Source organism: Williamsia herbipolensis (assembly GCF_000964005.1).
Lineage (GTDB): Bacteria > Actinomycetota > Actinomycetes > Mycobacteriales > Mycobacteriaceae > Williamsia_A > Williamsia_A herbipolensis.
In genome coordinates this window covers 1-56,077 of record NZ_JXYP01000012.1, presented here as the reverse complement: position 1 = coordinate 56,077, position 56,077 = coordinate 1, and the positions used below count along the sequence as shown (strand labels likewise).

58 protein-coding genes (1 of these 58 cut by a window edge) are annotated in these 56,077 nt (G+C 68.7%); 27 read left to right on the top strand and 31 right to left on the bottom strand.

The genetic code is table 11. The features are described from left to right. Together mshA and TU34_RS05660 are read right to left on the bottom strand one after the other, a co-directional pair. Nucleotides 1–121, bottom strand: the beginning of a protein-coding gene (gene mshA / locus TU34_RS05665; protein ID WP_045821889.1) for a D-inositol-3-phosphate glycosyltransferase. Its footprint begins 1,220 nt before the window's first position; 121 of the gene's 1,341 nt are visible here — the first part of the coding sequence; the start codon lies at nt 119–121; its stop codon lies beyond the left edge, outside the window. Next, nucleotides 118–1,056: an alpha/beta fold hydrolase gene (locus TU34_RS05660; RefSeq protein WP_052688766.1), complete on the bottom strand. Its 939-nt coding sequence runs from the start codon at nt 1,054–1,056 to the stop codon at nt 118–120. Before TU34_RS05660 ends, mshA begins: the two co-directional genes overlap by 4 nt. A 97-nt stretch (nt 1,057–1,153) precedes the next feature. Here TU34_RS05660 and TU34_RS05655 point away from each other — a divergent pair, with 97 nt between their 5' ends. The 5 genes from TU34_RS05655 to TU34_RS05635 all read left to right on the top strand — a co-directional run bounded on the left by TU34_RS05655 (nt 1,154) and on the right by TU34_RS05635 (nt 7,145). Beyond that, a complete protein-coding gene (locus TU34_RS05655; RefSeq protein WP_045821922.1) occupies nt 1,154–2,119 on the top strand; it encodes a pirin family protein in 966 nt (321 codons plus the stop codon). Between the two features lie 167 nt (nt 2,120–2,286). Continuing rightward, nucleotides 2,287–4,410, top strand: a complete 2,124-nt coding sequence (locus TU34_RS05650; RefSeq protein WP_052688765.1) for a SulP family inorganic anion transporter — start codon at nt 2,287–2,289, stop codon at nt 4,408–4,410. 83 nt (nt 4,411–4,493) lie between these two features. Next, nucleotides 4,494–5,432 carry a metal ABC transporter solute-binding protein, Zn/Mn family gene (locus TU34_RS05645; protein WP_045821920.1) on the top strand — a complete coding sequence of 313 codons (939 nt, stop codon included), beginning with the start codon at nt 4,494–4,496 and terminating at the stop codon, nt 5,430–5,432. Continuing rightward, entirely contained in the window at nt 5,404–6,273 is an 870-nt protein-coding gene (locus tag TU34_RS05640) for a metal ABC transporter ATP-binding protein (RefSeq protein WP_082079900.1), read from the top strand. Before TU34_RS05645 ends, TU34_RS05640 begins: the two co-directional genes overlap by 29 nt. Further along, the gene (locus tag TU34_RS05635; protein WP_045821888.1) at nt 6,270–7,145 is read left to right on the top strand and encodes a metal ABC transporter permease; all 876 of its coding nucleotides are present in this window, start codon (nt 6,270–6,272) and stop codon (nt 7,143–7,145) included. The genes TU34_RS05640 and TU34_RS05635 overlap by 4 nt, the downstream gene beginning before the upstream one ends. On the opposite strand, the gene TU34_RS05630 is transcribed toward TU34_RS05635, so the two are convergent. Genes TU34_RS05630 through TU34_RS05620 form a run of 3 tightly spaced genes read right to left on the bottom strand, consistent with a single transcriptional unit; the run spans nt 7,070 to nt 9,007 of the window. Then, nucleotides 7,070–8,125: a cation diffusion facilitator family transporter gene (locus TU34_RS05630; RefSeq protein WP_045821887.1), complete on the bottom strand. Its 1,056-nt coding sequence runs from the start codon at nt 8,123–8,125 to the stop codon at nt 7,070–7,072. The two genes, TU34_RS05635 and TU34_RS05630, sit on opposite strands and share 76 nt — an antisense overlap. Beyond that, entirely contained in the window at nt 8,122–8,526 is a 405-nt protein-coding gene (locus TU34_RS05625; protein ID WP_045821918.1) for an ArsR/SmtB family transcription factor, read from the bottom strand. Before TU34_RS05625 ends, TU34_RS05630 begins: the two co-directional genes overlap by 4 nt. Before the next feature lie 16 nt (nt 8,527–8,542). After that, complete coding sequence (locus tag TU34_RS05620; protein ID WP_045821886.1) at nt 8,543–9,007, bottom strand: DUF2599 domain-containing protein; 465 nt, start codon at nt 9,005–9,007, stop codon at nt 8,543–8,545. Nucleotides 9,008–9,060: 53 nt separating this feature from the next. Here TU34_RS05620 and TU34_RS05615 point away from each other — a divergent pair, with 53 nt between their 5' ends. Further along, nucleotides 9,061–9,888 carry an alpha/beta fold hydrolase gene (locus TU34_RS05615; RefSeq protein WP_082079908.1) on the top strand — a complete coding sequence of 276 codons (828 nt, stop codon included), beginning with the start codon at nt 9,061–9,063 and terminating at the stop codon, nt 9,886–9,888. Here the strand turns inward: TU34_RS05615 and TU34_RS05610 are convergent. After that, a complete protein-coding gene (locus TU34_RS05610) occupies nt 9,847–11,361 on the bottom strand; it encodes a carboxylesterase/lipase family protein (RefSeq protein WP_338062982.1) in 1,515 nt (504 codons plus the stop codon). The two genes, TU34_RS05615 and TU34_RS05610, sit on opposite strands and share 42 nt — an antisense overlap. A 50-nt stretch (nt 11,362–11,411) precedes the next feature. On the opposite strand from TU34_RS05610, the gene TU34_RS05605 reads away from it, so the two are divergent. The 5 genes from TU34_RS05605 (at nt 11,412) to TU34_RS05585 (ending at nt 16,456) form a co-directional block, all read left to right on the top strand. After that, nucleotides 11,412–12,182, top strand: coding sequence for a LamB/YcsF family protein (locus tag TU34_RS05605; RefSeq protein ID WP_045821884.1), 771 nt, complete (start codon nt 11,412–11,414; stop codon nt 12,180–12,182). Further along, entirely contained in the window at nt 12,182–13,735 is a 1,554-nt protein-coding gene (locus TU34_RS05600) for an AMP-binding protein (protein WP_045821883.1), read from the top strand. The genes TU34_RS05605 and TU34_RS05600 overlap by 1 nt, the downstream gene beginning before the upstream one ends. 83 nt (nt 13,736–13,818) lie before the next feature. Next, nucleotides 13,819–14,454, top strand: a complete 636-nt coding sequence (locus TU34_RS05595; RefSeq protein ID WP_082079906.1) for a class I SAM-dependent methyltransferase — start codon at nt 13,819–13,821, stop codon at nt 14,452–14,454. A gap of 66 nt (nt 14,455–14,520) precedes the next feature. Beyond that, on the top strand, nt 14,521–15,846 hold the full coding sequence (locus TU34_RS05590; RefSeq protein ID WP_082079899.1) for an HNH endonuclease: 1,326 nt from the start codon (nt 14,521–14,523) through the stop codon (nt 15,844–15,846). A gap of 28 nt (nt 15,847–15,874) precedes the next feature. Next, a complete protein-coding gene (locus TU34_RS05585) occupies nt 15,875–16,456 on the top strand; it encodes a dihydrofolate reductase family protein (protein ID WP_045821882.1) in 582 nt (193 codons plus the stop codon). On the opposite strand, the gene TU34_RS05580 is transcribed toward TU34_RS05585, so the two are convergent. Continuing rightward, nucleotides 16,377–17,630 carry an MFS transporter gene (locus TU34_RS05580; protein ID WP_238981176.1) on the bottom strand — a complete coding sequence of 418 codons (1,254 nt, stop codon included), beginning with the start codon at nt 17,628–17,630 and terminating at the stop codon, nt 16,377–16,379. The genes TU34_RS05585 and TU34_RS05580 overlap by 80 nt on opposite strands. A gap of 45 nt (nt 17,631–17,675) precedes the next feature. Here TU34_RS05580 and TU34_RS05575 point away from each other — a divergent pair, with 45 nt between their 5' ends. After that, a complete protein-coding gene (locus tag TU34_RS05575) occupies nt 17,676–18,251 on the top strand; it encodes a TetR/AcrR family transcriptional regulator (RefSeq protein WP_045821881.1) in 576 nt (191 codons plus the stop codon). Here TU34_RS05575 and rlmB read toward each other — a convergent pair. The 5 genes from rlmB to TU34_RS05550 are packed head-to-tail and all read right to left on the bottom strand — an operon-like array spanning nt 18,248 to nt 22,281. Further along, nucleotides 18,248–19,219, bottom strand: a complete 972-nt coding sequence (gene rlmB / locus TU34_RS05570; protein ID WP_045821880.1) for a 23S rRNA (guanosine(2251)-2'-O)-methyltransferase RlmB — start codon at nt 19,217–19,219, stop codon at nt 18,248–18,250. The two genes, TU34_RS05575 and rlmB, sit on opposite strands and share 4 nt — an antisense overlap. Continuing rightward, the gene (cysS, locus tag TU34_RS05565; RefSeq protein ID WP_045821879.1) at nt 19,219–20,610 is read right to left on the bottom strand and encodes a cysteine--tRNA ligase; all 1,392 of its coding nucleotides are present in this window, start codon (nt 20,608–20,610) and stop codon (nt 19,219–19,221) included. The genes rlmB and cysS overlap by 1 nt, the downstream gene beginning before the upstream one ends. Nucleotides 20,611–20,625: 15 nt before the next feature. Beyond that, nucleotides 20,626–21,093 (bottom strand): 2-C-methyl-D-erythritol 2,4-cyclodiphosphate synthase, encoded by a 468-nt coding sequence (gene ispF, locus TU34_RS05560; protein ID WP_045821878.1) that lies wholly within the window; start codon nt 21,091–21,093, stop codon nt 20,626–20,628. Beyond that, a complete protein-coding gene (gene ispD, locus TU34_RS05555; protein ID WP_045821877.1) occupies nt 21,094–21,774 on the bottom strand; it encodes a 2-C-methyl-D-erythritol 4-phosphate cytidylyltransferase in 681 nt (226 codons plus the stop codon). 18 nt (nt 21,775–21,792) lie between these two features. Beyond that, on the bottom strand, nt 21,793–22,281 hold the full coding sequence (locus tag TU34_RS05550) for a CarD family transcriptional regulator (protein WP_045821876.1): 489 nt from the start codon (nt 22,279–22,281) through the stop codon (nt 21,793–21,795). Between the two features lie 246 nt (nt 22,282–22,527). On the opposite strand from TU34_RS05550, the gene TU34_RS05545 reads away from it, so the two are divergent. After that, a complete protein-coding gene (locus TU34_RS05545) occupies nt 22,528–23,208 on the top strand; it encodes a copper chaperone PCu(A)C domain-containing protein (protein ID WP_082079896.1) in 681 nt (226 codons plus the stop codon). Nucleotides 23,209–23,264: 56 nt separating this feature from the next. Continuing rightward, on the top strand, nt 23,265–24,641 hold the full coding sequence (radA, locus tag TU34_RS05540) for a DNA repair protein RadA (protein WP_045821874.1): 1,377 nt from the start codon (nt 23,265–23,267) through the stop codon (nt 24,639–24,641). Here radA and TU34_RS05535 read toward each other — a convergent pair. Next, nucleotides 24,629–25,159: a PaaI family thioesterase gene (locus TU34_RS05535; RefSeq protein ID WP_045821873.1), complete on the bottom strand. Its 531-nt coding sequence runs from the start codon at nt 25,157–25,159 to the stop codon at nt 24,629–24,631. The two genes, radA and TU34_RS05535, sit on opposite strands and share 13 nt — an antisense overlap. A gap of 50 nt (nt 25,160–25,209) precedes the next feature. On the opposite strand from TU34_RS05535, the gene disA reads away from it, so the two are divergent. After that, nucleotides 25,210–26,292: a DNA integrity scanning diadenylate cyclase DisA gene (gene disA, locus TU34_RS05530; protein WP_045821872.1), complete on the top strand. Its 1,083-nt coding sequence runs from the start codon at nt 25,210–25,212 to the stop codon at nt 26,290–26,292. An 8-nt stretch (nt 26,293–26,300) separates the two neighbouring features. Here the strand turns inward: disA and TU34_RS05525 are convergent, their stop codons facing one another. Both TU34_RS05525 and TU34_RS05520 read right to left on the bottom strand, forming a co-directional pair. Next, nucleotides 26,301–27,071 (bottom strand): hypothetical protein, encoded by a 771-nt coding sequence (locus TU34_RS05525; protein WP_045821871.1) that lies wholly within the window; start codon nt 27,069–27,071, stop codon nt 26,301–26,303. Between the two features lie 71 nt (nt 27,072–27,142). Continuing rightward, nucleotides 27,143–27,793: a carbonic anhydrase gene (locus TU34_RS05520; protein WP_045821870.1), complete on the bottom strand. Its 651-nt coding sequence runs from the start codon at nt 27,791–27,793 to the stop codon at nt 27,143–27,145. Here TU34_RS05520 and TU34_RS05515 point away from each other — a divergent pair. Then, entirely contained in the window at nt 27,792–28,679 is an 888-nt protein-coding gene (locus TU34_RS05515; RefSeq protein WP_045821869.1) for an HhH-GPD family protein, read from the top strand. The two genes, TU34_RS05520 and TU34_RS05515, sit on opposite strands and share 2 nt — an antisense overlap. Before the next feature lie 21 nt (nt 28,680–28,700). Here TU34_RS05515 and TU34_RS05510 read toward each other — a convergent pair whose 3' ends face one another. Then, a complete protein-coding gene (locus TU34_RS05510; RefSeq protein WP_420835161.1) occupies nt 28,701–29,504 on the bottom strand; it encodes an alpha/beta fold hydrolase in 804 nt (267 codons plus the stop codon). 19 nt (nt 29,505–29,523) lie between these two features. On the opposite strand from TU34_RS05510, the gene mhuD reads away from it, so the two are divergent. From mhuD to TU34_RS05480, 6 genes are all read left to right on the top strand, one after another. Next, entirely contained in the window at nt 29,524–29,829 is a 306-nt protein-coding gene (gene mhuD, locus TU34_RS05505) for a mycobilin-forming heme oxygenase MhuD (protein ID WP_045821868.1), read from the top strand. Beyond that, the gene (locus tag TU34_RS05500) at nt 29,718–30,329 is read left to right on the top strand and encodes a GNAT family N-acetyltransferase (protein ID WP_238981175.1); all 612 of its coding nucleotides are present in this window, start codon (nt 29,718–29,720) and stop codon (nt 30,327–30,329) included. Before mhuD ends, TU34_RS05500 begins: the two co-directional genes overlap by 112 nt. A 66-nt stretch (nt 30,330–30,395) precedes the next feature. After that, a complete protein-coding gene (locus tag TU34_RS05495; RefSeq protein ID WP_045821867.1) occupies nt 30,396–31,040 on the top strand; it encodes an LON peptidase substrate-binding domain-containing protein in 645 nt (214 codons plus the stop codon). A gap of 78 nt (nt 31,041–31,118) precedes the next feature. Then, complete coding sequence (locus TU34_RS05490; RefSeq protein ID WP_045821866.1) at nt 31,119–32,621, top strand: aldehyde dehydrogenase; 1,503 nt, start codon at nt 31,119–31,121, stop codon at nt 32,619–32,621. Between the two features lie 112 nt (nt 32,622–32,733). Next, nucleotides 32,734–33,288 carry an FKBP-type peptidyl-prolyl cis-trans isomerase gene (locus tag TU34_RS22900; protein WP_150116414.1) on the top strand — a complete coding sequence of 185 codons (555 nt, stop codon included), beginning with the start codon at nt 32,734–32,736 and terminating at the stop codon, nt 33,286–33,288. 14 nt (nt 33,289–33,302) lie between these two features. Continuing rightward, nucleotides 33,303–34,322 carry a glycosyltransferase family 4 protein gene (locus tag TU34_RS05480; RefSeq protein WP_052688762.1) on the top strand — a complete coding sequence of 340 codons (1,020 nt, stop codon included), beginning with the start codon at nt 33,303–33,305 and terminating at the stop codon, nt 34,320–34,322. Here TU34_RS05480 and TU34_RS05475 read toward each other — a convergent pair. The 12 genes from TU34_RS05475 to TU34_RS05420 form a co-directional block, all read right to left on the bottom strand. Continuing rightward, entirely contained in the window at nt 34,319–34,906 is a 588-nt protein-coding gene (locus TU34_RS05475) for a hypothetical protein (protein ID WP_045821909.1), read from the bottom strand. The two genes, TU34_RS05480 and TU34_RS05475, sit on opposite strands and share 4 nt — an antisense overlap. After that, nucleotides 34,906–35,739 (bottom strand): hypothetical protein, encoded by an 834-nt coding sequence (locus tag TU34_RS05470; RefSeq protein WP_150116411.1) that lies wholly within the window; start codon nt 35,737–35,739, stop codon nt 34,906–34,908. Before TU34_RS05470 ends, TU34_RS05475 begins: the two co-directional genes overlap by 1 nt. Next, nucleotides 35,736–37,166 carry an MCE family protein gene (locus TU34_RS05465; protein ID WP_045821865.1) on the bottom strand — a complete coding sequence of 477 codons (1,431 nt, stop codon included), beginning with the start codon at nt 37,164–37,166 and terminating at the stop codon, nt 35,736–35,738. The genes TU34_RS05470 and TU34_RS05465 overlap by 4 nt, the downstream gene beginning before the upstream one ends. After that, a complete protein-coding gene (locus TU34_RS05460; RefSeq protein WP_150116410.1) occupies nt 37,163–38,368 on the bottom strand; it encodes an MCE family protein in 1,206 nt (401 codons plus the stop codon). The genes TU34_RS05465 and TU34_RS05460 overlap by 4 nt, the downstream gene beginning before the upstream one ends. A gap of 17 nt (nt 38,369–38,385) precedes the next feature. Further along, the gene (locus TU34_RS05455) at nt 38,386–39,657 is read right to left on the bottom strand and encodes an MCE family protein (protein ID WP_045821863.1); all 1,272 of its coding nucleotides are present in this window, start codon (nt 39,655–39,657) and stop codon (nt 38,386–38,388) included. After that, complete coding sequence (locus TU34_RS05450; RefSeq protein WP_045821862.1) at nt 39,654–40,799, bottom strand: MCE family protein; 1,146 nt, start codon at nt 40,797–40,799, stop codon at nt 39,654–39,656. The genes TU34_RS05455 and TU34_RS05450 overlap by 4 nt, the downstream gene beginning before the upstream one ends. Further along, complete coding sequence (locus tag TU34_RS05445) at nt 40,796–41,869, bottom strand: MCE family protein (RefSeq protein WP_045821861.1); 1,074 nt, start codon at nt 41,867–41,869, stop codon at nt 40,796–40,798. The genes TU34_RS05450 and TU34_RS05445 overlap by 4 nt, the downstream gene beginning before the upstream one ends. Continuing rightward, on the bottom strand, nt 41,862–43,034 hold the full coding sequence (locus TU34_RS05440) for an MCE family protein (RefSeq protein ID WP_082079891.1): 1,173 nt from the start codon (nt 43,032–43,034) through the stop codon (nt 41,862–41,864). Before TU34_RS05440 ends, TU34_RS05445 begins: the two co-directional genes overlap by 8 nt. Nucleotides 43,035–43,082: 48 nt before the next feature. Next, the gene (locus TU34_RS05435) at nt 43,083–43,931 is read right to left on the bottom strand and encodes an MlaE family ABC transporter permease (RefSeq protein ID WP_045821860.1); all 849 of its coding nucleotides are present in this window, start codon (nt 43,929–43,931) and stop codon (nt 43,083–43,085) included. A gap of 4 nt (nt 43,932–43,935) precedes the next feature. Continuing rightward, nucleotides 43,936–44,697 carry an MlaE family ABC transporter permease gene (locus TU34_RS05430; RefSeq protein WP_045821859.1) on the bottom strand — a complete coding sequence of 254 codons (762 nt, stop codon included), beginning with the start codon at nt 44,695–44,697 and terminating at the stop codon, nt 43,936–43,938. Between the two features lie 221 nt (nt 44,698–44,918). Next, a complete protein-coding gene (locus tag TU34_RS05425; RefSeq protein ID WP_045821858.1) occupies nt 44,919–45,809 on the bottom strand; it encodes a 3-oxoacyl-ACP reductase in 891 nt (296 codons plus the stop codon). 79 nt (nt 45,810–45,888) lie between these two features. Further along, nucleotides 45,889–46,077, bottom strand: coding sequence for a ferredoxin (locus tag TU34_RS05420; protein ID WP_045821857.1), 189 nt, complete (start codon nt 46,075–46,077; stop codon nt 45,889–45,891). 139 nt (nt 46,078–46,216) lie between these two features. Between TU34_RS05420 and TU34_RS05415 the strand changes: the two genes are divergently transcribed. From TU34_RS05415 to TU34_RS05405, 3 genes are read left to right on the top strand one after another with little or no spacing between them, the layout of a single operon-like run. After that, a complete protein-coding gene (locus tag TU34_RS05415; RefSeq protein ID WP_045821856.1) occupies nt 46,217–47,404 on the top strand; it encodes an acyl-CoA dehydrogenase family protein in 1,188 nt (395 codons plus the stop codon). A gap of 25 nt (nt 47,405–47,429) precedes the next feature. Further along, nucleotides 47,430–48,536, top strand: coding sequence for an acyl-CoA dehydrogenase family protein (locus tag TU34_RS05410; RefSeq protein WP_045821855.1), 1,107 nt, complete (start codon nt 47,430–47,432; stop codon nt 48,534–48,536). Beyond that, the gene (locus tag TU34_RS05405; protein WP_045821906.1) at nt 48,533–50,068 is read left to right on the top strand and encodes a long-chain-fatty-acid--CoA ligase; all 1,536 of its coding nucleotides are present in this window, start codon (nt 48,533–48,535) and stop codon (nt 50,066–50,068) included. Before TU34_RS05410 ends, TU34_RS05405 begins: the two co-directional genes overlap by 4 nt. On the opposite strand, the gene TU34_RS05400 is transcribed toward TU34_RS05405, so the two are convergent. Continuing rightward, nucleotides 50,057–51,202, bottom strand: a complete 1,146-nt coding sequence (locus TU34_RS05400; RefSeq protein ID WP_045821854.1) for an NAD(P)H-dependent flavin oxidoreductase — start codon at nt 51,200–51,202, stop codon at nt 50,057–50,059. The two genes, TU34_RS05405 and TU34_RS05400, sit on opposite strands and share 12 nt — an antisense overlap. A gap of 31 nt (nt 51,203–51,233) precedes the next feature. Further along, entirely contained in the window at nt 51,234–52,892 is a 1,659-nt protein-coding gene (locus TU34_RS05395; protein ID WP_045821853.1) for an acyl-CoA synthetase, read from the bottom strand. Between the two features lie 75 nt (nt 52,893–52,967). Here TU34_RS05395 and TU34_RS05390 point away from each other — a divergent pair, with 75 nt between their 5' ends. After that, nucleotides 52,968–53,804, top strand: coding sequence for a crotonase/enoyl-CoA hydratase family protein (locus TU34_RS05390; RefSeq protein ID WP_045821852.1), 837 nt, complete (start codon nt 52,968–52,970; stop codon nt 53,802–53,804). On the opposite strand, the gene TU34_RS05385 is transcribed toward TU34_RS05390, so the two are convergent. Continuing rightward, entirely contained in the window at nt 53,791–54,429 is a 639-nt protein-coding gene (locus tag TU34_RS05385) for a TetR/AcrR family transcriptional regulator (protein WP_045821851.1), read from the bottom strand. The genes TU34_RS05390 and TU34_RS05385 overlap by 14 nt on opposite strands. A gap of 70 nt (nt 54,430–54,499) precedes the next feature. Here TU34_RS05385 and TU34_RS05380 point away from each other — a divergent pair, with 70 nt between their 5' ends. Continuing rightward, nucleotides 54,500–55,930 carry a cytochrome P450 gene (locus TU34_RS05380; protein ID WP_045821850.1) on the top strand — a complete coding sequence of 477 codons (1,431 nt, stop codon included), beginning with the start codon at nt 54,500–54,502 and terminating at the stop codon, nt 55,928–55,930. Nucleotides 55,931–56,077 lie beyond the last annotated feature (147 nt).

The window sequence follows — 56,077 nt, the reverse complement described above, 5'->3', positions numbered from 1 at the left end:
GCGTCCGGGCGGTCTGCCACACGTAGACGTTCATGCCGCCCGCGTCACCGGTGCCCGGTTGCGCCAGCGGCGAGGTGTGCACCGAGATCAGGGCGATACGACGAAGTTCCAGTCGCCTCATACCGTCGCCCCCACATCCGAGCCGATCGATTCGGTGAACGCCAGGACCGACTCGGCGAAGCGGTCGGGGTCCTCCACGAACGGCGCGTGCCCGGCGTCGTCCCAGAGGTCCACGCGCGCATGGCCCACGAGGTCGGCCGCGTGCCGGGCGGCGGACACGTCGACGACGGCGTCGGCGGTGCCGTGGACGATCAGCACCGGGATCGTCAGATCCCGCAGCATCGGGTCGTGGTCGGCGGTGCGGGCGAAGAGCCCGGCGCGTGCGCTGGGCGCGGTGGCGAGCGACGTGCCGAACAGCTGCTGACTCACCGCACCGAGCTCGGGCCGGTGGGCCGGGACGAGCGCGGTGCCGAACGACCCCAGCGCACGGATGGCCGTGCGCGGGTCGGCCGAGCACGCGTCGGGCAGGGCCGCGCGCATGGCCGGACCCACCCGCCCTCCGGCCGCGCCCCGACCGATCGAGGTGATCGCACCGACGAGGACGAGGCCGACGACATCCCCCACGCCACCGGTGCGATCGAGTCGGGCGGCGAGGAGATCGCACGACACGAGGCCGCCGTAGGACCAGCCGGCGAGCACGACGCCGGCGTCGGCGACGGCCGGGGAGTCGAAGGCCGACGTCGTCGTGGACGCCTCGGCCGCCAGCACCGCCTCGATGTCACCGGCGAAATCCGCCGCGGAGTACGAGGCACCCACGGCGTCTCCGCCATGCTGCGTGGGTACCCCAGAGGCCCCGTGCCCGCGGAGGTCGACGGCGATCACACGATGGGTCTCGGCGAGACGGTCGAGGAGACCTGTCCCCCAGGCCGCCGCCGACTGCGCCCAGCCGTGGATCAGCACCAGGGCGGGTGTCGGCTCGGCAGGCGGCGCGCTGACCCGGTAGGCGATCTCGACACCGCCGGGGCCGGTGGCCGAACGCGTGCGGAAGTGCGTCATGCACTCAGCGTATCGCCGGAACAAATCGGACCACGGTCCGGTTACATGGGGCAGAATGACGGACACGCACTCGTGCCGAGGAAAGAAGGAGGACACGATGCCCGCGATCACCGCAGACACTTTGACCCTGGACCGGTTGGCAGAGGCCGCACCATCGGACACCGAACGCCCCGTGCGTGCGGTGACCACCGGACCCCGCGGCTACGAGGGCGAGGGGTTCCCCGTCGTCCGCGCGTTCGCCGGCGTCAGCAAGGCCGATCTCGACCCGTTCATCCACATGGACCAGATGGGCGAGGTGGACTATGAGCCGGGCGAGCCGCGTGGCACCAGTTGGCACCCGCACCGCGGGTTCGAGACCGTGACCTACATGATCGACGGCCGATTCGAGCATCAGGACAGCCACGGTGGCGGCGGCCTCATCGAGAACGGTGCCACCCAGTGGATGACCGCCGGCTCGGGCATCCTGCACATCGAGACCCCGCCCGCTGAGCTCGTGGCCAGCGGCGGCGTGTTCCACGGCATCCAGCTGTGGGTCAACCTGCCGAAGTCCGACAAGTTCACGACGCCGGCCTACCAGTCCATCGAGGGCCGGGAGGCGAGGCTGGTCTCGTCGAGTGACGGCGGTGCGCTCGTCCGGATCATCGCCGGTGAGATCGGTGAGTACTCCGGCCCCGGCTCCACGCGGACGCCGATCACCATGGCGCACGCCACGATCGAGCCGGGTGCCCAGCTGAACCTGCCGTGGAACCGGAAGTACAACGCGTTGGTCTACGTCCTCAGCGGTGACGGGACGGTGGGACCGCTGCACCATCCCGTGACCGGCGGCCAACTCGTCGTCCTCGGCCCCGGCGACCGGATCAGCGTGAGCGCTGACGGCACCCAGGACTCGAACCGCCCGGCGATGGAGGTCCTGTTGCTCGGCGGGCAGCCGATCCGCGAGCCGGTGTTCGCCTACGGCCCGTTCGTGATGAACACCAAGGCCGAGGTCATCGCCGCGATCGAGGACTTCAACGCGGGCAAGTTCGGCGTCATCCCGCCCGACGCGCTGATGCCGCACACGTGAGCTGACCGGCTCTCGGCGGCGGCCGGTGTGATGGACCACAGCCCGGTGCTGTGACATGTCCCAGCACCGGACGCCGCCGTTCGGTGTCGCGACCGGACTTCAGTCTTTTCTGTCGCTTGGGAAACAATTTAAGCTCCCTTTAACAATCGCTGGCTACGTTGACGCCCATGCACATGCCGGCCGCACTGACATCGATCAACGCTCGGGACGTACTGCGGTACGACGTACCGGCGTCGCTCGTCGTATTCCTTGTCGCACTGCCACTCTCGTTGGGCATTGCCATCGCCTCCGACGCACCGGTCATGGCGGGTCTCATCGCCGCCGTCATCGGCGGCATCGTGGCCGGCGCTCTCGGAGGATCGATCCTGCAGGTCAGCGGTCCGGCCGCCGGCCTCACCGTCGTGGTCGCCGAGTTGGACGCGACCTTCGGCTGGAAGGTGACCTGCTTCATCACCGTCGGCGCCGGTGTTCTGCAGATCGTGTTCGGCCTGAGCCGGATCGCGCAGGCCGCGTTGGCGATCGCGCCCGTGGTGGTGCACGCCATGCTCGCCGGTATCGGTATCACCATTGCGCTGCAACAGATCCACGTGCTGCTGGGCAGCGACTCGCAGAGCTCCGCGTGGGAGAACCTCAGCGCCATACCGGGTTCGCTCATCGACATGGACTGGCACACCGTCGTCATCGGTGGTCTCGTCGTCGTGACCATGCTGGCGTGGCCGTCGCTCCCCGCGCAGTACCGCAAGGTCCCGGGGCCGCTGGTCGCGATCGTCGGTGCCACCGTCGTCGCGTCGGCCGCCGGATTCGACATCGACAAGATCTCGTTGGACGGCAACTTCTTCGACGCTCTCGCCCTCCCCGAACTGCCCAGCGGCAACTGGGGTGCGGTCGTCCTCGGCGTCATCACCGTCGCGTTGATCGCGAGCGTCGAATCGCTGTTGTCGGCGGTCGCCGTCGACAAGATGCACACCGGTCCGCGTACGAACTTCAACCGCGAGATGCTCGGTCAGGGCAGCGCGAACATCCTGTCGGGAATGGCCGGCGGTCTACCGGTGACCGGTGTGATCGTGCGCAGCTCCACCAACGTCGCCTCCGGTGCCCGATCGCGCGCCTCGACTGTCCTACACGGTGCCTGGATCCTGGTGTTCGCCGTGCTGTTGACCTCACTGGTGCAACAGATCCCGATGGCAGCCTTGGCCGGCCTGCTCGTCGTGATCGGCATCCAGCTCGTCAAGACCGCACACATGAAGCTCGCACTGCGCACCGGTGACCTGTGGGTCTACGTGATCACCGTGCTCGCCGTGGTGTTCCTGAACCTGCTCGAGGGCGTCGGCATCGGTCTCGCGGTGGCCGTCGCGATCGTCGTGGTCCGGGTGGTGCGCGCCAGCATCACCTCCGCTCCGTTCGGCACGCCCGGTTCGCGACAGTGGGAGATCCGCATCCACGGATCGTTGAGCTTCCTGATGCTGCCGCGCCTGAACAAGGCGCTGGCGAAGGTGCCCGCCGGCGCGCACGTCACCATGCACATCGACGCCGACTTCCTCGACAACGCCGCCTCGGAGATGATCGCCGACTGGCAGTGGGCGCACGAGGCCGTCGGCGGCACCGTGGTCATCGAGGAGACCGGGCACGCGCTGCTCGTCGACGCCCCCAAGGCGCCGCCGCGCCGCCACCAGGTCGCCACGCGAGAGACCGGCGCGCACGGGCACCACCGGCTCGCATCCGTCGCGCTGCTCGAACACATGGAGGGACTGAGCGATGCGCAGGATCCCGACTCGCTGTTCCTCACGTGTTCGGACTCGCGGGTGGTGCCCAACGTCATCACCGCCAGCGGCCCGGGTGACCTGTTCACCGTCCGCAACATCGGCAACCTCATCCCGACCGCGCCCGGCGCCGACATCTCGGTCGAGGCGGCACTCGAGTTCGCCGTCGACACCCTCGGGGTCAGCTCGATCGTGGTCTGCGGACACTCCTCGTGCGGCGCGATGACGGGACTGCTCGCCGAATCCGGTCCGGGTGGCGCGGTCGGGACGTGGCTCGAACACGCCGCGCCCAGCCTCTCGGCGTTCCGCAGCGGACACCCCGCGGGTCGAAGCGCGGCCGACGCCGGCTTCTCCGAGGTCGATCAGCTCGCCATCGTCAACGTCGCCGTGCAGATCCAGACGCTGCAGCGCCATCCACTGGTGGGCCGTGCGGTCGCCGACGGTCGACTGCGCGTGGCCGGGCTGTTCTTCGACATCGCCACGGCGCGGGTCATCGAGGTGTCGAGCACGGCGGTCACCGTCACGGCCTGATCGCGCCGTCGGCACTCGAGTTGGTGGCTCTTTTCGATAACGGTTACCATTTGCGTCGCAGTCGTCGAGGAGTGGAGTGTGCGATGAGTTCGAAGACCGTTCGTGGGGTGTCGGCCCGGGTTGCGGGTCTGGCCGCAGCAGTGATCGCCGCGACGGTGGTCGCCGGGTGTTCGGGCGACACCACCGAGTCCGCGGGCGCTCCCGGGGAGCCCGTCGTCGTCGCCTCCACCGACGTGTGGGGTTCGGTCGCCTCCGCCGTCGCGGGCAAGGACGCCGGCGTCACCTCGCTCTACACCTCGCCCGACGGTGACCCGCACGAGTTCGAGGCCACCGCGCGCGACACCGCGAAGGTGTTCGACGCCGACGTCGTGGTGCTCAACGGCGCCGACTACGACGCCTACATGGAGAAGGCGCCGAAGAACCCCGACGCGAAGGTGATCAGCGCGTGCGACGCCTACAAGAAGCTCAACCCGAGCGCGCCCACCGGCGCCGGCGAGGTCAACGAGCACTTCTTCTACGACTTCGACGTCGTGAAGGCCGTCGCATCCGACATCGCCGACGCCCTGGCCGAGAAGTTCCCGGCCGACAAGGACGCCTTCGCCGCCAACGCGAAGCAGTTCGAGGACAAGGTCACCGACCTGCAGACCACGTTGGCCTCGATCAAGGCGGCCCATGCCGGCGCGAAGGTCGCCCAGACCGAGCCGCTCGCGGCGTACCTGCTCGCCGAGGCGGGCCTGGTCGACGCGACGCCGTCGTCGTTCACCGACGCCGTCGAGGCGGGCAACGACCCGCCCGCCGCCGCAGTCGCGACCACCGAGGACCTGGTGCGCAACAAGACCGTCTCGGCGCTGCTCTACAACACCCAGGCCGTCGACGAGACGACCAAGCGCCTGCTGGCCGCCGCCGACTCCGACGGTCTCCCCGTCGTGAAGTTGACCGAGACCCTGCCGTCCGGAGTCACCGACTACGTGGCCTGGCAGAAGGCTACGGTGGATGCGATCGCGGCCTCCCTGTCGCGCTGATCCATCTCCACTCGCCACCTCTCGACACCGGAGCATCGCCATCACCGCCAGCGTCCCTGCCATCGACATCCGTGGTGCGCGACTGCGCTTCGGTGACCGCGTGCTGTGGTCGGATTTCGACCTGACCGTCGCCCCCGGCGAGTTCGTCGCGGTACTCGGGCCCAACGGGTCGGGCAAGACCTCGCTGCTGCGCACGCTGCTCGGTCAGTACCGACTGGACGCGGGCACCATCTCCATCGACGGCCGCAACGGCACCGACCGGTCGAAGATCGGGTACGTGCCCCAGCAGCGCCCGCACGACGAGGGGGTGCCGCTGCGCGGACGCGACCTCGTGGGCATGGGCGTCGACGGCCGCGCGTGGGGTGTGGGGTGGCGCACCCGTAAGGCACGAAGGGCCGCAGTGGATCTCGCGATCGATCAGGTCGATGCCCGCGCCTTCGTCGACGCCCCGCTCGGCCTGCTCTCCGGTGGCGAGCAGCAGCGGATGCGGGTGGCCCAGGCGCTCGCGAGCGACCCCGTCGTGCTGCTGTGCGACGAGCCGCTGCTCAGTCTCGATCCGGCGAATCAGGCACGCGTGGCGCAGCTGATCGACCGTCGACGTCGCGCGGCGGCGACCACGGTCGTGTTCGTCACCCACGAGATCAATCCCGTACTCCCCTACGTCGATCGCGTCGTCTACCTCGTCGACGGCCGGTTCCGGATCGGCACCACCGACGAGGTGATGAACTCCGCGGTGCTCAGCGAGTTGTATCGCACGAAGGTCGACGTGCTGCGCGTGCGCGACCGCCTCGTCGTCGTGGGTGCCGACGAGGCCGCCTGCCACGGCGCCGAGGCGCTGTGAGCACCGTCGACTGGGGCAGTTTCCTCGACGTCGGTCTCGCGGGAGACCTGCTGGCGCGGCCCTTCGTGCAGCAGTCGTTGCTGGCGTTGGCGCTGCTCGCGCTGCTCGGCGGCCTCCTCGGTCCGACGGTGGTCGCGCGCCAGATGTCGTTCGCCGTGCACGGCACCGCCGAGTTGTCCTTCACCGGTGCGGCATTGGCCCTGTTGCTCGGCGTCAGCGTCAACATCGGCGGCGTGGTGGGTTCCATCGTCGCCGCGCTCATTTTCGGGTTGCTCGGCAGCCGTGTGCGCGAACGTGATTCGGTGATCGGCGTGGTGATGGCGTTCGGACTGGGTCTCGGCGTGCTCTTCATCGCGACGTACGGTCGTACCGGCACCGGGTTCGCTCTGTTGACCGGACAGGTGGTCAGCGTCGGGGCCGACGGTCTGACCGCCGTAGCGATCACCACCGTCGTCGTGGTCGCCGTGCTCGCGGTGATCTATCGCCCGCTGCAGTTCGCGAGCACCGACCCCACGGTCGCCGAGGCGCTCGGGGTGCCCACGCGCACACTGTCGTTGGTGTTCGCGGTCCTGCTCGGTGCCAGTGTCGCGCAGGGGGTGCAGATCATCGGCGCCCTACTGGTGATGTCGCTGTTCATCACCCCCGCCGCCGCGGCCACCCGGGTGACTTCCACCCCGACCACGGTGGTGCTGCTGTCGATCCTGTTCGCCGAGATCGCCGCGGTGGGCGGACTGATCCTCTCGCTCGCACCCAACCTGCCGGTGTCGGTGATGGTCACGACCATCTCGTTCGCGATCTACGTCGTCTGCCGCCTCGTCGGTGGCCGCAGGCTCCGTTCGGCCGGGCGCGTGACGGTGCCGTCGGCGACCTGATGCCCCGGGTAGGCGTGCACCTGGGCGGTGGCCAGGCGCGCGACGCCGTCGATCAGCGCGTGTTCGGCACGATGGGCCAGCGCATGGGCATCGCGCAGCGCGGTGTCGGGCGGGACGTCGAGATCGGCCTCGGCGTGCAGGGTGTGACCCACCCACCGCATCCGTAACCCGGCCACACTGTCCACGCCGGGCACCGAGGCGAGCACCTCCTCGGCCGAGCCGACGATCTCCGGGTCGACGCCGTCCATGAGGCGCCGGAACACATCTCGTGCCGCGCCGACGAGCACCATGAGGATGGCCGCGGTGATCACCAACCCCACGATCGGGTCGGCGATCGGGAAGCCGGCCGCCGCACCGGCGGCGCCGACGAGCACCGCCAGCGACGTGAACCCGTCGGTGCGTGCGTGCTTCCCGTCCGCGATGAGTGCGACCGATCCGATGCGACGGCCGATGGTGATGCGGTACCGCGCGACGATCTCGTTGCCGACGAACCCGATGGCACCGGCCGCGGCGACCCAGGGCAGATGCGACAGGGGCGCGGGGTCGATGAGACGCCGTACCGCCTCGACCCCGGCGACCACCGCCGACGCGAGGATCATCAGAACCACGAACAGACCGGCGAGATCCTCCGCGCGGCCGAACCCATAGGTGTAGCGCCGCGTGGGCGCGCGGCGACCGAGGACGAACGCGATCCACAGCGGCACCGAGGTGAGTGCGTCGGAGAAGTTGTGGATCGTGTCGGCGAGCAGTGCCACCGAGCCCGACACCACGACCACGGCGAGCTGCACGACCGCGGTCGCCAGCAGCAACGCCATGCTGATCTTCACCGCACGGATACCCTGCGCACTCGACTCCATGGCACCGTCGACCTTGTCGGCAGAATCGTGGCTGTGCGGCGTGAACGCGTGGCTCAGCGCATGCCGCCAACCACCGTGGTGATCGTGGTCGTGGGGATGGTGGTGGGAATGGTCGCCGCTCATGCGCCGCTCGACTTCTCGGATGGCACGATGGAGATCGGGGCGTCGACGTGGGCGTCGGGACGGTGATGCCCGGGGGTGCCGGGTCCGGCGTGTTCGGCGTTGAACACCGCGTCGACCACCATCTGCCGCACGTGGTCGTTCTCGAGGCGGTAGAAGACCGAGGTCCCCTCCTTGCGGGTACGCACCAGGCGTGCCATGCGGAGCTTGGCGAGGTGCTGACTCACCGACGGCGCCGGTTTGCCGACCTTCTCCGAGAGCTCGTTCACCGAGCACTCGCGGTCGACCAGCGCCCACAGCATCTGCACACGGGTGGCGTCGGAGAGCATGCGGAACACCTCGACCACCAGGGCGACCTGGTCGTCGGCGAGCGTCCGACGACAAACACCCTTATCTGCATTCATACGCAGATAGTAGCGTTCACTCCTCGGCGCCACCAGGGTTGCAGCGGTCGTCGATCATCTGTTGGGCGCTGACCACCGGACGCCACGGTTCGAGATTCCAGCTCGGTTTGTCCGGCGCGACGATGCGCGCGAACGCCCAGTGACAATCGAACTGCGCGCGCATCCCCGCGGTGTCGGCACCGGGATCGTCGGCGAGCACCTCGGCCCAGGCGATCGCGTTGTCGCCCGCGCCCTGCGCTGCCCGTCCCGATGCCGTCGGATAGACCTGCACGCTCGTGCCCGAGGGAAGCTGAACGACCTGCACCCGGGCGATGAAGGGTGGCACCGCCGGGGCCTGCGAGGCGGTGATCACCTCGGGCGTCGTGCTCGGTGGAGGTGTCGACACCGCCGCGTCGGTGCCACTGTCGGTCGAGCATGCCGACGCCGCCATCGCGGCGCCGAGGACCAGGACGCAGGCGGCGCGGCGGCGTCGAGTTGACATCGATTGAGCCTCGTTTCGGTGATCGCGACACCGCCTCTGCGAGCATGGGGCGCATGTCCAGCCTGTCCGGTGCCGACGATACTCACACCCTGCGACCGGTCGACGGTGCCCGAAAGGTCGATGGGGGCGAATACATCGACGTCGCCGGTCATCCCGTGTGGCACTTCGTCGACGGCGAGGGCACCCCCGTCGTGCTGATGCACGGCGCGTTCGCCGGGGCGTCGTCGTTCGGCGCCCAGATCCCCGAGATCCTGAAGGCAGGGTGGAAGGTCTACGCACCCGAGCGGTGCGGGCACGCCCACTCCCCCGACACCGACGCCGCCTTCGGCTATTCGACGATGGCCGACGAGACGATCGCCTACCTGGAGACCGCGATCGGCCGTTCGGCACATCTGGTGGGGTGGAGCGACGGCGCCGTGGTGGCCCTGTTGGTCGCCCAGCGTCGCCCCGACCTCGTCGACCGCATGGTCCTCGTCGGGCAGTACTTCAACAGTTCCGGTCGCGTCGCCGACGGCATCACCGACGGACTCCTCGCCGACAGCTCCGCGATGACTTTCCTGCGCGCCGAATACGATGCGGTGTCACCCGACGGGCCGGAACACTTCGAGACCGTCTACCGCAAGACCATCGACATGATCGCCGCCGAGCCCGAGATCGATCTCGCATCACTTGCGTCGGTCACCACGCCCACCCTGGTGGCCCAGGGCGACCGCGACGAGGTGACCGTCGCGCACAGTGTCGACGTGGTGGCCGCGCTGCCCGCGGGACGACTGGCGGTCCTGCCCGGCACGCATCTGTTGCCGCTGGAGTCGCCCGACGTGTTCAACCCGCTGATGCTGTCATTCCTGGCCGGGGATCCCCCCGCCCAATGGGACCTCTGAGAACTCGCGGTAGCGGCTCCACGCCTCGCGGCGCTCGGCGTGCGGATCGAGCTCGATGCGACTCGGGTCGTCGATGACCTTCACCGCACGCGTGGTGGTGTCGTAACGCCGCCATCCGGATCGGGGTGCGCCGGTGGCGGCAAACGACGCCCAGTCCGACTGCATCTCGGCGGTGACCCGGCGTGCGGAGCGTCGGTCTCCGGCGAAGGTGAGCAGACCGCCGACACGTGAGGTGAACAGCCCGAACACTCCGAACAGCTCGATGCCGTGGGTGGCACCGAACCCGCTGATGTCGAGGATTCGCGTGGAGTAGTCGAACCGGTACATGTACGTCGGCGAGTGCGCGCTGTGCCCGTCGGCGATCGCGACCGACGGCGCCCAGAAGATCATGTCCGCCATGATCTGTCGGCAGGCCGCGGGTTCGGGGTAGTCCGGGTACGAGTCGAGGATCGCGGCGCGTGCATCAGGATCGGCGCCGGCGAGCACCCGCTCGAGTGCCGAGGGCGAGGTGGGCAGCACCGGGAACACCTTGGCGAAGAGGTTCGCCTCGACGAGGTTGCTTCCGAGCAGCAGCGGCACCGCGTGCGTCTCGCCGCGATCGGCGGCCTCGAGCGGATCGACCGGGAGCAGATCGCCGTCGACGGTCGGGCCGAAAGGCAGTGCGCCGGGGATCATCTTCGAGACACGGCGCGAGAGTTGGTCACCCGCACGGCCCAGTTCGGCGGGAGTCGCGGTGTGCAGCGCGGCAACCGGGTCGTCGCGGGTCTCGGCGAGGATGTCGACGAACGTCGAGGCGAACTGTGTCGCCCACTCGGCCTTCAACGTCAGCGCCGGCGCCGAACTCTCGGCGATCGCCTTGTGGAACAGTCCGGCCGCCGAGGGGACGGCGAGCAGGGTGGTGACCGCGTTGCCCCCGGCGCTCTCACCGAAGATCGTCACGTTGTCGGGGTCGCCGCCGAACCCGGCGATGTTGCGCTGTACCCACTGCAGGGCGGCGAGTTGGTCGCGCAACCCGAGGTTGCTGTCGAAAGTGCGCGTGTCCGAGGAGTATTGGCTCAGATCGAGGTACCCCAGGGTGCCCAGTCGGTAGTTGATCGACACGTAGACGACGCCGCCCGCGCGAACCAGGGAGTCGCCGCGGTAGGTGAGCGACGAGCCCAGGATGTAGGCACCGCCGTGGATGAACACCATCACCGGCAGCGGCCCGGACCGCTTCGCCGGGGCGAGCACGTTCAGGGTGAGGCAGTCCTCGCTGACCGGCTGGTGCTTGTTGATGCCGATCGTCGTGTACCGGCGCGCCTGCGGGGCGGCGTTGCGGAAGCTGTGTGCGAGTCGGACACCCTCCCACGGCGTGGGCGGCTCGGGCGCGCGGAACCGCCGATCACCCATCGGGGGCGCGGCATAGGGGATGCCGCGCCAGCTGTGCAGACCGTCGTGATCGACACCTTCGACGACGCCGTCGGTGGTGGTCACGCGTGTATCGGAGTGGGACATCCCCCGACATTAATCGCTACCCTCGGCTGATGACATCGTCGGACACCCGTGTCGATCTCAACGCCGATCTCGGCGAGGGGTACGGGGTGTGGCGCCTCGGGGACGACCACGCGATGCTCGAGGTGGTCACGAGCGCCAACATCGCCTGCGGATTCCACGCCGGGGACCCCACCTCGTTGCGGGAGACCTGCGCCGCGGCGGTCTCGGCCGGGGTCGCGATCGGGGCGCAGGTGTCCTATCCCGACCGCGTCGGTTTCGGGCGCCGCTTCCTCGACATCGCCCCCGGGGATCTCACCGCCGACGTGATCTACCAGATCGGCGCCCTCGACGGCATCGCGCGCTCGGTCGGCGGCGCCGTCTCCTACGTCAAACCGCATGGGGCGCTGTACAACAGCATAGTCTCCCACCGGGCTCAGGCCCTGGCGGTGGTCGATGCCGTCGTCGCGCTGAACCGCGATCTGCCGCTGTACGGGCTGCCCGGATCGGTGTCCGCGCGGCTGGCGGAGGCCGCGGGGCTGGCCACCGTCGCCGAGGCCTTCGCCGACCGCGCCTACCGCCCTGACGGCTCGCTGGTCCCGCGGTCCGAACCGGGAGCGGTCATCACCGACACCGCCACGATCTGCGCGCGGGCGCTCCGGATGGTCGTCGACCACGAGGTCGTCGCCGACGACGGCATGATCGTGGCGGTCGCACCGTCGACGCTGTGTCTGCACGGCGACACCCCCGGCGCGGTCGATCACGCGCGAGCGGTCGCCGCAACCCTGCGTGAGCAGGGTGTCACCGTCGCTAGAGTGACGTGATGGCCGGTCTCGACACACCCCTGACCCCACTACGGTTCCTCGAGCGTGCCGCCGAGGTGCACCCCGACGCGATCGGGATCGTCGACGGTGACCGCCGGATGACCAACCGCGAGTTCGCCGATGCGGCGCAGTCGCTCGCCGCGGCGGTGCGTGCCTCGGGTGTCGCTGCCGGCGAACGGGTGGCGTTCCTCGCCACCAATCGCGCCGAGCTGCTGATCGCCCACTTCGGTGTGCCCCTCGCGGGCGCGGTCCTCGTCGCGGTGAACACCCGCCTGTCGCCCGACGAGATCGCCTACATCTGCGAGCACTCGGGCGCGAAGATCCTCATCGGCGAATCCGACCTGCTCGCACCGCTCGCGGATCTGTCCGTCGACGAGGTGATCGACCTCGATTCGGGGTACGACGCGTTCCTGGCCCGCGGTGACGGAGCAGCGCTGCCCTGGGAGGTGGACGACGAGACCGCGACGATCACCATCAACTACACCTCCGGGACCACAGGCCGTCCGAAGGGCGTGATGTACACCCACCGCGGTGCCTACCTGAACGCGCTGGCCGAGGTGGTGCATCAGGGCTTCGAGCACGCGAGTCGCTACCTGTGGACGTTGCCGATGTTCCACTGCAACGGCTGGTGCACCACGTGGGCGGTGACCGCGGTGGCCGGTCGGCACATCTGCCTGCGCGCGGTGCGCGGCGACGACATCTGGCGACTCATCGACACCGAGGGCGTCGACCACATGTGTGGTGCGCCCACCGTTCTGTCGACTCTGGCGACCGCACCCGAAGCCCACCAGCTCGAGGGACCGCTGACCGTCGTGACCGCCGGGGCACCGCCCTCGCCGACCGTGGTGGGCCAGATCCGTTCCCTCGGTGCCACTCTCGTGCACGTCTACGGACTCACCGAGACCTACGGTCCGTACTCGATCTGTGAGCCGCAGGATTCGTGGGCCGACCTCGACTCCGACGAGCTCAACGTCGTGATGTCACGGCAGGGCGTGGGGATGGTGACCGCCGACCGGCTGCGCGTGGTGCGCCCCGACGCCGCCGACGACGGTTCGCTCGTCGATGTCGAGCCCGACGGAGTCGAGATGGGCGAGATCGTCATGCGCGGGAACTGCGTCATGAAGGGCTATTTCGCCGATGACGACGCGACCGCCGAGGCCTTCGCCGGCGGCTGGTTCCACAGCGGAGATCTCGGGGTGATGCGCCCCGACGGCTACGTGAAGTTGCTCGACCGGGCGAAGGACGTGGTCATCTCCGGTGGCGAGAACATCTCCACCATCGAGGTCGAACAGGCCCTCGCCAGCCACCCCGCCGTCGCCGACGTCGTCGTCATCGGTGTCGCCGACGACAAGTGGGGCGAACGCCCGAAGGCGTTCGTGGTCCTGACCGATGGCGCCTCGGTCGAGGCCGCAGAACTCACCGCGCACGTGAAGACGCTCCTCGCCTCGTTCAAGGCGCCCCGCGACATCGAGTTCACCGACGCCATCCCCCGCACCTCCACCGGCAAGGTCCGCAAGAACGAACTCCGGGACGCCGAGCGGGCCGCCCGCTGACGACGAAGCGCTCCACCGTCGCCGCGTGGTACGACGTTCTGAACCCGTGGGGCCGCAGCGACGACTTGTACCTAGATCTCGTGATGCACGTCGAGACCGTGGTCGACATCGGTTGCGGTACCGGCACACTGCTACACCGTGCACGCGAGACCGGGCACCGCGGGCGGCTCATCGGTATCGATCCCGATCACGACATGCTCGCCGTGGCCCGCCGCCGCGATGACATCGAGTGGCAGACCGCAACCGCTTCCGACGTGAGCGGCGTGGCGGCCGATCTCGTCACCATGACCGGTCACGCGTTCCAGACGCTGGCGAGCGACGACGATCTCACGTCGTCGCTGCGTGCGATCGTCGGCTCCATGGCTGCAGGAGGTCGTTTCGCGTTCGAGACGAGGAACCCGGTGGTGCAACCGTGGACCCGGTGGGACGAAGAGTTCACGGTCACCGATGACCGCGGCGACACTCTCACGGTGACACGCGAGGTGGTGTCGGTGCACGATCAGATCGTGACGTTCGACGAGACTTTCTCCATCCCGACGTTGTCGGAGCAGAAGGTTGTTCGCTCTGCTCTTCGGTTCCTGACGGTCGACAACCTGTCGACCGCCCTGAGGTCGGCCGGCCTGGTGATCGAGGAACAGTTCGGCAACTGGGGTCGGAGTCCCGTCACACCGGAGAGTCCCGAGATCATCACCATCGCCTCGACACTGACTGCGGCATAGAGGCTTTCCACAAGGCTGCAGAGATGATCATGGCGGTTGTCGGTGGCTGCAGGTAGTATCGAACACATGAGCGACGAGGGTGTGGGGGCGACAACAGTTGCGCTGCAATCATTCCTGTCGTCGCTCCCTGGCCTGGACGTTGCTGGTGACGAGACGGAAGCGATCGATCGGATCGCGATCCTCGAGGCGATCAAATCCGGATGCGCTGCGGCACAGGCGGTCGAGACGATGCGACTCGAGGAACTTCGACGTGAGGCCGAGACCGCGGCGGGCGTACCCGTGGCGCGGCAGGGCCGTGGATTGGCCGCTGAGGTCGCCCTTGCGCGGAAGGCCTCCGGGTCCGCCGGCGGCCGGTATCTCGGGTTCGCACGCGCGGTGATGCGCGAGATGCCACACACACGAGCGGCGTTGGCCGCAGGTGTCCTCACCGAATGGCGGGCGACGATCCTGGTACGGGAGACCGCGCACCTCACCCCGCGTGATCGCGCCGAGATCGACCGTCGTCTCTGCGCCGACCCGGCCGCGCTGGAAGGCGTCGGCGACCGCGCGTTGGACGCCGAGGTGAAACGGATTGCCTACGAACTGGATCCGCAGGCAGTGGTGGATCGGCACGCTCATGCGGTGAAGGATCGCCGCGTGTCGACCCGGCCGGCCCCAGATGGGATGGTGCGGCTGTCGGCGTTGTTGCCGTTGGTGTCCGGGATCTCGGTGTACGCGGCGCTGAAGAAGCACGCCGACGCCACCGTCGGGGCCGATGATCGCTCGCACGCGCAGGTGATGGCCGACGCCCTCGTCGAACGGGTGACCGGCGCCGCGACGGTCGATGCCCTGCCGGTGGCGGTCAATCTGGTTGTGCCCGATGCCGTCCTCCTCGGCGACAGCACGGCCGCCGCGCACGTGAGCGGCTACGGACCGATCCCCGCCGCCACCGCCCGCGCGATAGTGGCCACCTCCCTCGATGCTGACGCGGCCACCACGTTGCGGCGGCTCTACAAGGCCCCGACGAGCGGCGCGCTGATCGCGATGGACTCCACCGCGAGACTGTTCCCGACCGGACTCAAACTCTTTCTCGACCTGCGCGACCAGTCGTGCCGCATCCCGTACTGCGATGCACCGATCGCTGAGTACGACCACGCCGATCCCCATGCCCGGGGTGGTGACACCTCGGCATCGAACGGTGGCGGCATGTGCCTGGCGCACAACCGGGCCAAACAGAACCCGGGTTGGCGAATGACCACCGCTGACCACACCGACACCACCCGGCACACCGCGACCGTCACCACACCCACCGGGCACAGCCATGTCTCCCGAGCCCCGGCGCCCCCGGGTCACCACGACGAACCCATCAGTCTCATCGAACGACGACTCCGCGCTCTGCTCGACGCCGCCTGACCTCGACACCGGCATAATCGACGTCACCATGCGCGAGCTCGTCTACTACGTGGCCGTCAGTCTCGACGGCTTCATCGCCGACCCCGACGGTGGATTCGACGCCTTCCCCATCGAAGGTGATCATGCGGCGATCGTGTTCGAGGAGTACGCCGATGCGCTACCCGTCCATGCGATGACGGCACTCGGGATCGAGCCGCCACGAACACGATTCGACACCGTGATCATGGGGTCGAACACCATGAGACCTGCCCTGGCCATCGGGATCACGAGCCCGTACCCGCACCTGCGGCAGTTCGTCGCCAGCAGACGAGCGCCTGATCACGACCCTGCGATCACCGTGACCGACGATCCCCTCTCCACCGTTCGAGAGCTGAAGACGCAAGCTGGCCTGGACATCTGGTTGTGCGGCGGCGGTGAGCTCGCCGGCGAGCTCCTACCGGAGATCGACCGACTGGCCCTGAAACGACAGCCACTCGTCTTCGGCTCCGGCATCCCGCTGTTCGGACGCGCGCCCTACAAGCCACGCGCCTTCACCCGAATCCGAACGCGCTCGTTCGAGTCCGGCGTCGTCGTGGAGGAGTACGCCGCTCCCGGGCCCCGTCACACCTGACGGCGCCCCGTGGAGAGTCCGATCGAACGTCATCTCGCGGCACTGCTCGCTGCCTGAGAACGGCCGGCACAACGGCAGCGGCGCAGAGACCGGCCGCGAGCACGAAGGCCGCCGCGTATCCCATCGACCCGACCATCCCACCCAGCGCCGCCGAACCCACCGCCTGTCCCAGTACCAACGAAACGAACAGCAACGCCGTCCCCTGCGCCGCGCCGGCGCGATCGATCCTCGCGCTCCAGGCGATGAGCGCCGACGTGGCTGCCGTGAACCCCCAGCCGAAACAGGCACACGCCACGAGCGCGGTCACGATCTGTTCGCGGCCCACACCCAGCGCCGCGATCGAGACCACCAGCACCCCGCACGTCACGATCCACGCCGACCTCGGCGCGAGACGGCTCATGGCACCCGATGTCGCGATCACCGTCGTCGCACCGACGCCCAACAGCACCCACGCGCCGACACTGCCCCGCTCTCCGACGACACCCGCATCGACGAGAACCCCACGCCCGTAGGTCCACACCGCGCTCGACCCGGCCCCCATGAGGACCGCGGCCACCGCGGGTGCTGCGTGAGCGCGCAACCATGCCGAGTCCATGCGAGTGGAGACCGTCGTGGGCGCGGACCCCGTCCCGCGATCGGCCGCGAGCAGCGCCACGGCGATCACCGCGGTCACCGCACCGACCACCCACCACGCCGTCCGCCACTCCGGCAGCACGACCAGCGCCAGCACCCCCGCACCGACCACCCCCGGCCCCGTTCCCGCATTCACCACCGACTGCGCGCGACCGACGCGACCCACCGCCACCGATCGCCCGACGATCGTGACCAGCGCGGGCGACGCCAGCCCCGCACCGGCCGATCCGACGATCGCGGACACCGCGAACCAGACGACGTCACCGGCCGCCGCCATCCCCCACACGCCGACAACCGCCGACACGGCCGCGGCGGTGACCTGACGTCGCACCCCACGGCCGCCGAGCAGAAGACCCACGAGCGCGGCACCGCAGTAGACCAGCGACGACCCCGACGACACCATCCCGGCCAGGCTCGCCGACAACCCGAGGTCGGCCTGTACGTCGGGCAGGAACAGCCCGTACGCCAGGCGCACCAGTCCGTACGTCGCGGCGATGAACCCGACGCCCGCGACCACGACCGACGTCTCGGATACACTCACAAACGAAAACGATCGTTTCATATCGGCGAGCCTAGTCTGAGAGGCGTGCCCATGCGCAAGAGCTCCGAGCAGAAACTGCTCGACGCGGTCGATGACCTGCTGTTCACCCGCGGGATCGAATCGACCCCCGTCGACGCCGTGCTCGCCCGCGCCGGCGTCTCGGCGGCAACGCTCTACCGCGGCTTCCGGAGCAAGGAAGCGCTCGTCGCGGCGGCCTTGGAGCGGCGCCACTCACGGTGGCGGGACGAGTGGGAACGCGCAATCGACGCGGCGCCCGACGCTGAGGGGCGCGTACTCGCGGTCTTCGACGCGCTCGAGGCGTTCCGTGATCGAACCGACAGCGCGCGCTGGTGCGCCTTCCTCGGCGCGGCCGCCGAATACTCCTCGCCCCCCGACGAACTGGCCGAGGCGATCGGCCGCGACACCGACCACTTCCGCACCCGGCTCCATCAGCTGATCACCGACGCCGGGTGCACCGAATCGGCAGAACTGACCGAGGAGATACTTCTCGTGATCAGCGGCGAACTCGCCATGCGTTTGCGCGAGCCGAAGGGGTCCGCAGGAACCGGCCGCCGTATCGCGACCGCGCTGGTTCGCGCGTCGCTACCTGCGGTGCCCTAGACCGCTCGGCGCTGGCGGGCGAAGTCGGCGAGCACGACACCCGCGGCGACCGAGGCGTTGAGGCTCTCGACCGGGCCGGCCATGGGGATGGACAGGATCGAGTCACAGGACTCGCGGACGAGTCGCGAGAGACCCTTGCCCTCCGAGCCGACCACGATCACCGTGGGACCGGTGCCGTCGTAGGAGTCGAGTTCGGTGTCGCCGTCGGCGTCGAGGCCGACGAGTTGCGCGCCGTCGGCGGCCCAGTCCTTCAGCGTACGAGTGAGATTGGCGGCCTGCGCGACCGGCAGACGCGCCGCCGCACCGGCACTGGTCCGCCACGCGACCGCGGTCACGCTCGCACTGCGGCGCTGCGGGATCACGACACCGTGCCCGCCGAACGCGGCCACCGAACGGATCACCGCACCGAGGTTGCGGGGATCGGTGATGTTGTCCAGGGCCACCAGCAGCGGCGGGGTGCCGCTGTCGACGGCGAGCTGCATGAGATCGGACGGATGGGTGTAGCGATACGGCGGCACCTGCAGGGCGATGCCCTGATGCAGCCCGTTGGTGCTCATGCGGTCGAGCTCGGACTTCTGCGCCTCGAGAATCGCGATCCCCTTGTCGCCGGCCATCTTCACGGCCTCCGACACCCGCTCGTCGGGCGTCCCGCCGATCATCACGTACAGCGCGGTCGCGGGGACCCCGGCGCGCAGACACTCGACGACGGGGTTGCGGCCCAACACGTACTCGGGGCCCTCCTCGTCACGACGCTTCGCCGCGGTCGACCGCCCACGACCGGCACCCGTCGCCGACGCGCTCGCGGCCTTCGCCCGCTTGTGCGCCGCGTGGTACGGCCGGTCCACCGCCTTGGGCGTCGCGCCACGGCCCTCGAGCCCGCGACGCCGGTTGCCGCCGGACCCGGCGACCTGCCCCTTCTTCGTGCCGTCCTTGCGGACCGCACCCTTACGTTTCGAGTTGCCTGCCATCAGTTGCGCCCCTTCAGATTCCACTGGGCGCCGTCGGCGGTGTCGGTCACGTCGACACCGGCCTGGGCCAGTCGGTCGCGCACCGCGTCCGCGGTGGCGTAGTCCTTGTTCGCGCGCGCCGTCGCCCGGCGATCCAGTTCGGCACGGATCAGCACGTCGAGAGCCGAGATGGCCTGCGAGTCGTCGTCGGCGGTGTGCCACCGTTCGTCGAGAGGATCGACGCCGAGGACACCCATCATCGCGCGTACCGACGACGCGGCCGCGCGTGCGGTGTCGCTGTCACCGGCCTCGAGTGCGGTGTTGCCTGCACGCACGGTGGTGTGGACCACGGCCAACGCGGCGGGCACCCCGAGGTCATCGTCGAGCGCCGCGGCGAAATCTGCGCCCACCTCACCGACGACGACCGGTCCGAACCGCGAATCGACGCGCTGCACAAAGGATTCGACGCGGCGATAGCCTGCCGCGGCCTCGTTCAGCGCACCCTCGGAGTACTCGAGCATCGACCGGTAGTGCGCACTGCCGAGGTAGTACCGCAGTTCCACCGGACGCACCCGCTGCAGCATCGCCGGGATGGCGACCACGTTGCCCAGTGACTTGCTCATCTTCTCGCCACCCATGGTGACCCAGCCGTTGTGCAGCCAGTACTGCGCGAATCCGTCTCCGGCGCCGTGACTCTGGGCGATCTCGTTCTCGTGGTGCGGGAAGATCAGATCCATCCCGCCGCAGTGGATGTCGAACTCGCCGCCGAGCAACGACGTCGCCATCGCCGAGCACTCGAGATGCCATCCGGGTCGACCCGGTCCCCACGGCGTGGGCCACGACGGCTCGCCGGGCTTGGCGGCCTTCCACAACGTGAAGTCGCGGTCGTCGCGCTTGCCCGTGCCTGCGCTCTCACCCTGGTGCACGTCATCGAGGCGGTGACCCGACAGCGCGCCGTACTCGGGGAGGCTGCGCACATCGAAGTAGACGTCGCCGTCGGAGGCGTAGGCGTGACCGCGGGAGATGAGACGCTCCATGTACTCCACCATCTGCGTGATGAAGCCGGTCGCGCGCGGTTCGGCCGACGGCGGCAGCACACCCAATGCGTCGTACGCCGAGGAGAACGCGCGCTCGTGGGTGGCCGCCCACTCCCACCACGGACGGTCGGCGTCGGCGGCCTTGGTGAGGATCTTGTCGTCGATGTCGGTGACGTTGCGGACGAACAGCACGTCGAGGCCGGAGTGCAGCAGCCAGCGCCGGAGGATGTCGAACGCGATACCGCTGCGGACATGGCCGATGTGCGGGACGCCCTGGACAGTGGCGCCGCAGAGGTACACCGATGCCTGTCCGGCGTGCAGCGGTGCGAATTCACGCACGTCACGCGCGGCGGTGTCGTACAGGCGAAGGGTCACGACGTGCGATCCTACTCAGTCGGCGACGAGCAACAGTGCGGTGGCGACCGCGGCGACACCCTCGCCGCGCCCGGTCAGGCCGAGTCCGTCGGTGGTGGTCGCCGACACCGACACCGGTCCCCCGGCCAGATCCGACAGCAACCGCTGCGCGGCCTCGCGGCGTGGACCGATCTTCGGGCGGTTGCCGATCACCTGCACCGCGGCGTTGCCCACGACGAAACCGGCGTCGGACACGAGCCCGCGCACGTGGGTGAGCATGGTGGCGCCGTCGACACCGTCCCACTCGGGACGGCCGGTGCCGAAGACCGCACCGAGGTCGCCGAGACCCGCCGCCGAGAGCAGCGCGTCACAAAGCGCATGGACCCCGACGTCGCCGTCGGAGTGACCCTCGCACCCGTCGTCGTCGGGGAAATGCAGGCCCACCATCCAGCAGGGTTTACCCGGCTGGACGGGGTGGACGTCGGTGCCGATCCCCACGCGCATCTACCGGACTCCTGTCGACTCGAGCAGCATGCGGGCGATCCGCAGATCCCACGCGGTGGTGATCTTGAAGGCCATCAGGTCGCCGGGCACGACATGGACTGCGTAGCCGGCGGCCTCGGCCAGGCCGGCGTCGTCGGTGGCGTCACCGGCCGCGGCGTGAGCGCGCCGCAGCGCCTCGGGACGGAAGCCCTGCGGGGTCTGCACCGCGCGCAGGGGTGTGCGGTCAACGGTGGCGACGACGGTCTCGACGGCCCCGGACTGCTGTGTGACGACCCGCTTGAGGGTGTCGGTGACCGGGACGGCGGGGACCACGACGTCGGAGCCCTGGCTCACCGCGTCGATCACGCGGGTGAACACCTCGGGTGGGGTGAGTGCGCGGGCGGCGTCGTGGATCAGCACGACATCCGACGCGGACGGACCGACCTCGGCGAGACAGGCGCGGACGGAGTCGCTGCGCACCGACCCGCCGACCACCACGTGGACACGCGGGAGCATCGACCGGGTGGTGTCGAGCAGTTCGGCCGGGACGGCCACCACGACCTCGTCGACACCGGCGGCGAACACACCGTCGACCGATCGCTCGAGGATGGTGCGGCCGCCGAGGTCGACGAACGCCTTGGGCATCCCCGCACCCAACCGGGTACCGGACCCCGCAGCCGGGATCAGCGCGACGGTCGCCACGGGTGGGGGATGAGCGGCCTAGGAGGCCGCTGCGAGAACCTCGTCGAGGATGATGGCGGCCTTGGCGTCGTCGGTGCCCTGTGCGAGCGACAGCTCGTCGACGAGGACACGACGGGCGCGGGTCAGCATGCGCTTCTCACCCGCGGACAGACCGCGGTCCTGCTCACGACGCCACAGGTCACGCACGATCTCCGAGACCTTGATGATGTCGCCGGAGATGAGCTTCTCCTGGTTGGCCTTGAACCGGCGCGCCCAGTTCGTGGGCTCCTCGGTGTGCGGGGCACGCAACACGTCGAACACCTTGTGCAGACCCTCCGACCCGACGACGTCGCGGACACCGACGTACTCGAGCTTGGTGGACGGGATCTGGACGGTCATGTCACCGTCGGCGATCTTCAGGACGACGTACTCGACCTGCTCTCCCTTGATGGTGCGGATGACGATGTCTTCGACCTTCGCTGCACCGTGATGGGGGTATACAACGGTGTCACCGACTTTGAAATTCAATGTTCCAAGCCCCTTTCGATCTGCCCAGTCTAACACGGGACTGTTTCGCACATCACACAACAGTGCAGGTCAGCGGCCTACCAGCAGCGATCACCCGTGAAGTGTCGATGATCGGTCCACGGCACACCCGCGGGGGCCGACGCCAATTCGCCACCCGAACGCGCTCGAACCGGTCACGGCCACTACGCTCCGTAGTGCAAGATCGGCGCGACCCGTCAGGGTCGACGAGGCAGAAGAGGAAACCCGGTGTCTGTGCTCACTCCCGCGAAGGTCCCCGCTCGCACCCCCGGCCGTCGTGCGGCGCGCGCCGTGGCGATCGCAGCGCTGGGCGGCGCACTGGCGCTCGGTGTCTCGGCCTGCGGCGCCGGTCAGATCGCGCAGACCGCGAACCAGCAGGCCGCGGTCAACGGCTCGTCGGCGACGCTCGGCGACATCGCCCTGCGCGACGTCCACATCGTGTTCCCGAGCCAGGGCACGCAGGCCTTCGCCAACGGCAGCCCGCTCGAGGTCGCGTTCCTCATCTCGAACAACAGCCCGTACCAGGACGACAAGCTCGAGTCGATCACGCTGCCCGGCGGCGGGAGCGTCTCGTTCTCCGGCGCCACCGACATCCCGGCCACGAAGTCGCTGCGCGCGGGTCAGCCCTCGCAGCTGCTCGTCGCGGCCGAGTCGTCGGTCACGTCGGCCTCGCCGACCAGCCCGTCGGCGCCGGACAACAACGCCTCCGACCCCAGCGAGACCCGCATCACCGTCACCGTGAGCGGTTACGGCAAGCAGATCACCCCCGGCCTCACCGTGCCGATGGAGTTCACGTTCGCCAAGGCCGGCAAGACCACCGTCCGCGTCCCGATCGACGCCGGCTCCGAACTGCAGCGTCGCGCCGACCAGCTGCTCAACCCCGAGCCCGCCGAGGGCGGCGAGGGCTGATCGGCTCGGCACTCGCCCCACCCACCCCTGTCACAGCCCGCATCTAGGGTTCACGAGTGGCCAAACCCCGCTCGTCGTATCGCTGTCGCTCGTGTGGCCATCAATCGGCCAAGTGGGTCGGCCGGTGCCCGGAGTGCGGCGAATGGGGGTCGATCGACGAGGTCGCCACCGCCGCGAGCGCAAGCCGTGGATCGACCGCCGTCGCACCGTCGTCCCCGGCCCGCCGCATCACCGAGATCGATCCGACGGCGGCCGCGGCGTTCCCCACCGGCATCGGCGAACTCGATCGTGTCCTCGGCGCGGGTGTCGTACCTGGGTCGGTGGTCCTGCTCGCCGGCGAGCCCGGCGTCGGGAAGTCGACGCTGCTGCTCGAGGCCGTGAAGCGCTGGGCCGAACAGGGCAAGCGGTCGCTCTACGTGACCGGTGAGGAATCCGCGGCGCAGGTGCGTCTGCGCGCCGAACGCACCGGCGCCGTGCACCCCGAGGTGTTCCTCGCCGCCGAGTCCGATCTCGACACCGTGCTCGGCCACGCCGAACAGGTCGCGCCGACGCTCATGATCGTCGACTCGGTGCAGACGATGGTCGCGTCGGGGTCCGACGGCGTGAACGGCGGTGTCACACAGATCCGTTCGGTCACCACGGCACTCACGTCGCTCGCGAAGAACACCGGCATCGCGATCGTGCTGGTCGGTCACGTGACCAAGGACGGCGCGGTCGCCGGCCCGCGGTCACTGGAACATCTCGTCGACGTCGTGCTCGCGTTCGAGGGCGACAAGCACTCGTCGCTGCGCATGGTCCGCGGCATCAAGAACCGGTTCGGTGCGTCCGATGAGGTCGGTTGTTTCGAGCAGCGCGGTGACGGCATCCACGAGGTCCCCGACCCGTCCGGGCTGTTCCTGCACCACCGCGACTCCGACGTGCCGGGCACCGCCATCACCGTGGCGATGGACGGCAAGCGGCCCATGGTCGGCGAGGTGCAGGCGTTGGTCGCGCCGACGCAGAACGGCTCACCACGGCGCGCCGTGAGCGGCCTGGACTCGCAGCGGGTGGCGATGATCCTCGCCGTCCTCGAGGGACGGATCGCAGTGAAGGTGTCCGACGTGGAGGTCTACGTCGCGACCGTCGGCGGCATGAAGCTGACCGAACCCGCGGCCGATCTCGCGGTCGCCCTCGCCGTCGGGTCCATCGTCCGCAAGAAGGCCCTGCCCCGGTCGACGGTCGCGATCGGCGAGGTCGGCCTGGCCGGCGAGGTCCGACGCGTCTCCGGCGTCGGCCGCCGGGTCGCCGAGGCCAAACGGCTGGGGTTCCGGCACGCGATCGTGCCGGCGGGCTCACCCGACCTGCCCAAGGGCATCAAGATCACCGAGGTCGCCGACCTGCACGAGGCGGTGCGCGCGGCGCTCGTGACGAGCGTGGACACCTACTCCTTCTGACCGAGATCTCGCGTCGGACCGAAATGGGTGTGCGGGTCGACGATCACGAACAACCCGTGGGCACCGGCGACGGGTTCCCCGGCCGCGCCGTCGGCACCGAGGACGGTCGCCGTCGCCTCGGCGTAGACCTGGCGGCGTCGGGTCCCGAGCACGCGGGCGTCGAGACGCAGTCGGGTGCCGATGGGAACGGGGCGGGCGTAGTCGATGTCGAGGACCACGGTGACCGCGGTGAGACCCATCAGCATGAGGCCCAGCCCCATCGACTCATCGAAGACGCTGGCCAGGATGCCGCCGTGGATCACGCCGGGACCACCCTCGAATCGCGGCTCCACCAGCAGTTCACCGGTCGCGGTGACGCCCTCGCCCGCGATCATCGACAGGTGCAGACCGTGCGGCGAACGCGGGCCGCAGCCGTAACACATGGGGTTGTGCGGGGGGATCGTGTCGCCGGGTGCGACGACGTCGTCGCCGCGGCGGGGGGCGTCCAGATCGTCGGGCACGACAAAGGTTGTTCTCACCCGCAGTTAATCTAGTGCACGGTAAACACCCGTAACGAAAGGCTGTCGCGATGGTGGACACGGCGCACGGCGATCTCCTGCGCGCCACGATCGGCCGGGTGGCACCCGGAACCGGTCTGCGCGACGGGCTCGAACGCATCCTGCGCGGACGCACCGGCGCGCTGATCGTGCTGGGGTACGACGAACTCGTCGAACGCATCTGCGACGGCGGTTTCCACCTCGACGTGGAGTTCGCACCCACCCGTCTGCGAGAGCTGTCGAAAATGGATGGGGCGGTGGTCCTCTCGACCGACGGCACCCGAATCCTGCGCGCCAACGTGCAATTGGTGCCCGATCCGTCGATCCCGACCGAGGAGTCGGGCACCCGGCACCGAGCCGCCGAACGCACCGCGATCCAGACCGGGCACCCGGTGATCTCGGTGAGCGCGTCGATGTCGATCGTGAGTGCGTACGTCGACGGCATCCGACACGTGGTGGAGGGGTCCGATCCGATCCTGTCGCGTGCCAACCTCGCGGTGGCGACGTTGCAGCGCTACAAGACCCGACTCGACGAGGTCAGTGCCGCGCTGTCACGCGCCGAGATCGAGGACTACGTGTCGCTGCGTGAGGCGATGACCGCGGTGCAGCGCATGGAGATGGTGCGGCGGGTGTCGGTGGAGATCGAACAGTACGTTCTCGAACTCGGCGCGAACGGACGCCAGTTGTCGTTGCAGCTCGAGGAACTCGTCGGTGACAACGACTCGATGCGCGAACTCGTGGTGCGCGACTACTACTCGAGCCCGGAGCCCGCGACCATCGAGGAGGTGCGTCAGGCACTCGAGGCGATCGAGGCCCTCAACGACACCGACCTGCTCGACTCGACGCTGCTCGCCGGGGCATTCGGGTACCCCACCACGCTCGACGCGCAGGACACCACGATGAGTCCGCGCGGCTACCGCCTGCTGGCCCGTATCTCGGGGCTGCAGTTCGCGCACCTCGACCGTCTGGTGCGCAGCTACGGGACGTTGCAGTCGTTGCTCGCGACGAGCGCGTCGGATCTGCAGGCCATCGACGGCATCGGCGAGATCTGGGCCCGCCACATCCGAGAAGGACTGTCGCGCCTGGCCGAGACGACCATCGAGCGGTTCGACTGACCCCGGCTCTACTGGCGCGGCGGGTCGGCGAAGTTGAACGTGATGGGAGCGCTCAACTTCTCCCCCAGCGAGCCGACCGCCTGGTACGGACCGGCCGCGGCCACACGACGCGGGGTCTTGCACCCCGGCGTGCTGGTGGTCCCCGACCACACGATGGTGTCCTTGAACTGCTGGGCCGGCTTGAGCAACTGGTTGTTGATCGTGTTGATCGGTGAGCAGTCGGTCGCCGACCAGATGTAGCGGGTGCCGTCGAGACTGCGGACCGTCACGTTCTGCATGTCCTTGCCGACGTCGCGGGTGCACTCGGCGAGGCCGGCGTTGGTGATGACGATCGTGAACACCGGCTTGTCGCCGACGGTGTAGGTCGGCTTGTCGGTGTAGAGGACCGCCGAGATGTTCTGGTCGGGACACAGGCCGCTCGCGGGCACCGCCGTCGGTGCCGCCGACGAGGACGACGAAGCGCCGGGCACCACACCCGAGGCCACCGAGCCCGACGCCTGCGACTGGCCGGGGACACCACTGCCGCCCGAACCGGACCCGCCGGATCCGCCCGACCCGCCGGCGATGCTCTCCGAGGCGTCGGCGCTCGAGGGCACCGAGGTCAGCGACGGACTCGACGAGACACTCGCGCTGGTGTTCCGGGGGGACTCATCGGAACCACCGGAGGCCCAGATGATCAGACCGATCACGACGATGAGCGCGAGGACGACCACACCGACCGCGAGCGCGCGCCGACGCCAGTAGATCTCGGGTGGCAACGGGCCCTGCGGTTCCAACACACACCAACGCTAACGGTCGAGTGGTCCGCCCCGTCCGACCCGCGGCGGCGTGTCGTCGCCGCGGGTGCACATCACACCTTCTGCAGGGCGTGATCGCTGTCGGGCTGATCGTCGACCTCGCCCACCGCCTCGCGAAGATGCGCCTTGCCCTCGGCGAGGCTGTAGGTGAGGCCCACGATGCCCAGGGTGCCCGCCTCGATCGCGTCGGCGATGATCTGGCTGCGATCGGTGAGGAGCTTGGTGGTCTCCTGCACGTGTCGCGCCTCGAACTCGTCGACGCGGGTCAGGCCCTCGGCCTTGCCGGCCAGAACGCTGGGTGTCACCTTCTCGACGACGTCGCGGATGTAGCCGCCGGGGATCTGCGCCTCGTCGACGGCCTTGATCGTGGCACCGACCGCGCCACAGCTGTCGTGGCCGAGCACCGCGATCAGCGACACCTTGAGCACGGCGACGGCGAACTCGATCGATCCGAGGACCGCGGAGTCGATGGCCTGCCCGGCGGTGCGGACGACGAAGAGATCGCCGAGCCCCTGATCGAAGACGATCTCGGCGGCGACGCGGGAGTCCGAGCAGCCGAACAGCACGGCCTTCGGGGCCTGCCCGCCGGTCAGTCGGGTCCGGTCGTCGATACCCTGACTGGGATGTTTGGGTTCACCGCCGACAAATCGGTCATTACCTTCGCGCATCTCGCGCCACGCCTGTGCGGGAGTCATGGTTGCCATGGCTGACATTGTGCCGAATTCGGACGTGACGCGCCGCCTGCTGGCGTGGTTCGACGACCACGAGCGCGATTTGCCCTGGCGCGCAGAGGGAGTCACGCCCTGGCAGATCCTCATGAGCGAGATCATGTTGCAGCAGACACCGGTGGCGCGCGTCGCACCGATCTGGCTCGAGTGGGTCGCGCGGTGGCCGGTGCCCTCGGCGATGGCCGCCGCCGGGGTCGGCGAGGTGGTGCGCGCCTGGGGCAAACTCGGCTACCCGCGACGCGCTATGCGCCTGCACGCCTGTGCGACGGTGCTCGCGCAGGATCACGGCGACGTCGTCCCGTCCGACGTCGACACCCTCCTGACACTGCCGGGTATCGGCGACTACACCGCACGCGCCGTCGCGTGTTTCGCCTACGGCCAGTCGGTGCCGGTGGTCGACATCAACGTCCGCCGCGTCATCGCCCGCGCCCTGCACGGGCGTGACGCCGGCAACCCGACCCGGTCGGACATGGACGACGTGGCGGCCCTGCTCCCCCGGGATCGGGATGTCGCACCTCGCTTCTCGGCAGCCCTGATGGAGCTCGGCGCGCTGGTCTGCACCGCACGCAACCCACGGTGCGGGGATTGCCCGCTGCCGCACTGCCTCTGGGTCGAGATCGGCCGGCCCGCGCTCGACACCCCGCGCAAGGTCCAGAAGTTCGCGGGCACCGACCGTCAGGTCCGCGGCCTCATCCTCGACCAACTCCGCGCCGCCGACGGTCCGGTCGGACGCGACCGCATCGACGCGGTGTGGCTCACCGACGTCGGCCAACGCGAACGGGCCCTGGACTCCCTCCTCGCCGACGGCCTCATGGAGACCACCGCCGACGGCCGCTTCTGCCTCGCCGGCGAAGGCGGCTGACCCCGACCCGCCGTGGCCCGCTCAGTCGAACATCGACGACAGGAACGCCTCAACTGCGCCGCGGTACATCCCCGGGCGGTCGTCGTGCGCGAGGTGCCCGGCCGCCGGGATCACCAGATGGGTTGCACACGAGTTCATCTCGGCCATCGTCGCCATCTGACCCGGCGGGGTGACGCCGTGCTCGGCCTCGAGCAGCAGGGTCGGCACCTCGACCTGACGCCACTGCGACCAGAAGTCGCGACCACCCCACTCCTGGGCGATGGCGGCGAAGATCTCGACGTCACCGTGCAGGCGACCGTCGTCGAAGGCCTCGTGGAAGTAGCGGCCGGCGATGGGGCCGAACATGTCGTCGGCCGCCGACCGGGAGTCGAACCGCTGCGGCCACGAGGCGAACCACGGTGTCCAGTCCACTGCCGTGCGGCCGCGGAAATCCGGTGCCATGTCCTCGATCACGAGCGCGGAGACCAGTTCCGGGTACTCCGCGGCGGTGCACCAGGCGTGCAGGCCACCCATCGAGTGCCCGATCAACACCGCCGGACCACGATCGATCCAGACCAGGGTCTCGGCGACGTCGGCGACGAATCGCTCGGTGGCGATCTCGTCGGCGGCCACGTCGTCGATGTCGAACCCGGCGTCGGCGCCGGTGTGGAAGGCCGCGTCGACGGTGAACACGCGCCCGTGTCTGCGCAGCCAGGGGATCTGACGTCGCCAGGTGCGTCCGCGTCCCATGAGTCCGTGCAGCAGGACGATCGTGGGTGCGTCCGCGCCGAGGTCGGAACCGTGGTCCCGCAGGCCCGTCTCCGCCCACCGCTCGTCGGCTGTCACGACCGATACGATAGCGACCATGGCCGTGGTGAAGATCAACGCGATATCGGTGCCCGAGGGCGCCGGACCCGAGCTCGAGAAGCGGTTCGCCAACCGAGCACACACCGTCGACGGGACGCCGGGCTTCCTCGGCTTCCAGCTGCTGCGCCCGGTGAAGGGCGAGGACCGCTACTTCGTGGTGACGCAGTGGGAGTCCGACGAGGCGTTCGAGGCGTGGTCGGGCGGACCCGCTCGCGCGGCCCACGCCGGCGAGCGCGCGAACCCGGTGTCGAGCGGCGCCGACCTGCTCGAGTTCGAGGTCGTCCTCGACGCCAGGCCCAGCTGAGTCACCTCGAACGGCCGCCGGCGTTCACCCTGCGCCGCGCTGAGCCGACCGATGCAGAACAGCTCGCCGAGGTGCACGTCGCCTCGTGGCGGGAGGCCTACACCGACCTCGTCGCCCCCGAGGCCGCAGCGACCTTCGACGTCGCCGAACGTCGCGAGCTCTGGACACGAGCGCTTCGCACCGACCCCACCCCTGGAATGACCACGCACGTGGCCGAGGTCGACAAGAGCATCGTTGGATTCGCCACAACTGGACCACCCCGTAGCGAACGCGTGAGGGATATCGAGTTGCGAGGCCTCTACACGCTGGCGCGAACACATGGGACCGGTCTCGGTGGCGCGCTTCTCGACAAAGCCCTCGGCGACCGGCCGGCGCAGCTGTGGGTGCTGACGGACAACGCGCGCGCCATCGCGTTCTACCGCAAGCATGGCTTCGCCGAGGACGGCACTGCCGGATGGTTCGAGCGATGGAACGTCGCCGAGATACGCATGGTCCGCTGAGCGGATCACCTCCCGGCGCCGCGGCGACCATGGCCGATCGGTACCGCACGGGTCTACCGTTGACCCATGGCAGTGTCACCCGGTTCGCCGACGCCGATGTTCCCCCTCGGCATGGCGCTGCTGCCCGGTGAGATCCTGCCGCTGCAGATCTTCGAGCCGCGCTACCGCGAGATGCTCGCCGAATGCCTCCGCTCCGACAACCCCTCGTTCGGGGTGGTGCTGATCGAGCGCGGGCGTGAACTCGGTGGTGGCGACGAACGGCATTCGGTGGCGACGGATGCGAACATCGTCGAACACCACATCAAGGACGACGGCCGCGCGTTGCTGCGCTGCGTGGGCACCGATCGCATCCGCGTCCGCGAGTGGCTACCCGACGATCCGTACCCGAGGGCGATCGTCGAGGACTTCCCCGACGAGGCGATCGAGACCGTCGGCGACTCGGAGAGCCTGGAGGCGCAGTACACCGAGGTCGCCGCGAGCATCCGGTCCCTGTTCGAGCTGGTGCGCACCGCGGGCCGATCCGACGCGGTGTTCGACGACACCGTCTACGGAGATGTCGACCGGTCGTTCGGATGGGCAGGTCAACTCCCCCTCGGACAGGCCGACCGGTACGCGATCCTCGCCGCGCCGTCGCCGCTAGAGCGGATCGCCGTGCTGTCGGAGGCGGTCGAATCGGTGTCCGCCGCGATCCAGTTCCAGTTGATGGACTGACCCGGGACCAGAAAACTGGAACGTGTTCTAGTATCGGTGTGAGCAGGACCACCCTCGACCGCACTGGAGCATCCCGCAATGACCGACACCGTCGCGACCGCCCCGTCTGATCCCCGCGCCGATTCCGCGCACGACCACGACACCCTCTACATCGGGGGAACGTGGACCGCACCGCACTCGACGGCCACGCTCGACGTGTACTCCCCCGCGACCGGTGAGCGGGTGGGTCGCGCGCCCGACGGCGACGCCGTCGACATCGACGCCGCCGTCACCGCGGCCCGACGCGCCTTCGAATCCGGTGTGTGGAGCCGACGGTCGCCCGCAGAGCGCGCCGACGTGCTCGACCGGGTCGCGGACCTGATCGACGAGCGTGGCGAGGCGATCCAGGCATTGGTCTCCGCCGAGATGGGCGCGATGCCCTCCGACGTCGGCATGTTGCAGCAGCTCCCCGGCACCGGTGTGCTGCGCGCCTACGCCGCCGCCGCCCGTGAGTACCCGTGGGTCGAGCACCGCACCGGCCTGTTCGGCACCACCCGCATCGAGCGCGAGGGTGTCGGGGTCGTCGGCGCGATCACGGCGTGGAACGTACCGCTGTTCCTCATGTGCAACAAACTCGGTCCCGCGCTCGCCGCCGGCTGCTCGGTGGTCCTCAAACCCGCACCCGAGACACCGATCTCGGCGCTCTACCTCATCGAGATCTTCGCCGAGGCCGGCGTCCCCGAGGGCGTCCTGTCGGTGGTCACCGGCGGCGTCGAGACCGGCAAGGCGCTCGTCGAGCACGCAGGCGTCGACAAGATCACCTTCACCGGCTCCACGGCGGCCGGTCGCGTGATCGGGTCGCGCTGCGGCGCACTGCTCAAGCGCTGCCAGCTGGAACTCGGCGGCAAGTCCGCAGCCATCGTGCTCGACGACGTGAACGTCGACGAGATCGCCGCGATGCTGGCCTTCTACGGCCTGTTCAACACCGGGCAGGCGTGCGTCGCACAGACCCGCATCCTGGTGCCGCGCTCACGCCACGACGAGATCGTCGACGCCGTCGTCGCCGCGGCCGCCGCCATGACCCCGGGCAAGCCGGGCGACCCCGAGGCGCGGCTGGGACCGATCATCACCGAGAAGCAGCGCGACAAGATCGAGGGCTACATCCGCACCGGCACCGAGCAGGGCGCCACGCTCGCCCTCGACGGCGGGCGACCCGAGGGCCTCGAGTCGGGCTACTTCCTGAGCCCGACGGTGTTCACCGGCGTCACCAACGACATGACCATCGCGCGCGAGGAGATCTTCGGGCCGGTGCTGTCGATCATCGACTACGACACCGTCGACGAGGCCGTCGACATCGCCAACGACTCCGAATACGGGCTCGCCGGCGCGATCTGGACCGCCGACGTCGAGCGCGGCATCGAACTCGCCGGACGGATCCGCACGGGCACCCTCGGCATCAACTGGTACGCGATCGACCCGGCCTCTCCGTTCGGCGGCTACAAGAACTCCGGCATCGGCCGCGAGAACGGTCGCGAGGGACTCGAGTCCTACCTCGAGCACAAGTCGATCATCCTGCCGATGGGCTACACCCCGGAGAGCTGAACCCTTCCGCTGCGCTACCGTCGCAGGCGACATCTGATCCTGCGACGAAATGGACATCCCTGTGCGGCGAAGTGTGACGATCTCGAGTTCGGTTCTCGCAGCGTGTGTCGCGATGGGCGTCCTCGCCGGGTGCGGCGACGACTCCACGGACTCGGCGTCGGCCTCGACCGCGTCCACCGCTGCGGCATCCACCACCGAGGCCACCGACGGCGGCACGCAGGCGACGACCCCGGCGGCGGCACCGCGCAGCGGCACCCCCGGATCGGCCGGTATCCCGGCGATCACCGAGAACGCGACCGACACCTCCAAGGAGGCGAAGATCGCGGCCGGCACCGGGACACCGTCGTCCGATCTGCTGATCGCCGATCTCGTCGCGGGCAACGGCAAGGTCGCCGCGTCGGGCGACACCGTCAACGTGCGCTACACCGGCGCCCTGTACACCAACGGCGAGGTGTTCGACGCGTCCTGGAAGAGCGGCGACGCGCCCGTCGAGTTCCCGCTGAGCGGCGTGGTCCCCGGCTTCGCGCAGGGCATCGAGGGCATGAAGGTCGGCGGTCGCCGCGAGATCGTGATCCCGCCCGCACTGGGTTACGGCGCCTCGGACTCCGGGCCCATCCCCGGCGGATCGACCCTCGTGTTCGTGGTCGATCTGGTCGGCATCAGCTGATCGCCGGCGACGCCGTGCACGATCTCAAGGTCTGCTACGACGCCGAGCGCGGCGTCGAGCGATGGGCCGAGGCCGGTGCCACGGACGGTCGCGCACCCGATCTCTGGCCCTACGGTCTGCACCGTTTCGCCGAGCTGGGCGTCGATGTAACCCACACCGACAACCCGCCCCTGACGACGTCGGAGGCGCTACGCCAACTCGTGTCGCCGTCGTACCGCAGAGACGGCGCCGGCGGCCCGCCCGCGCAGGTGTCGATCGCCTGGGACGAGGGCGCGGCGAAACGACTCCTCGTCCGCGACCGGTCCGAACGGAACCACTGCGGCGTGATCTGGGTCAACGACATGACCAAGCGGACCGATCCGCCGCTGGTGTGGGACGCCCGGCGGGTTCTGCTGCAGATGGACTCGGTGTGGTGCCTGTCCCGCGCGCAGGTCGGACCGCTCGAGGAACTGCTGCCCGGCATCCGCGTCGATCCGCTCCTGTTCGGGATCGACCCGGACTTCTTCGCCGCACGCGACTACCCGGACAGCCAGGCGGTCTGCAGTTTCGGCGGCGACCGGCACCGCGATCCCGACACCCTGTTCGCCGCGCTGGAACGGGTCCGACAGAGCCACCCCCATGCCACGTTCGACGTGCAGAGCACCTCCACCACCCCGCCGGAGTGGCTGACGCTGCTGCCGAGGATGTCACCGAGCGGCGTGCTGGACGTCTACGCGCGCAGCGCCGTGGTCGTGGTGACCACGCGATCCAACCTGCACGTGTCCGGCATGACCGTGGCCCTGGAGGCCATGGCCACCGGACGACCCGTCGTCATCACCGACAGCCCGGGAATGGACGACTACGTCCAGGACGGGGTGACCGGCGCGGTCGTGCCCTCCGGTGACGACGCCGCGGTCGCTGCCGCGGTGTCGCGCTACCTCGACGATCCGGCGCTGGCGGCCGAGCACGGACGCAACGGGCGACGGCTCGTCGAGTCGACGTTCACCACAGCGCGCATGTGCGCCGACCTGGCGACGATTCTCGGACTCCGCTAGCCCTGGGGTGCCGGGGTCGGGGCCGCCGAGGTCGAGGGCGGCGGGCCGAGATGGAGCTTGTCGCGCAGCGAGTCGTCGGTGATGACGGCGATGTCGTCGATCAACCAGCGGTCGCCGGACTTGCGCATCGAGTACTGCACCCGGCTGGGCTCGACGCGCACCAACTGGGTGTCGCCGCGCACCACCGACTGGTTCATGAAGATCAGCACCACGGCACGATTCGCGTCGGCCGAGACCACGCCGGCCTGCTGGATCGAGACCGTCGAGTTCACCTTCTGCTTCTTCACCTGTGCAGACAGGTCGCTGCCGGCCATGATCTGGTCGTAGGTGGTGCGGGCGTTTCCGACCAGGGCGCTCTTCGCGGCCGCGACGTTGGCGTCGACATCGGCCGGGGTGAAGCCGAACATGACCGTCGCATAGCGCTTTCCGGCGTCGAGCGCGGAGGTGCGCGCGTCCCGGTCGTCGACGGCGGACGACCATCGCAGACCCAGCACCGTCGTGGCGGCCGCGGCGGCGATGATCAGGACCACCATCACGCCGGTCACGATCCGCGAACGCGTCGACCGCAACACCTGCGGTGCCATCACGTCACCCACTCGATGTCGGTCAGCTTCATCGCGCCGTTGATCTTGGTGACGACCACCTTCCAGCGGAAGGTCTGCACCACGGTGTCGTCACCCGTGACCGGCGGGACCGATGAGCCCTGAGCCGGCGCCGGGTTCTGCTGGGCGGGATTCTTCATGGTCCAGCCCGAGACGATCAGCACGGTCGCCGAATCGGCATCGCTGTCGACGACCGCGTCGGAGAGGATCGTGCCCTTGGTGCTGACGCCCTGGGTCTTGATGAGGTCGGTCGTCTGCTGCATGGTGTCCTGCAGCTGCTGCAGGGCCTTGCCGCTGGTGTCGTTCTGGAACGTGTCGACGGCGGTGTCGATGGTGGTGGGGCTCAGCGAAGTCAGGTTGACGATCATCTGACGCGCGAACGCCGCGTACTGCGCCCGCTGCGTCGACGCCTCGTCGATCGACGAGGTGTTGACCGCGAACAGCGTGGAGGCGACGACCAGCGCGACGAGGACGACCGCACCGAGACCACCCGCGAGGAGCAGTCCGAGTCGAGACCGGTCGATGCCGCTGCGGGCCGTGGTGCCCGCCGTCCGTCGCTGCCGGTAGCCGAGCGCGGCACCCCGCGTCGTGGTCACGGCCGAGTCCGCGACCGCCGGCGCCGTGGTCACCGGAGCGGTGGCCGCGGGTGTCGCTTTGCGCAGCTTGCCGACGGGCGAACTCTTGCGCGGCACCGTCGTCGACGACGGACGCGCGGTCGGGGCGGTCATCGTCGATCCCGGGGCTCCGCCGACAGGCGGCCCCGCGGGTCGTCGCACCCGGCGTCGGGTGCGCGGACGATGGGCGTCGTCGCTCATCGCTGCACGGTCCCGGTGATGAGGCTCTGCAATGTGGCGCTTCCTCCCTGCGACGATGTCCCCGCGCCGAGTCCACCGACGGTGTAGGTCTTGCCGTCGGGACCGATCGCGGAACCCGACCCCGGATCGTACGCCGCGCCGTAGACCGCGGGAGCGCCGTCGAACGACGACGGCGTCGCCGGGGTGAGCTGCCCGTTCGGCAGTCCGGTGACACCGGGGATCCCCTTGGGGAACGGCACGTTCTCGGCGAGCGGCTTGTACCCCTCGCGGCATTCCTCGGGCGTCGACGCCCGGCGCCCGGGGAACTCGACGCACGGGAAGTTGCGGCTGCCGCGCACCGCGAGGTTCGAGTCCTGCGGCACCCGGCACAGCAGCCCCGGCGGCAGATCCCGCGAAGTGATCGTCGACGCCGGGCGGCGGTCCTCGGTGGGCAGGAAGCCGACGGTGCACACACCCGGGTCCTGGAACCCCAGGGCGAAATCCACGTTCGCGCCCTTGCGGGGGTCCTCGGTGTTGATGGCGGTGATCAGCGCCTGGATCAGTCGCGGGTACAGCACGAGCACCTGCTGCAGGTTCGGCAGGTACACGGCGAGGGTGCGACCGGCGGTGGCGAGGTTGTCGAACAGCAGCGGCAGGCTCTGGTCCATCGAGGCGAACAGCTGCTGCGCCTGATCGGTGACGCCCGGTCCCTTCGCGAGGATGTCGCGCAGATGGGGATCGTTCGCCCGCAACTGGTCGGTGAACCGCGCGACGTCCGACGTCCACTGCCGGATGGCGCCGACGGTGGCCGTCTGCGTCTCGAGGAGCGGCGCGGCCTGGTCGACGAGCTTCGCGGTCTGCTCGGAGTTCTTGTTCGCCTCGTCGGCGAACAGCGACAGCGAGTCGAGCAGGCGCTGCAGATCCTCGCCCGAGCCGTTGAACGCGTTGAACGATTCGTCGAGCACCCGGCGCAGCTTGGTGCTCTGCACCTTCGCCAACAACGCGTTCGACCGGTCGAGCAGCGTCGACACCTCGGTCGGCACCTGCCCGTCGCGGACCACCGAACCGTCGATGAGATCACGCGCATCCCCCGACGCGTCGGCGTCGGGCATGAATTGCACGAACTGCTCACCGACCGCCGAGACGCTCTGCACCGAGGCCGTCGACGAGGCCGGGATCTTCCGATCGCTGTCGATCGACAGCTCGGCGCGGACCCCGGTCGAGGTCAGCGTCACCGACGACACCTTGCCGACGGTGACACCGCGATAGGTGACGTTGGCGTTGGGATAGATGCCGCCGGTGCTCGGCAACTCCACGGCCACCGAGTAGCGGCCGATGCCGAACATGGCGGGCACCTGGATGTAGAAGAACCCGACGACGACGAGCGAGATCACGGTGATGATGGAGAAGATGATCAGCTGCATGCGGACGAATCGTGAGATGGTCACCGGCCCTTCACCTCCGGCGCGTCCTCTCGCAGCGGTGCGGTGAACGGGTTGGCGCCCCGCTTGGCCGCGCCGGCCGGGCTGCCGAGCACCGCCTCGGGTCCGTACACCGCCGACGGTGCCGCCGCGCCGATGCTGGCGAACGCTCCCCGCGAGAGCCTTCCGTTCGTGAGGTCGAGGTTGATGACCCCGTTGATGTAGTCGCCCTTGACGATCTTCGGGATGACCGATTCGGCGAACGGGAAGGTGACGAGGATGTTCAACGACTGCGTGAGCGATTTCCCGCTGGCCTGCAGCTGATCGAGCACCGGCACGAGGTTCTTCACGATCGTGGTCAGGTCGTCGCCGTTGGCCTTGAGGATGTCGTCGGTGTTGCGGCTCAGGCGCCCGACCGAGGCCAGGGTGTCGGTGAGGTGGACCCGCTGGTCGACGAGCACCTTCAGGATCCGCGGGCCGTCGGCGAGCGCCCGGTCGATCGTGTCGCTCTGGGCGTTGAAGCTGCTGCTCAGTCGATCGAGCCCCTCCACCGCGCTGATGATGTTGCCGCGCTGACGATCGAGGTCGGTCACCAGTGTCGTCAGTCGAGGGATCAGTTCCCGGATGGTCTCCTGACGGCCACCGAGCGTCGCGTTGAGTTCGTGGATCACGTCGCCGATCTGCGAGAGACCGCCACCGTTGAGCACCACCGACAGCGAGCTGAGCACCTGCTCGACGGTCGGGTAGGTGCACTGGGCGACCTGCTGCGCGGAGGTGATGTCGGCGACCGGCTTCGCGGTGGTCGGCGCGGCGATGTTGTCCTGGGTGGGGCACTGCGAGGCGGGGATCTCCTGACCGTCGCGCAAGAAGCCCTGAGTTGGCGAATCCGGTTGCACCACCTGCAGGTTCAGCGATCCGAGGACGCTGGTGATGCCGACCATGACGTGCGAACCGACCGGGATGCGCGTGCCCTTGTTGAGCCGCAGCGTCACCAGGGCCTTCCAGTCTCGCACGGTGATGGCACCGACACTGCCGACGGTGGCGTCGTTCATGAGGACCGGCGCGTTCTGGACGAGGTTGGCGGCGTTGGGGATCAAGGCGGTGACGCGGAACGAACCGTCACCGGTGCCCTGCGCGCCCGGGACCGGGAGCGAGTTCAGGCCCTGGAACGAGCACGCCGACGTGGCGAGGACGGCGGCACACGACACGGCCACGGCGAGACGGCGCATCACAGCACCCCGCCGTGTCATCCCTGGCCCCCGAACGGGACGAGCAGGTTCGCCAACCCGACGTTGCCGCCGTATGAGCGTCGCGTCGCCGCATCCTGTTGGACGATCCCCTGCTGGGCCCGCGCCTTCACGCTGGAGTTCTGGTACTGGATCTGGTTGGGCCGGGCGTTTATCCCGGTCACCGGGTTGACCAGCGCGGGTGGGTAGTTGATCGAGATCGACGACAGGATGGGCCCGAGGACGTCGACACATTTCGTCACGTTGGCCTGCGAGGTCCCGGGGCGGTCGTTGCCGGCCAGGGTGCCGCACAACAGGTCGACGAGGTTGCCGAACTGTCCGAGACCGAAGACGCCGCTGAGGGAACCGGTCAGCGGGTTGTAGATGTTGTAGAAGTTCGACAGCTGCGTCGGCGCCGAGTGCAGCAGCCCGCGGATCTGTTCGTCCTTCTGCGCGAGGATCGACGTCGCGTTCGACAGCCGCCCGACCGACTCGCTCAGTTTCTGGCCGTTGGTGTCGATGAACGACTTCAGGTCGGTGAGTGCCGAGTCGAGGTTGGTCAGCGCGCCGTCGAGATTGGCCGTGTTGTCGGCGAGCACCTGGCTCACCGACGCGATGCGACCGTTGAACTGCACCAGGTCCTCGTGGCTCTTCGACAGCGCATCGGTGAGCGTCTGCAGGTTGCGGATGCTGGCGAACAGGTCGCCGCGGCTGTTGGCCAGTGTCGAGGCGAGGTCGGACAGCTGCGCGACCGAACCGCGGATCGCGGTGCCGTTGCCCTCGAGGTTGGCGTCGGCGGTGTTCACCAGTCGCGCCACCGACCCCTCGTCGGCGCCCTGGGGGCCGACGGCGGTGGTGAGCTGGGTGAGCTCGCGTTTGATGTCGTCCCACTCGACCGGCACCGCGGTGCGGTTCATCGGGATGTCGGAGCCCGACGCCAGCTGCGGCCCGCCCGCGTACACCGGCGAGAGCTGGATGAACCGGCCCGTCACCAGGCTGGGCGCCACGATGACCGCCGAGACCGAGCGCGGGACGTCGACATCGCGGTCGACGTCGAAGCGCACCTTCACGTCTCCCGACCGCGGCGTGACCGAACCGACCGTGCCGACGTCGACACCGAGCACCTTGACGGGATCACCGGGATAGAGGTTGTTCACCTCGGTGAAGTACGCGGTGTAGCTCTTGTAGAAGGCCTTCTGGTAGCCGATGTAGCCGGCGAGGGCGAGCACGATGATGATCAGCAGCGCGATGGCGATCTGCCACAGGCGACGACCCGGTAGGAACCTGCTCATGACGGACCCCCGTCCCGTGGGGTGCCGTTCTCGGGGATCGAACGGTCCGGGTCGCTCTCCTGATCCGGGCGCAGGAACAGCTTCGGCGGGAAGAGTCCGGCGTACCCCAGCGCCTTGGCCGCCTCGGGGTACTTCTGCTGCAACAGGTTCAGGAACAGCGAGGTGTAGTCGCCGAAGCTGGGCACACCGACCAGCGACGAGAAGTAGGGGCCGCTGGAGACGGCCTCACCCAGCACGTTGGCGTAGGGACCGAGCCGGTCGAGGGTCTGTTTCAGGTTGTCGCTGTTGTCGGTGAGGATCTTCGACACCCCGTCGAGCTTGGTGAGCACGGGCTTGAGCTGCGCGTTGTTGTCGGCGATGAACCCGCTCACCTCGGCGGTCACGTTCTTGATCCCCTGCAGCAGTTGGCCGATCGCGAACCGGCGGGTCTGCAGTTCACCGAGCAGCGCGTTCGCGTCCACGAGCAGCTCGTTGATCTGACCGCTGCGCTTGGCCACGACACCGGTCACACTGTCGGCCCGCGAGAGCAGTTGGCGCAGTGCGTCGTCGCGGTCGTTGATCGACTTCGACAGGCGCGCGACGCCGTCCACCGCGCCGCGCACCTCACCCGGGGTGTCGGCGAAGGCCGCCGACACCGTGTTCAGCGCGTCGTTGAGCTGGGCGGGGTCGGTCTGTTCGAGGGTCGTGGTGGTGTCGTCGAGGGCGTCGGTGAGCGAGTACGGCGCCACGGTGTTGCGGTTGGGGATCTCGCCGCCGGGTTCGAGGCGCCCCGACCCACGTGGGGTGATCGTGAGATTGCGGCGGCCCAGCACGGTCTCGGTCTTGATCGACGCCTGGCTGTCGAGTCCGACCGCGACGGTGTCGCTCATGCTGAAACTGATCTTCGCCTTGGTGCCGTCGCGCGTCGAGGCGAGGCCGATACCCGCGACGGTGCCGACACCGACACCCGAGACCACCACGACGTCACCGGTTCTGAGGCCACCGGCGTCGTCGAAGTAGGTGGTGTAGACGCTGCCCGTCGACAGGTAGGGCAGCTTGTCGACCTGGAGCGCGACGATCACCACCAGTGCGGTGACGACCACACCGATGATGCCGATGCGGGCGCGCGAACGAGGGGTGTCGAATTTGCTGACGGTGGTCATTTCGGAGGCGCACACCTCCCGCCCGGGTTGACGTTGTTGCCGGTGTTGTCCAGCGAACGGTAGACGATCTCCTTGTGATCGGGACCGGTGAAGAAGATGTCGACGCGGCACAGCCAGATCTGCAGCCAGGCACCGTAACTACCGAGATTGCTCAGCGCCTTGAAGTCGCCGGGGAACCGCTGCAGGAGGCCTCGGACGAACGGCTCGTCGGAGAGCACCTGATCGGACACGCGGCCGGTCTCCGACACCACCCGCATGAGGTTCGGTCGGTTGGTGTCGAGCAGGCCCGCGAGGTCGTTGGTGAGCGCCGAGGTGTCGGTGATCGCCCGCCCGACGGTGTCCCGCTGCGACGACAGTCCGGAGATCAACTGCTGCAGACGATCCAGTGAGGTGTCGAGGCCGGACTTGTCGTCGTCGATCGTGCCGAGTGTCGCGTTGAGGTTGTCGACGACCTCGCCGATCAACTGGTCGCGGTCGGCGAGGGTGTTGGTGAACGACGCGGTGCTGGCGAGGAGCTGGTTCAAAGCCGGGCCCTGCCCCTGGAACACCGCGATGAGCGTTCCCGACAGTTGGTTGACCTCGGCGGGCTTGAGGGTCTTGAACAGCGGCTTGAAACCGCCGAGCAGTTTGTCGAGGTCGAGTGCGGGCTCGGTCTGTGACTCCGGGATGTGGCCACCGTCGGGCAACAGCGCCGACGGGTTGCCGGTGCCCTCACCGAGTTCGAGATACCGGTCCCCGGTGAGGTTCTCGTACCGGATCATCGCCTGCACCGACGTCGGCAGGCGGTATCGGCGGTCGACGGTGAAGTCGACGTTCGCGGCGTTGTCACGGGTGAGGGTCACGTCGCCGACGGAACCCACCTCGACGCCGGCGATCCGTACCTTGCTGCCCGGCTTGATCTGCGAGGCGCTGCTGAAGGTGGCGCTGTAGCCGTTGGTCGACCCCGACCGGTACTGACTGAACACCACCACCAGACCGACGAAGATGAGCAGCATCACCACGGCGAACACACCGAGCTTGATCGCGGTGGCGCGGAACACGCGGTCGCGCCGCGTCCGGTACTCAGCCACGGGGCACCGGCCCGAACATGATCTGGAACAGCTTGCGCGGGTCGGCCTTCGGCGTGGTGCGCGGTTGGTAGGGCTGCGGCGCGGTGTCACCCACGTAGAACGGGGCGTGGGCGGTGGCGTTGATGTCCTGCAACCCCAGCGCGCACGTCGGTGGACCCTGCACGCCCACCTTCGGCAGGTCCTCGGGGTAGCGGTAGGGCTCCTTGCCGGGCAACACGCCGGCGTTGAGCGAGAGGTAGCCGGTCTTCTCGCCGAAGATGGGCAGCGCCTTGCGGCCGGCACCGTCCGTGGCACGCAGGAAGCAGGCGAGTCCCGGCGAGTAGTAGCCGAGCAATTGCGACACCGGGTCGAGGTTGCTCAGCGCGGTCATGATCGTGGCCTTCTTCGGCGCGACGATGCCGTTCACGGTGTCGGCGAGGCCGGTCGTGTTCACCAGCAGCGCATCGAGATTCGTCGAGCGGTCGGCCAGGGTGTTGCCCGTGCGGGTCAGGTTGTCGATGACCCGGGAAAGGTCGGGGAAGGCGTCGGCGTAGGTGTCGGTGACGGTCGCGGTGGCGCGGATGGTCCGGTTCAGTTCCGGCAGGGTCGGATTGGTGCGTTGGAGCAGCTGCGACAGGTCGTCGAGGCCCTGACCGATCTGATCGCCCTTGCCCGACAGCGCCGTGTCGATGGCGCCGAGGGTGGCGTTCAACTTCTCCGGTTGCAGCTTCGCCAGCACGTCCACGAGTCGAGCGAACACGGTGTTGAGTTCCACCTGCACCCGGTCGGCGGCGATGGTCGACCCGGCCCGTAGGCGTGCCGGCGACGGATCGGGTGGCAGGGCGAGATCGACCGATTTGGCGCCGAACACGGTGTTGGAACGGATCTGGGCCTCGACGTTGGCGGGGACCTTGTTCAGCTGGTCGGTGTCGATGTCGAGGTCGAGCTGCACGCGATCGCCCTGGGGGCTGATCCGCGTGACGCGTCCGATGGTCACCCCGCGCAGTCGCACCTTGGCGTCGGGGTTCATCACGAGCCCGGCGCGGTCGGCGGTCAACGTGACCCCCGACGTCGAGCGGAAGGTGTTGTTGAACTGCATGACCGCGAGCGCGAACGCCGCGACGATGACCGTGACGAGGACCAGTGCACCGATGCGGCGCTGCGTCGTCGAGTGCTCGGTCCTCATGCGCGAGGTCCCGGTGCCGGGGTGGTGTGTGTTGTCGTCATCATCTGCCTACCCCGAGAGGTTGAACTTCCCGTCGGCGCCGTAGATGGCGAGTGAGAGGAGCAGGGTGATCACGACGACGACCACGAGCGAGGCACGCACGGCGTTGCCCACCGCGATCCCGACGCCGACCGGGCCGCCGGAGGCGTTGTAGCCGTAGTAGGTGTGGATCATCATGACCGCCACGGCCATACAGATCGCCTGCACGAAGGACCAGAGGATGTCGGAGGGTAAGAGGAACGTCGAGAAGTAGTGGTCGTAGACGCCCGAGGACTGGCCGTAGATGAACACCGTCGCGAACCGGCTGGCGAGGAACGACGCGACCGAGGCCAGCGCGTAGAGCGGGATGATCGCGATCAGGCCAGCGACGATGCGTGTGCTCACGAGGTACGGGATCGACGAGATCGCCATCGACTCCAGTGCGTCGATCTCCTCGCTGACGCGCATGGCGCCGAGCTGTGCGGTGGCACCGGCCCCGATCGTCGCCGCGAGCGCGATCCCGGAGATCACGGGCACGGCGATGCGCACGTTGATGAAGGCCGAGAAGAACCCGGTGAGCACCTCGACACCGATGTTCGACAGCGAGCTGTACCCCTGCACCGCGATGGTGCCGCCGGTGAAGAGGGTGAGGAACCCGACGACGACCACCGTGCCGCCGATCATCGCCAGCGCACCTGTGCCCATCGAGATCTCGGCGATGAGACGCAGCGTCTCCTTCTTGTACAACCGCACCGCGCGCGGGATCGCGGCGATGCTGTCGTAGTAGAACATCGCCTGGTCGCCGATGCGATCCCACTCACCGGTCGCGCGCGCGCTCGAGCGCGAGGCGCGCACGAAGATGCTGTGTCCCAGGACCATGGTGCTACCCCGTCGCCTTCAGGCCGACGGCGGTGACCACGACGTTGACCACGAACAGCGCCATGAACGAGTAGACGACGGTCTCGTTGACCGCGTCGCCGACGCCCTTGGCGCCGCCCTTGACGTTGAGGCCGCGGTAGCAGCCGACGAGGCCGGCGAACAGTCCGAACAGGGCCGCCTTCACCATCGAGATGACGAGTTCGCCGAATCCGGTGAGCAGCGTCAGATTGGCGATGAACGCACCCGGGTTCACATCCTGCAGGTACACCGAGAACACGAAGCCGCCGCCCAGACCGATGGTGCACACCAGGCTGTTGAGCAGCACCGCGACGCCGGTGGAGGCGATCACGCGCGGCACCACCAGACGGTGGATGGGGTCGATGCCGAGCACCTTGAGGGCGTCGATCTCCTCGCGGATGGTGCGGGCCCCGAGGTCGGCGCAGATGGCGGTCGCACCGGCACCGGCCACGATCAGCACGGTGACGATGGGGCCGATCTGGGTGATGGTGCCCAGCGCCGCGCCGGCACCGGAGAGGTCCTGCGCGCCGATCTCGCGCAGCAGGATGTTGAGGGTGAAGCTGACGAGCACGGTGAAGGGGATCGCGACGAGGACGGTCGGCACCATCGAGACCCGGGCGATGGCCCACGACTGCTCGATCGTCTCGCGGGTCTGGAACGGTCGCCGAGGCAACTCGCGGGCGGTCGCCACCGCGAGGGCGACGAAATCGCCGACTCCGACGAAGGGAGCCGCCAAGCGTGCGTTCACCGACTCTCCTCACACAACGGTGTACCGCGGGACGTACCCCGGATCGGCCCCGCTCCGCCTGAGGTCCGGCAACTATAACGTGTTCTAGTTACGTTCATGACCGTTTTCCGATTGCAGCCGATAACGGCCTGAACTGCAGTGATCGGCGCATCATCGCGATCGACGATCTCCGACGAGCTGAACTTAGCATGCGTCCAATTGGTGGCCGGCGGTTCACCGGCTCACTGCGCAAGAGCCTGGGCGGCGGAGAAGGTGACGCCGGCATCGCGGCCGTAGAAATACCGGCCGACCGCGGAGGCGAGATCGTCGGGATCCCACGCCGCACCCGGTGCGGTGAACGTCTCGGCGACGGTCGGCGCGGCCATCAGCGTCACCTTCGGGCCGTAGACGACGAACACCTGCCCCGACACCGACGCCGACTCGGGGCCGGCGAGGAAGCCGACGAGGGAGACCACGTGATCGGTCGACAGGGGGTCGACCTCGCCCTCGGGCGCCTCTCCGAACACCGCAGCCGTCATCGCGGTGCGGGCACGCGGACAGATGGCGTTGGCGGTGGGGCCGTATTTTGCGAGGACGCGCGAGGCCGACAGCGTCAGAGCGGTGATGCCCGCCTTCGCGGCGCCGTAGTTGGCCTGCCCCTCGGGACCGAGCAACCCGGCCTCCGACGAGGTGTTGATGATGCGTCCGTACACCGGTGCGCCCGCCGCCTTCGAGGCCGACCGCCAGTGCGCGGCGGCGTTGCGGGTCAGCAGGAAGTGTCCGCGCAGGTGGACCGCGACCACGAGGTCCCAGTCGTCGTCGGACATGTTGAACAGCATCCGGTCACGCACCACACCGGCGTTGTTCATGACGATGTCGAGCGCGCCGTTGTCCTCGACGGCGACACGCATGATCTCCGTCGCGGTCGCCGAGTCGGAGATGTCGCCCGCGACGGCGACGGCCTTGCTGCCGTGCCCCGCGATCTCGTCGACGACGTCGCTGGCGTCCAGCGCGCCGGCGAGGTCGTTGACGATGACGGTGGCGCCGAGCGCGCCTAGCCCGATCGCCTCCGCACGGCCCAGGCCGGCGGCAGCGCCGGTGACAACAGCTACGCGTCCTTCGAGTGCACCCACGGGCTAGAACCTGTTCTAATTTCGCCCGAATGTCAAGCGTCTGGGGTCGAGTCGCCCGGTCACGGGCACCCCCGAGACGTCACTCGATCGACAGGGCCGCCTTCGGGCAGTTGGCAACCACCTGACGCATCTCGTCGAGACGGTCCTCGGGCACCTCTTCCTGCAGGATCACCAGGTAATCGTTGTCATCGAGATCGAACACGTCGGGTGCCATCCCCACACACACGGCGTTGGACTCACAGAGGTCGAAATCGGCCTTGATACGCATCTTGTTCAGACTCCTCGGATCACGGCGCGGTGTTGACGCGCTACGCTGACAAACGCTAGAACGTGTTACAGAACTGCGCTCACTCAGGGCTGGTGATCGCAGTTGGAACGTCCGAGTCCAATCGTCTCATGGAGCACCGATGCGCATCGCCTATACCGAGGCACAGGAAGAGCTCCGTCGCGAACTGCGGACCTACTTCGCCGAACTGATGACGCCCGCGCGGCGCGCGGCGCTCGCCTCGGATTCCGGAGAGGTCGGCGAGGGCGACGTCTATCGCGAGGTCGTGGCCCAGATGGGCGCCGACGGGTGGCTGGCCCTGGGTTGGCCCACCGAATACGGCGGCCAGAACCGCCCGATGATGGATCAGCTCATCTTCACCGACGAAGCCGCCATCGCTGGTGTCCCGGTGCCGTTCCTGACCATCAACTCCGTGGCGCCGACGATCATGAACTTCGGCACCGACGAACAGAAGTCGTACTTCCTCCCTCGCATCGCCGCGGGCGAGCTGCACTTCTCGATCGGATACTCCGAGCCCGGGGCCGGCACCGATCTGGCGTCACTGCGCACCACCGCCGTCGCCGACGGCGACGAGTTCGTGATCAACGGCCAGAAGATGTGGACCAGCCTCATCCAGTACGCCGACTACATCTGGCTGGCGTGTCGTACCGACCCCGAGGCCTCCAAGCACAAGGGCATCTCGATGCTGATCGTGCCCACCGACGCCGAGGGCTTCGGCTACACGCCGGTGCACACGATGGCCGGGGTCGACACCAGTGCCACCTACTACTCCGATGTGCGCGTACCGAAGTCGGCGCTCGTCGGCGAGCTGGGCGGCGGCTGGCCGCTGGTCACCAACCAGCTCAACCACGAGCGCGTCGCGTTGTGTTCGGCGGCACCGATTCAGCAGGCACTGCTCGAGACGCGACGCTGGGCGCAGGAGACCAAGCGGGCCGACGGTCAGCGGGTCATCGACGCCGAGTGGGTGCAGCTCAATCTCGCACGGGTCCACGCCAAGGTGGAGTTCCTCAAGCTCATCAACTGGAACATCGCCTCGGAGGCGACACAGGGAGGTTCGCCCTCGCCGGCCGACGCCTCGGCCACGAAGGTGTTCGGCACCGAGTTCGCCACCGAGGCCTACCGACTGCTGATGGAGGTGCTCGGTCCTGCCGCGACCCTGCGGCGCGGGTCACCGGGCGCGGCGTTGATGGGACGGATCGAACGGTTCCACCGCTCGTCGCTCATCCTCACCTTCGGTGGCGGCACCAACGAGATCCAACGCGACATCATCGCGATGCTCGCGCTCGGCCAACCTCCCCAGAAGCGATAGAACACCGAAGCGATAGGGCGTAACGATGGATTTCCGACCCACCGAGGCGAGTACCGATCTCACCGGTCTCGCCCGCGACATCGCGGCGAAGATCTCGACCCCTGAACGGATCGCCGAGCTCGAGACCTCGGGCGCCGCGGTCGACGAGCAGTTGTGGCGCGCACTCGCCGACGCCGGACTCCTCGCCCTGGAGGCGACCGAGGACGCCGGGGGTGCCGGACTGGGTGCGGCCGAGAACGTCGCGGTCGCCGAGGAACTGGGCCGGCACCTCGCCGTGGTCCCGTTCGGTCCGCATTCGATCGCGGCGCTGCCCGCGGTGGCGGCCGCCGGCGGCGCACTCGCCGACCGCTGGCTGAGCGGTATGTGCGACGGGACCGCCGTGGTGACCGTCGCGATCGACGACGAGCTCGCCGACGATCCCCTGGCCCCGACGACCTCGGCCCGCGGCGACGGCGACCGGTGGGTGATCGACGGGTGCAAGGTGTCGGTGCCGTTCGCCGAGACCGCCGCGGCGGTCATCGTCACCGCATCGAGCGACGACGGCCTCGTCGCGCTCGTCGTGCCGACCGACGCACCGGGCGTGACGATCAGTGCGGCGCGCACGACAGGTCTGGTCCCGACGGCGTTGATCGAGTTCGCCGATGTCACCCTCGGCGACGACGCGGTCCTGGGTCGGCGTGAGGCCGTGGTGGCGCTGGTGGACCGTATGACGTTGGCGCAGTGCGCCGAACAGGCCGGTGTCGTCGCAGGCGCACTCGACCTCACCGCCGCCTACGGCCGGGAACGCACCCAGTTCGGGCGACCGATCGGCTCGTTCCAGGCCGTCGCGCAGCGTCTCGCCGATGCCTACATCGACGTGCGGGCGGCGAAGCTGACCGTCGTGCAGGCGGCGTACCTCGTCGGCGAGGGACTGCCCGCCGAGACCGAGCTCGCCACGGCGAAGTTCTGGGCCGCCGACGCCGGACACCGGGTGGCGCACACCGCGGTCCACGTCCACGGCGGTGTCGGGATCGACACCAGCCACCCGCTGCACCGCTACTTCCTGCGGGCCAAGCAGAACGAGTTCGCGCTCGGCTCGGCCACCGCGGCGCTGCGACGCATCGGTCACGTCCTGGCGGCGGAGCCGGCCTGACCACGCCCACCATCGCCGACCTCCTCGCGCCGCTCGCCGACACGGAGTCCTCGGGCGTCTGGTTCGAGGGCGAGTTCACCTCGTGGCGTGACCATCTCGCGCAGGCACGCGTGTGGTCGCGCGCGGTGCGGGCGCGTCTCGACCCGTATGGACCGCCGCATGTCGCCGTGTTGCTCGACAACGTGCCCGAGTTCGGACTGTTGCTCTGTGCGGCCGCCCTCGACGGCCTGGTGCTGGTCGGGCTGAACACCACGCGGCGCGGCGCTGCGCTGCACCGCGACATCGTGACCGCCGACTGCGGGCTCGTCCTGCACTCCCCCGACACCGCGCATCTGCTCGGCGACATCGACCTGGGTCCGTCGGTGCCGGTCATCGACATCAGCTCTCCCGCATGGGCGCATCGACTGCGCCAGGCGGCGGATACACCGGCAAACCGGGGTGGTGTCGCACCGACGCCCGCGGATCTCCTGATGCTGATCTTCACCTCGGGGACCAGCGGTGAGCCGAAGGCGGTGCGCTGCGACCACAGCAAGTTCGCCGGCGCCGGGGTGATGCTGGCCGACCGATTCGACCTCGGTCACGACGACGTCGTGTACCTGTCGATGCCGATGTTCCACTCGAACGCGATCATCGCCGGGTGGAGCGTCGCCGTGGCCGCGGGAGCGTCGATCGCCCTGCGACGTCGGTTCTCGGCGAGCAACTTCCTCGACGACGTCCGCCGCTACGGCGTCACCTACGCCAACTACGTGGGCAAACCGCTGAGCTACATCCTCGCCACCCCCGAGCGGACCGATGACGCGGAGAACCCGCTGCGCGTGGTCTACGGCAACGAGGCAACCCCACGGGACATCGTGGAATTCGAGCGTCGCTTCGGGGTGAGGGTGGTCGACGGTTTCGGGTCGACCGAGGGTGGCGTCGCGATCGCGCGCACCCCCGACACCCCACCCGAGGCGCTGGGACCCCTGGTGGCACCCGTCGCCATCGTCGACGTCGAGACCGGGACACCCTGCGGCACAGACGAGATCGGCGAGATCGTCAACACCTCCGGGCCCGGACTCTTCACCGGGAATTTCGGAGATCGCGATGCCTCCGACGAGCGGATGCGTGGCGGGATCTACCACACGGGCGATCTCGGCTGGGTCGACGCCGCGGGCTTCATCCACTTCGCCGGCCGCCTCGGTGACTGGGTGCGCGTCGACGGCGAGAACCTGGCCACCGGACCGATCGAGCGAATCCTGCTCCGCCACGACCGGATACGGCTGGCCGCGGTCTACGGCGTGGGCGCCGACGTCGGTGACGAGATCGTCGCGTCACTGGTGGGCGACGCGCTCGACCCCGACGACCTCGCGGATTTCCTGGCCTCCCAGACCGATCTCGGTCCGAAGCAGTGGCCCCACCACGTCTGTGTCGTCGACGAGCTACCGCGCACCGCGACGTTCAAGGTCCTCAAACGCGAACTGGCCGGTGCCGCGATCGACCCCACGTGGACGCTCGACCGCGGCACCCGCCGCTACCACCCGTCAGGCGGGTGAACGCTCGGCGACCGTGGTCGACAGGCGCGCCACGGTCTGCTCGTACTCGGCGACGAGTCCGTCGATGAGCTCGGCGACCGGCGTGATGGCGTTCATCCGCCCCACGATCTGACCCGCCGGCATGGCCACGACGCTGGCGTCGTCGGCAGCCGAGATCCGGGCGTGGGCCTCGCTCACGAGGATGTTCTGCAGCGGCATGGGCAGCGGCTCAGGCGCATCGGCGGCGTCCCAGGCGTCGGTCCACTTGGTCTTGAGCAGGCGCGCGGGTTTGCCTGAGTAGATGCGGCGGCGCACCGTGTCGTGTGACGTCGCGGCGAGCAGCGCCTCCTGGATGACGGTCGGACCGTCTCCGTGGGCGCCGAGTCGGTACTCGGCCGCGGTCAGCCAGTAGGAACCCATCCACACACCCTGGGCACCCGAGGCGAGTGCGGCGGCCATCTGCCGTCCGCTGCCGACGCCGCCGGCGGCGAGGACCGACGCGTGGCCCTCGACCGCGTCGACGATCTCGGGCCACAGCACGATCGAGGTGATCTCGCCCGTGTGGCCGCCCGCCTCGTATCCCTGGGCGATGACGATGTCCACACCCGCGTCGACGTGATGCAGCGCATGGGCTTTCGCACCCGCCAACGCGGCGACCGACACCCCGTGGTCGTGCGATTTGTCGATGACGTCCTTGGGCGGTGAGCCCAGTGCGTTGGCGATGAGCTTGATCTGGCCGTAGCGGTCGGCGTGCTCCATCGCGATGTCCACATGCGATCGCGCCACCGAGTGCAGCCACCCGAGGACGCCGGCGTTGACCCGTTCCTCGCCCGGCAGTCGCGGCACCTTCAGTTCGTCCAGCGTGCGCTCGACGAACGCGCGGTGCTCGTCGGGGATCATCGAGTCCAGATCGACCTGCGTTCCCTCGGTGGGGATCTTGGCCGGCATCACGATGTCGACGCCGAACGGCTTGCCGTCGGTGTTCTCGTGCATCCACTCGAGCACGCGGTTGAGTTCGTCGGCCTCGTTGAACCGCACGCACCCCAGCACACCCATGCCACCGGCGCGACTGATCGCCGCGGCGACGTGCTCGGATGGGGTGAACCCGAAGATCGGGTACTCGATCCCGAAGCGTTCGGTCAATTCTGTTCTCATCGTGGATCTCTCGTTTCGTTTGGTACTCGGTCTAGACGCGGGTCGAACTGACCGCGAGGGTCTCGTCGGCCTCACGCGATTCGGTGATCCCGGTTCCCCACCGATAGTCGGGCTTGCCGGCCGGCGACCGCTTGATGGTGTCGACGAACCAGACGCTGCGAGGACACTTGTATCCGGCGATCTCGGTGCGGGCGACCTCGTTGATGCTCGCCAGGGACGGTCGGGCGCCGTCACGCGTGGCGACCACCGCCGACACACGCTGGCCGTAGCGCTCGTCGGGAACGCCGACCACGACGGCGTCGAACACGTCGGGGTGGGCCTTGAGAGCCTGCTCCACCTCTTCGGGGTAGATCTTCTCGCCACCGGAGTTGATGGACACCGAACCGCGACCCAGCATCGTGATAGCGCCGTCGGACTCGTACCGGGCGAAGTCGCCGGGAATGGAGTAGCGGACACCGTCGTAGACCTTGAACGTCTTGTCCGACTTCACCGGATCGTTGTAGTAGCGCAGCGGGATGTTCCCGGTGCGGGCCATCACGCCGACCTCCTCAGAGCCGACCGGGATCACCGTGCCGTCCTCGCGCAGCAGCACCGTGTTCGGGTCGGCCTTCACGCGAGGTCCACCGGCGTGGTCGGCCCCCTTGGTGATGGCGGCGAGGCCGCCGAAGCCGGTCTCCGACGAACCGATCGCGTCGATGATCATCGCGTTGGGGAACCGGTCGACGTACTGGTCCTTGACGCTCTGGGAGAACAACGCCGCCGACGAGGCGATCGAGAACACCGAGGAGGTGTCGTAGTCCTTCTCGAGCAGGGCGTCGATCATGGGACGCGCCATGGCATCTCCGGTGATGAAGATGACGTTGACCGTGTGGCGCTCGACGATCTCCCACGTCTGGTGGGCCCCGAACTCCGGATAGATGATCGCCTTGCCGCCGCCGTAGAGCGCCTGGAACACCGCCCACTGCGAGCCACCGTGGATGAACGGCGGGATCGGGAAGCGCACGAGCTGGCCGCCGGCGGCGCCGTCGTTGGCGAACTTCCACTCGTCGTCGATGGGGACGCCGTTGAACCAGTCGGTGCCGCCACCGAGGACGCGGTAGACGTCCTCCTGGCGCCACACCACGCCCTTGGGGTGTCCGGTGGTGCCGCCGGTGTAGAGCATGTACAGGTCGTCGTTGGAGCGTTCCTCGAAGTCGCGTTCCGTCGAGTTGTTCGCGATGGCGTCGGTGAACTCGATCGCGTCGGCGGTGAGATGCCCGTGGTTGAGCGCGTCGGCGATGTCGCGGCTGACGTCGTCCTCTATGACGATCAGGTGCTTGAGCTTCGGCGCCTTCGGCAACACCTTCGCGACCTTCTGCGTGAACTGACGCTCGTAGATGAGCACCTTCATCTCCGAGTCGGTGAAGATGTGCTCGAGCTCGCTCTCCACGTAGCGGAAGTTGACGTTCACCATCACGGCGCGCGCCTTGAAGATCGCAACCATCGCCTCGACGCATTCGAGGGTGTTGCGGCTGTAGACCCCGACGGTGTCGCCGGGGGCGATCCCGAGGGCGCGCAACTGGTGGGCCAGGGCGTTGGCGTCGGCCTCGAGCTGGGCGTAGGTCCGCGCATCACCGTCGGTCTCGAGCGCCGTGCGCTCGGGCATCAGGTCGACCGCGTGCTCGATGAAGTCGGCGATGTTGTAGGCCATGACCACAAAACTAGAACGTGTTACCGTTTTGGGCAAGCGTCCGATCATCCACGTTGCCAGCGGGAAGAAGTGAGCATGTCCGTGTCGACACCCGAGACCCCGACCACCGCGACCGGCGGCGCCGAAGCGCAACCGCATTGTCTCGTCGAGCAGCGCGGGCACACCCTGATCGTGACCATGAACCGACCGGAGGCCCGCAACGCGCTCTCGGGTGAGATGATGGAGATCATGGCCGACGCCTGGGATCGGGTCGACGCCGATCCGAGCATCCGCACGGCGATTCTCACCGGTGCCGGCGGCTACTTCTGCGCGGGCGCCGATCTGAAGGCCATGAACAAGCGCGCCCCCGGCGACGGCTTCGCCTCCGGTGGCTGGGATCTCACGAAGATGCCGGCGCTGCTCAAGGGCCGCCGCCTCACCAAGCCGCTCATCGCCGCGGTCGAGGGCCCGGCCATCGCCGGCGGCACCGAGATCCTGCAGGGCACCGACATCCGCGTCGCCGGTGAGAGCGCCAAGTTCGGTGTCTCCGAGGCCAAGTGGGGGCTGTTCCCCCTCGGCGGCAGCGCTGTGCGGCTCGTCCGCCAGATCCCGTACACGATCGCGGCCGACATCCTGCTCACCGGTCGTCACATCACCGCGGCCGAGGCGCTCGACTACGGATTGATCGGGTACGTCGTGCCCGACGGCACCGCCCTGGACAAGGCGCTGGCCATCGCCGATCTCATCGCCGCCAACGGTCCGCTCGCCGTCCAGGCGATCCTCAAGACCATCCGCGACACCGAGGGCATGCACGAGGAGGAGGCGTTCACCGTCGACGCCGAACTCGGCAAGCAGGTGTTCATGAGCAAAGACGCGAAGATCGGGCCGAAGGCGTTCGCCGAGAAGCGGACCCCGGAGTTCACCGGGGAGTGACGTCGAGTTCGGTGAGGATCTCGCGCAGTCCCTCGGGGAGGATGTCCGGCGAGAGCCCGGCGACCGCACCGAAAAACGCCGACATGCACATCGCCATGACGTCGTCGGTGCGGACGCGCTTGTCGGACAACATCTCGTAGCTCGCCGCGCGCAGCAGGTAGATCCAGCTACGTAGTGCCACGAGCACCATCGGCGCCGGATCGCTGCCGCCGCCGGTCGCGACGAGGATGCGTTCGACCTGACGATCGATGGAATTGGCCACGATCGCGACGATCTCGGGGTCACTGCTCACCGCGCCGCGGAACACCGCCCGCACCCCGAATTCGTGTCGAACGCAATAGTCGAGGAATGCCTCCACGCCGTGGCGCAGTTGCTCTACGGGGGTGAGAGCGGGATCCGGCGCGGTCTCGTCGAGCAGGGCCGCGTCCTCACGGACCAACATGGCGACGAAGAACTCCCGTTTGCCGGGGAAGTAGTGATAGAGCAGCCCCCGCGAGACACCGGCGAGCTCGGCGACGCGTTCGATGTGGACCTCGTCGTACGGGTGCGACGCGAAGAGCTCGGCCCCCAGATCGAGCAGCTGATCCCGACGTTGCTCGGGGGTCATGCGCGTCCGGGTGGCCATCACCCCGAGCCTAGTCGGCCCGCGTTTCAGCTACTTGACACGGGTTCAGTAGCGGAGCATCCTCGGGTTCGTGGTCTGGAGAATTCGCAACAACTGGTCTGGTCAGCAGTTCCCGCATGTCGGCAGGCGCCTCCCCCTCGTCGGTGACCTGCTCAGCTTCCAGCCGAGTCGTCCGATCCAGAGCATGCTGGAGAACTCCGTCGGCCTCGGGCCGATCTTCGAGCTGCAGGTGTTCCGCCAGAAGATCGTGTTCGTCGGCAGCGCCGAGCTCGCCGCGGAGCTGTGCGACGAAACCAGGTTCGGCAAGGCGCTGCCGCCGGCGGTGGAGGCACTCCGCGACTATGCCGGTGACGGCCTGTTCACCGCACACAGTGACGAGCCCAATTGGCAACTGGCGCATGAGCTCCTCATGCCGGCGTTCACGAAATCGGCGATGGCGTCGTATCACCCGATCATGGTGGAGACCGCGACCGAACTGTTCGACTACTGGCGCCCCCGGATCGCCGACGGCCCGGTCGACGTCTCGCGGGACATGACCAAGCTGACGATGGAGACGTTGAGCCGCAGCGCGTTCAGTCACGACTTCGGTTCGTTCAGCACGGCCAAGCCACATCCGTTCGTGCAGGCGATGGTGCGTGCCCTCGAGAACGGGCGTCGTAAGGGGGCCTTCCGAGCGATCCCCGGTGGCGAGGTGCTCGCCCGCCTCGCCGACCGCAGGTACGCGCACCATCAGGCCTACAACGACCGGATGCTCGACGAGTTGATCGCCGCCCGCGACGGTTCGACCGACCAGCACGATCTCCTGGGCATCATGCTGAACGTCGCCCACCCCGAGACCGGCGAGAAGCTGTCGCCGGTGAACATCAGGCACCAGATCCTCACGTTCCTCGTCGCAGGCCACGAGACGACCTCGGGCGCACTGTCGTTTGCGCTGTACTTCCTGGCCCGCAATCCGCACTGCCTGGCGCGCGCCCAGGCCGAGACCGACGAGATCCTCGGCGACGGGCCCGAGGCGATGCCGTCCTTCGAGCAGGTCAGCAAGTTCCGCTACATCCGGCGGGTTCTCGACGAGTCGCTGCGGATCTGGCCCACGGTCCCCGGCTTCGCCCGCAGTCCTCGCGAGACCACCACGCTCGCCGGCAAATACACGATGCGGCCACATGACTACGCCGTGGTCTCACTCGGTCTCGTGCACAAGGATCCCGCGGTGTGGGAGAACCCCGACGAGTTCGATCCCGACCGTTTCCTCGCCGTGAACGTGAAGAAGCGACCAGCGCACAGCTACAAGCCTTTCGGTGCCGGAGCGCGTGCCTGCATCGGTCGCCAGTTCGCCATCCACGAGGCGGTGCTGGTGCTGGCCTCGATGCTCCACCGGTTCGACCTCAGCGGCGACCCCGACTACCAACTCGACGTCGACGAGCGTCTCACCATGCTGCCCAGGGGGTTCGAGCTCAGCCTGCGGGCCCGCTCACCGCAGATGGCGGAGTCGACGACCTCCTAGCCTCAGTCTTTCACCAGCGTTTCGCTGATTACTGATTCTGTTGTGTGGCTGCTGGTTTGGTGATGTGGGCATGCGGAGGTTGCCGGCTGGCTGTGTCGGTGGGCGGGTCTTCGGGTCCTTGGGTCGGTGGCGGTCGGGGTGTTTGTG

What these genes read in the sequence shown, in the direction of transcription:
- TU34_RS05650 (WP_052688765.1), top strand. Translation starts at nt 2,287, where the DNA reads ATGCACATGCCGGCCGCACTGACATCGATCAACGCTCGGGACGTACTG.
- TU34_RS05400 (WP_045821854.1), bottom strand. Translation starts at nt 51,202, where the DNA reads ATGAGAACAGAATTGACCGAACGCTTCGGGATCGAGTACCCGATCTTC.
- TU34_RS05625 (WP_045821918.1), bottom strand. Translation starts at nt 8,526, where the DNA reads ATGAATGCAGATAAGGGTGTTTGTCGTCGGACGCTCGCCGACGACCAG.
- disA (WP_045821872.1), top strand. Translation starts at nt 25,210, where the DNA reads ATGGTGGACACGGCGCACGGCGATCTCCTGCGCGCCACGATCGGCCGG.
- TU34_RS05615 (WP_082079908.1), top strand. Translation starts at nt 9,061, where the DNA reads ATGTCCAGCCTGTCCGGTGCCGACGATACTCACACCCTGCGACCGGTC.
- TU34_RS05515 (WP_045821869.1), top strand. Translation starts at nt 27,792, where the DNA reads ATGGCTGACATTGTGCCGAATTCGGACGTGACGCGCCGCCTGCTGGCG.
- TU34_RS05395 (WP_045821853.1), bottom strand. Translation starts at nt 52,892, where the DNA reads ATGGCCTACAACATCGCCGACTTCATCGAGCACGCGGTCGACCTGATG.
- TU34_RS05520 (WP_045821870.1), bottom strand. Translation starts at nt 27,793, where the DNA reads ATGGCAACCATGACTCCCGCACAGGCGTGGCGCGAGATGCGCGAAGGT.
- TU34_RS05385 (WP_045821851.1), bottom strand. Translation starts at nt 54,429, where the DNA reads ATGGCCACCCGGACGCGCATGACCCCCGAGCAACGTCGGGATCAGCTG.
- rlmB (WP_045821880.1), bottom strand. Translation starts at nt 19,219, where the DNA reads ATGGCAGGCAACTCGAAACGTAAGGGTGCGGTCCGCAAGGACGGCACG.
- TU34_RS05655 (WP_045821922.1), top strand. Translation starts at nt 1,154, where the DNA reads ATGCCCGCGATCACCGCAGACACTTTGACCCTGGACCGGTTGGCAGAG.
- TU34_RS05605 (WP_045821884.1), top strand. Translation starts at nt 11,412, where the DNA reads ATGACATCGTCGGACACCCGTGTCGATCTCAACGCCGATCTCGGCGAG.
- TU34_RS05595 (WP_082079906.1), top strand. Translation starts at nt 13,819, where the DNA reads ATGCACGTCGAGACCGTGGTCGACATCGGTTGCGGTACCGGCACACTG.
- TU34_RS05450 (WP_045821862.1), bottom strand. Translation starts at nt 40,799, where the DNA reads ATGACCACCGTCAGCAAATTCGACACCCCTCGTTCGCGCGCCCGCATC.
- TU34_RS05460 (WP_150116410.1), bottom strand. Translation starts at nt 38,368, where the DNA reads ATGCGCCGTCTCGCCGTGGCCGTGTCGTGTGCCGCCGTCCTCGCCACG.
- TU34_RS05440 (WP_082079891.1), bottom strand. Translation starts at nt 43,034, where the DNA reads ATGAGGACCGAGCACTCGACGACGCAGCGCCGCATCGGTGCACTGGTC.
- TU34_RS05415 (WP_045821856.1), top strand. Translation starts at nt 46,217, where the DNA reads ATGCGCATCGCCTATACCGAGGCACAGGAAGAGCTCCGTCGCGAACTG.
- TU34_RS05645 (WP_045821920.1), top strand. Translation starts at nt 4,494, where the DNA reads ATGAGTTCGAAGACCGTTCGTGGGGTGTCGGCCCGGGTTGCGGGTCTG.
- TU34_RS05490 (WP_045821866.1), top strand. Translation starts at nt 31,119, where the DNA reads ATGACCGACACCGTCGCGACCGCCCCGTCTGATCCCCGCGCCGATTCC.
- TU34_RS05420 (WP_045821857.1), bottom strand. Translation starts at nt 46,077, where the DNA reads ATGCGTATCAAGGCCGATTTCGACCTCTGTGAGTCCAACGCCGTGTGT.
- TU34_RS05585 (WP_045821882.1), top strand. Translation starts at nt 15,875, where the DNA reads ATGCGCGAGCTCGTCTACTACGTGGCCGTCAGTCTCGACGGCTTCATC.
- TU34_RS05495 (WP_045821867.1), top strand. Translation starts at nt 30,396, where the DNA reads ATGGCAGTGTCACCCGGTTCGCCGACGCCGATGTTCCCCCTCGGCATG.
- mhuD (WP_045821868.1), top strand. Translation starts at nt 29,524, where the DNA reads ATGGCCGTGGTGAAGATCAACGCGATATCGGTGCCCGAGGGCGCCGGA.
- TU34_RS05435 (WP_045821860.1), bottom strand. Translation starts at nt 43,931, where the DNA reads ATGGTCCTGGGACACAGCATCTTCGTGCGCGCCTCGCGCTCGAGCGCG.
- TU34_RS05390 (WP_045821852.1), top strand. Translation starts at nt 52,968, where the DNA reads ATGTCCGTGTCGACACCCGAGACCCCGACCACCGCGACCGGCGGCGCC.
- TU34_RS05600 (WP_045821883.1), top strand. Translation starts at nt 12,182, where the DNA reads ATGGCCGGTCTCGACACACCCCTGACCCCACTACGGTTCCTCGAGCGT.
- TU34_RS05660 (WP_052688766.1), bottom strand. Translation starts at nt 1,056, where the DNA reads ATGACGCACTTCCGCACGCGTTCGGCCACCGGCCCCGGCGGTGTCGAG.
- TU34_RS05455 (WP_045821863.1), bottom strand. Translation starts at nt 39,657, where the DNA reads ATGAGCAGGTTCCTACCGGGTCGTCGCCTGTGGCAGATCGCCATCGCG.
- ispF (WP_045821878.1), bottom strand. Translation starts at nt 21,093, where the DNA reads ATGCGCGTGGGGATCGGCACCGACGTCCACCCCGTCCAGCCGGGTAAA.
- TU34_RS05410 (WP_045821855.1), top strand. Translation starts at nt 47,430, where the DNA reads ATGGATTTCCGACCCACCGAGGCGAGTACCGATCTCACCGGTCTCGCC.
- TU34_RS05620 (WP_045821886.1), bottom strand. Translation starts at nt 9,007, where the DNA reads ATGTCAACTCGACGCCGCCGCGCCGCCTGCGTCCTGGTCCTCGGCGCC.
- TU34_RS22900 (WP_150116414.1), top strand. Translation starts at nt 32,734, where the DNA reads ATGGGCGTCCTCGCCGGGTGCGGCGACGACTCCACGGACTCGGCGTCG.
- TU34_RS05470 (WP_150116411.1), bottom strand. Translation starts at nt 35,739, where the DNA reads ATGAGCGACGACGCCCATCGTCCGCGCACCCGACGCCGGGTGCGACGA.
- TU34_RS05640 (WP_082079900.1), top strand. Translation starts at nt 5,404, where the DNA reads ATGCGATCGCGGCCTCCCTGTCGCGCTGATCCATCTCCACTCGCCACC.
- TU34_RS05630 (WP_045821887.1), bottom strand. Translation starts at nt 8,125, where the DNA reads ATGAGCGGCGACCATTCCCACCACCATCCCCACGACCACGATCACCAC.
- TU34_RS05475 (WP_045821909.1), bottom strand. Translation starts at nt 34,906, where the DNA reads ATGGCACCGCAGGTGTTGCGGTCGACGCGTTCGCGGATCGTGACCGGC.
- TU34_RS05590 (WP_082079899.1), top strand. Translation starts at nt 14,521, where the DNA reads ATGAGCGACGAGGGTGTGGGGGCGACAACAGTTGCGCTGCAATCATTC.